Annotated in this window: 52 protein-coding genes and 1 riboswitch (2 of these 53 cut by a window edge); of the genes, 39 read left to right on the plus strand and 13 right to left on the minus strand. The window is 68.4% G+C overall.

What is annotated here, in order from left to right:
- Positions 1-1,464, minus strand: partial view of a purine-cytosine permease family protein gene (locus ACWDTD_RS09295; protein ID WP_449746809.1) — the 5' portion only. It extends 102 nt beyond the left edge of the window; the window shows 1,464 of its 1,566 coding nt (coding positions 1-1,464); it begins with the start codon at positions 1,462-1,464; the stop codon falls past the left edge of the window.
- Between the two features lie 111 nt (positions 1,465-1,575).
- Between ACWDTD_RS09295 and ACWDTD_RS09300 the strand changes: the two genes are divergently transcribed.
- Together ACWDTD_RS09300 and ACWDTD_RS09305 are read left to right on the plus strand one after the other, a co-directional pair.
- Positions 1,576-3,066, plus strand: coding sequence for a PucR family transcriptional regulator (locus tag ACWDTD_RS09300; protein WP_449746810.1), 1,491 nt, complete (start codon positions 1,576-1,578; stop codon positions 3,064-3,066).
- Between the two features lie 149 nt (positions 3,067-3,215).
- Positions 3,216-4,760, plus strand: a complete 1,545-nt coding sequence (locus tag ACWDTD_RS09305) for an adenylate/guanylate cyclase domain-containing protein (RefSeq protein ID WP_449746811.1) — start codon at positions 3,216-3,218, stop codon at positions 4,758-4,760.
- 87 nt (positions 4,761-4,847) lie between these two features.
- On the opposite strand, the gene ACWDTD_RS09310 is transcribed toward ACWDTD_RS09305, so the two are convergent.
- The gene (locus ACWDTD_RS09310) at positions 4,848-6,440 is read right to left on the minus strand and encodes a Na+/H+ antiporter (RefSeq protein ID WP_449746812.1); all 1,593 of its coding nucleotides are present in this window, start codon (positions 6,438-6,440) and stop codon (positions 4,848-4,850) included.
- Positions 6,441-6,557: 117 nt separating this feature from the next.
- On the opposite strand from ACWDTD_RS09310, the gene ACWDTD_RS09315 reads away from it, so the two are divergent.
- From ACWDTD_RS09315 to ACWDTD_RS09325, 3 genes are all read left to right on the plus strand, one after another.
- On the plus strand, positions 6,558-6,902 hold the full coding sequence (locus tag ACWDTD_RS09315) for a UBP-type zinc finger domain-containing protein (protein WP_449746813.1): 345 nt from the start codon (positions 6,558-6,560) through the stop codon (positions 6,900-6,902).
- 90 nt (positions 6,903-6,992) lie between these two features.
- Positions 6,993-8,666, plus strand: a complete 1,674-nt coding sequence (gene purT / locus ACWDTD_RS09320; RefSeq protein WP_449746814.1) for a formate-dependent phosphoribosylglycinamide formyltransferase — start codon at positions 6,993-6,995, stop codon at positions 8,664-8,666.
- Positions 8,667-8,678: 12 nt separating this feature from the next.
- Positions 8,679-9,158, plus strand: coding sequence for a DUF456 domain-containing protein (locus ACWDTD_RS09325; RefSeq protein ID WP_449746815.1), 480 nt, complete (start codon positions 8,679-8,681; stop codon positions 9,156-9,158).
- A 9-nt stretch (positions 9,159-9,167) separates the two neighbouring features.
- Here the strand turns inward: ACWDTD_RS09325 and ACWDTD_RS09330 are convergent, their stop codons facing one another.
- From ACWDTD_RS09330 to ACWDTD_RS09340, 3 genes are read right to left on the minus strand one after another with little or no spacing between them, the layout of a single operon-like run.
- Positions 9,168-9,980, minus strand: coding sequence for an ABC transporter ATP-binding protein (locus tag ACWDTD_RS09330; protein WP_449746816.1), 813 nt, complete (start codon positions 9,978-9,980; stop codon positions 9,168-9,170).
- Positions 9,977-11,104, minus strand: a complete 1,128-nt coding sequence (locus tag ACWDTD_RS09335; RefSeq protein ID WP_449746817.1) for a FecCD family ABC transporter permease — start codon at positions 11,102-11,104, stop codon at positions 9,977-9,979. The genes ACWDTD_RS09330 and ACWDTD_RS09335 overlap by 4 nt, the downstream gene beginning before the upstream one ends.
- The gene (locus ACWDTD_RS09340; RefSeq protein ID WP_449746818.1) at positions 11,101-12,135 is read right to left on the minus strand and encodes a FecCD family ABC transporter permease; all 1,035 of its coding nucleotides are present in this window, start codon (positions 12,133-12,135) and stop codon (positions 11,101-11,103) included. Before ACWDTD_RS09340 ends, ACWDTD_RS09335 begins: the two co-directional genes overlap by 4 nt.
- Positions 12,136-12,337: 202 nt before the next feature.
- Between ACWDTD_RS09340 and ACWDTD_RS09345 the strand changes: the two genes are divergently transcribed.
- Entirely contained in the window at positions 12,338-12,925 is a 588-nt protein-coding gene (locus ACWDTD_RS09345; protein ID WP_449746819.1) for a hypothetical protein, read from the plus strand.
- Positions 12,926-13,140: 215 nt separating this feature from the next.
- Here ACWDTD_RS09345 and ACWDTD_RS09350 read toward each other — a convergent pair whose 3' ends face one another.
- Positions 13,141-14,532, minus strand: coding sequence for an FAD-dependent oxidoreductase (locus tag ACWDTD_RS09350; RefSeq protein ID WP_449746820.1), 1,392 nt, complete (start codon positions 14,530-14,532; stop codon positions 13,141-13,143).
- 204 nt (positions 14,533-14,736) lie between these two features.
- On the opposite strand from ACWDTD_RS09350, the gene ACWDTD_RS09355 reads away from it, so the two are divergent.
- The 3 genes from ACWDTD_RS09355 to ACWDTD_RS09365 are packed head-to-tail and all read left to right on the plus strand — an operon-like array spanning position 14,737 to position 16,852.
- The gene (locus tag ACWDTD_RS09355; RefSeq protein ID WP_449746821.1) at positions 14,737-15,246 is read left to right on the plus strand and encodes an Rv0361 family membrane protein; all 510 of its coding nucleotides are present in this window, start codon (positions 14,737-14,739) and stop codon (positions 15,244-15,246) included.
- Positions 15,243-15,656 (plus strand): rhodanese-like domain-containing protein, encoded by a 414-nt coding sequence (locus ACWDTD_RS09360; protein WP_449746822.1) that lies wholly within the window; start codon positions 15,243-15,245, stop codon positions 15,654-15,656. The genes ACWDTD_RS09355 and ACWDTD_RS09360 overlap by 4 nt, the downstream gene beginning before the upstream one ends.
- Positions 15,653-16,852, plus strand: a complete 1,200-nt coding sequence (locus ACWDTD_RS09365; protein WP_449746823.1) for an O-succinylhomoserine sulfhydrylase — start codon at positions 15,653-15,655, stop codon at positions 16,850-16,852. Before ACWDTD_RS09360 ends, ACWDTD_RS09365 begins: the two co-directional genes overlap by 4 nt.
- Positions 16,853-16,903: 51 nt before the next feature.
- Here ACWDTD_RS09365 and ACWDTD_RS09370 read toward each other — a convergent pair whose 3' ends face one another.
- Positions 16,904-19,315, minus strand: coding sequence for a serine/threonine-protein kinase (locus ACWDTD_RS09370; protein WP_449746824.1), 2,412 nt, complete (start codon positions 19,313-19,315; stop codon positions 16,904-16,906).
- A 32-nt stretch (positions 19,316-19,347) separates the two neighbouring features.
- Positions 19,348-20,496, minus strand: a complete 1,149-nt coding sequence (locus ACWDTD_RS09375; protein WP_449746825.1) for an isochorismate synthase — start codon at positions 20,494-20,496, stop codon at positions 19,348-19,350.
- A gap of 91 nt (positions 20,497-20,587) precedes the next feature.
- Positions 20,588-20,701, plus strand: a riboswitch (SAM riboswitch).
- A 16-nt stretch (positions 20,702-20,717) separates the two neighbouring features.
- Between ACWDTD_RS09375 and ACWDTD_RS09380 the strand changes: the two genes are divergently transcribed.
- The 3 genes from ACWDTD_RS09380 to ACWDTD_RS09390 all read left to right on the plus strand — a co-directional run bounded on the left by ACWDTD_RS09380 (position 20,718) and on the right by ACWDTD_RS09390 (position 23,734).
- Entirely contained in the window at positions 20,718-22,028 is a 1,311-nt protein-coding gene (locus ACWDTD_RS09380; RefSeq protein ID WP_449746826.1) for an aminotransferase class V-fold PLP-dependent enzyme, read from the plus strand.
- Complete coding sequence (locus tag ACWDTD_RS09385; RefSeq protein WP_449746827.1) at positions 22,025-22,462, plus strand: hypothetical protein; 438 nt, start codon at positions 22,025-22,027, stop codon at positions 22,460-22,462. The genes ACWDTD_RS09380 and ACWDTD_RS09385 overlap by 4 nt, the downstream gene beginning before the upstream one ends.
- A gap of 81 nt (positions 22,463-22,543) precedes the next feature.
- Positions 22,544-23,734 carry a phosphatase PAP2 family protein gene (locus ACWDTD_RS09390; RefSeq protein WP_449746828.1) on the plus strand — a complete coding sequence of 397 codons (1,191 nt, stop codon included), beginning with the start codon at positions 22,544-22,546 and terminating at the stop codon, positions 23,732-23,734.
- Positions 23,735-23,757: 23 nt separating this feature from the next.
- Here ACWDTD_RS09390 and alc read toward each other — a convergent pair whose 3' ends face one another.
- Entirely contained in the window at positions 23,758-24,741 is a 984-nt protein-coding gene (gene alc / locus ACWDTD_RS09395; RefSeq protein WP_449746829.1) for an allantoicase, read from the minus strand.
- A gap of 235 nt (positions 24,742-24,976) precedes the next feature.
- Between alc and ACWDTD_RS09400 the strand changes: the two genes are divergently transcribed.
- Both ACWDTD_RS09400 and ACWDTD_RS09405 read left to right on the plus strand, forming a co-directional pair.
- Positions 24,977-25,435, plus strand: coding sequence for a MarR family winged helix-turn-helix transcriptional regulator (locus tag ACWDTD_RS09400; protein WP_449746998.1), 459 nt, complete (start codon positions 24,977-24,979; stop codon positions 25,433-25,435).
- Positions 25,432-27,126, plus strand: a complete 1,695-nt coding sequence (locus ACWDTD_RS09405; protein ID WP_449746830.1) for an MDR family MFS transporter — start codon at positions 25,432-25,434, stop codon at positions 27,124-27,126. The genes ACWDTD_RS09400 and ACWDTD_RS09405 overlap by 4 nt, the downstream gene beginning before the upstream one ends.
- Before the next feature lie 108 nt (positions 27,127-27,234).
- Here ACWDTD_RS09405 and ACWDTD_RS09410 read toward each other — a convergent pair whose 3' ends face one another.
- Positions 27,235-27,747 carry an inorganic diphosphatase gene (locus tag ACWDTD_RS09410; protein ID WP_449746831.1) on the minus strand — a complete coding sequence of 171 codons (513 nt, stop codon included), beginning with the start codon at positions 27,745-27,747 and terminating at the stop codon, positions 27,235-27,237.
- Between the two features lie 118 nt (positions 27,748-27,865).
- Here ACWDTD_RS09410 and dacB point away from each other — a divergent pair, with 118 nt between their 5' ends.
- The 3 genes from dacB (at position 27,866) to tilS (ending at position 31,481) form a co-directional block, all read left to right on the plus strand.
- Positions 27,866-29,272: a D-alanyl-D-alanine carboxypeptidase/D-alanyl-D-alanine endopeptidase gene (gene dacB, locus ACWDTD_RS09415; RefSeq protein ID WP_449746832.1), complete on the plus strand. Its 1,407-nt coding sequence runs from the start codon at positions 27,866-27,868 to the stop codon at positions 29,270-29,272.
- Positions 29,273-29,361: 89 nt separating this feature from the next.
- Positions 29,362-30,549: a zinc-dependent metalloprotease gene (locus ACWDTD_RS09420; protein ID WP_449746999.1), complete on the plus strand. Its 1,188-nt coding sequence runs from the start codon at positions 29,362-29,364 to the stop codon at positions 30,547-30,549.
- Entirely contained in the window at positions 30,528-31,481 is a 954-nt protein-coding gene (gene tilS / locus ACWDTD_RS09425; protein WP_449746833.1) for a tRNA lysidine(34) synthetase TilS, read from the plus strand. The genes ACWDTD_RS09420 and tilS overlap by 22 nt, the downstream gene beginning before the upstream one ends.
- A gap of 22 nt (positions 31,482-31,503) precedes the next feature.
- Here the strand turns inward: tilS and ACWDTD_RS09430 are convergent, their stop codons facing one another.
- On the minus strand, positions 31,504-32,202 hold the full coding sequence (locus ACWDTD_RS09430; protein WP_449746834.1) for a hypothetical protein: 699 nt from the start codon (positions 32,200-32,202) through the stop codon (positions 31,504-31,506).
- 420 nt (positions 32,203-32,622) lie between these two features.
- On the opposite strand from ACWDTD_RS09430, the gene hpt reads away from it, so the two are divergent.
- The 14 genes from hpt (at position 32,623) to lysS (ending at position 46,343) form a co-directional block, all read left to right on the plus strand.
- Positions 32,623-33,195: a hypoxanthine phosphoribosyltransferase gene (gene hpt, locus ACWDTD_RS09435; RefSeq protein ID WP_449746835.1), complete on the plus strand. Its 573-nt coding sequence runs from the start codon at positions 32,623-32,625 to the stop codon at positions 33,193-33,195.
- A 184-nt stretch (positions 33,196-33,379) separates the two neighbouring features.
- A complete protein-coding gene (gene ftsH, locus ACWDTD_RS09440) occupies positions 33,380-35,821 on the plus strand; it encodes an ATP-dependent zinc metalloprotease FtsH (RefSeq protein WP_449746836.1) in 2,442 nt (813 codons plus the stop codon).
- A gap of 6 nt (positions 35,822-35,827) precedes the next feature.
- Positions 35,828-36,466, plus strand: a complete 639-nt coding sequence (gene folE, locus ACWDTD_RS09445) for a GTP cyclohydrolase I FolE (protein ID WP_449746837.1) — start codon at positions 35,828-35,830, stop codon at positions 36,464-36,466.
- A 35-nt stretch (positions 36,467-36,501) separates the two neighbouring features.
- The gene (gene folP / locus ACWDTD_RS09450) at positions 36,502-37,398 is read left to right on the plus strand and encodes a dihydropteroate synthase (RefSeq protein ID WP_449747000.1); all 897 of its coding nucleotides are present in this window, start codon (positions 36,502-36,504) and stop codon (positions 37,396-37,398) included.
- Positions 37,391-37,807, plus strand: coding sequence for a dihydroneopterin aldolase (gene folB / locus ACWDTD_RS09455; RefSeq protein WP_449746838.1), 417 nt, complete (start codon positions 37,391-37,393; stop codon positions 37,805-37,807). The genes folP and folB overlap by 8 nt, the downstream gene beginning before the upstream one ends.
- 8 nt (positions 37,808-37,815) lie before the next feature.
- On the plus strand, positions 37,816-38,355 hold the full coding sequence (folK, locus tag ACWDTD_RS09460) for a 2-amino-4-hydroxy-6-hydroxymethyldihydropteridine diphosphokinase (RefSeq protein ID WP_449747001.1): 540 nt from the start codon (positions 37,816-37,818) through the stop codon (positions 38,353-38,355).
- A 2-nt stretch (positions 38,356-38,357) separates the two neighbouring features.
- On the plus strand, positions 38,358-38,894 hold the full coding sequence (locus tag ACWDTD_RS09465; protein WP_449747002.1) for a DUF3180 domain-containing protein: 537 nt from the start codon (positions 38,358-38,360) through the stop codon (positions 38,892-38,894).
- A 93-nt stretch (positions 38,895-38,987) separates the two neighbouring features.
- Entirely contained in the window at positions 38,988-40,307 is a 1,320-nt protein-coding gene (locus ACWDTD_RS09470; RefSeq protein WP_449746839.1) for a DUF6779 domain-containing protein, read from the plus strand.
- Between the two features lie 217 nt (positions 40,308-40,524).
- Positions 40,525-41,556 (plus strand): Rossmann-like and DUF2520 domain-containing protein, encoded by a 1,032-nt coding sequence (locus ACWDTD_RS09475; protein WP_449746840.1) that lies wholly within the window; start codon positions 40,525-40,527, stop codon positions 41,554-41,556.
- On the plus strand, positions 41,553-42,464 hold the full coding sequence (gene panC, locus ACWDTD_RS09480; protein ID WP_449746841.1) for a pantoate--beta-alanine ligase: 912 nt from the start codon (positions 41,553-41,555) through the stop codon (positions 42,462-42,464). The genes ACWDTD_RS09475 and panC overlap by 4 nt, the downstream gene beginning before the upstream one ends.
- A gap of 44 nt (positions 42,465-42,508) precedes the next feature.
- Positions 42,509-42,925, plus strand: coding sequence for an aspartate 1-decarboxylase (gene panD / locus ACWDTD_RS09485; protein ID WP_449746842.1), 417 nt, complete (start codon positions 42,509-42,511; stop codon positions 42,923-42,925).
- Positions 42,926-42,936: 11 nt separating this feature from the next.
- On the plus strand, positions 42,937-43,746 hold the full coding sequence (locus tag ACWDTD_RS09490) for a type III pantothenate kinase (protein ID WP_449746843.1): 810 nt from the start codon (positions 42,937-42,939) through the stop codon (positions 43,744-43,746).
- A 542-nt stretch (positions 43,747-44,288) separates the two neighbouring features.
- Positions 44,289-44,723: a rhodanese-like domain-containing protein gene (locus ACWDTD_RS09495; protein ID WP_449746844.1), complete on the plus strand. Its 435-nt coding sequence runs from the start codon at positions 44,289-44,291 to the stop codon at positions 44,721-44,723.
- A 75-nt stretch (positions 44,724-44,798) separates the two neighbouring features.
- Positions 44,799-46,343: a lysine--tRNA ligase gene (gene lysS / locus ACWDTD_RS09500; protein WP_449746845.1), complete on the plus strand. Its 1,545-nt coding sequence runs from the start codon at positions 44,799-44,801 to the stop codon at positions 46,341-46,343.
- Here lysS and ACWDTD_RS09505 read toward each other — a convergent pair.
- The gene (locus ACWDTD_RS09505) at positions 46,327-47,838 is read right to left on the minus strand and encodes a bifunctional aminoglycoside phosphotransferase/ATP-binding protein (protein WP_449746846.1); all 1,512 of its coding nucleotides are present in this window, start codon (positions 47,836-47,838) and stop codon (positions 46,327-46,329) included. The two genes, lysS and ACWDTD_RS09505, sit on opposite strands and share 17 nt — an antisense overlap.
- 141 nt (positions 47,839-47,979) lie before the next feature.
- On the opposite strand from ACWDTD_RS09505, the gene ACWDTD_RS09510 reads away from it, so the two are divergent.
- Both ACWDTD_RS09510 and ACWDTD_RS09515 read left to right on the plus strand, forming a co-directional pair.
- Entirely contained in the window at positions 47,980-48,606 is a 627-nt protein-coding gene (locus tag ACWDTD_RS09510) for a TetR/AcrR family transcriptional regulator (RefSeq protein WP_449746847.1), read from the plus strand.
- Entirely contained in the window at positions 48,603-49,421 is an 819-nt protein-coding gene (locus ACWDTD_RS09515; protein WP_449746848.1) for a mycofactocin-coupled SDR family oxidoreductase, read from the plus strand. Before ACWDTD_RS09510 ends, ACWDTD_RS09515 begins: the two co-directional genes overlap by 4 nt.
- A 22-nt stretch (positions 49,422-49,443) precedes the next feature.
- On the opposite strand, the gene ACWDTD_RS09520 is transcribed toward ACWDTD_RS09515, so the two are convergent.
- Entirely contained in the window at positions 49,444-51,018 is a 1,575-nt protein-coding gene (locus tag ACWDTD_RS09520; RefSeq protein ID WP_449746849.1) for a FadD3 family acyl-CoA ligase, read from the minus strand.
- A 42-nt stretch (positions 51,019-51,060) separates the two neighbouring features.
- On the opposite strand from ACWDTD_RS09520, the gene ACWDTD_RS09525 reads away from it, so the two are divergent.
- The 6 genes from ACWDTD_RS09525 to ACWDTD_RS09550 form a co-directional block, all read left to right on the plus strand.
- The gene (locus ACWDTD_RS09525; protein ID WP_449746850.1) at positions 51,061-52,332 is read left to right on the plus strand and encodes an acyl-CoA dehydrogenase family protein; all 1,272 of its coding nucleotides are present in this window, start codon (positions 51,061-51,063) and stop codon (positions 52,330-52,332) included.
- Positions 52,329-53,171 carry an SDR family oxidoreductase gene (locus ACWDTD_RS09530; protein ID WP_449746851.1) on the plus strand — a complete coding sequence of 281 codons (843 nt, stop codon included), beginning with the start codon at positions 52,329-52,331 and terminating at the stop codon, positions 53,169-53,171. The genes ACWDTD_RS09525 and ACWDTD_RS09530 overlap by 4 nt, the downstream gene beginning before the upstream one ends.
- 60 nt (positions 53,172-53,231) lie before the next feature.
- The gene (locus ACWDTD_RS09535; protein WP_449746852.1) at positions 53,232-54,389 is read left to right on the plus strand and encodes an acetyl-CoA C-acetyltransferase; all 1,158 of its coding nucleotides are present in this window, start codon (positions 53,232-53,234) and stop codon (positions 54,387-54,389) included.
- A 96-nt stretch (positions 54,390-54,485) separates the two neighbouring features.
- Complete coding sequence (locus ACWDTD_RS09540) at positions 54,486-55,991, plus strand: aldehyde dehydrogenase family protein (protein WP_449746853.1); 1,506 nt, start codon at positions 54,486-54,488, stop codon at positions 55,989-55,991.
- A 45-nt stretch (positions 55,992-56,036) separates the two neighbouring features.
- Positions 56,037-56,627, plus strand: coding sequence for a TetR/AcrR family transcriptional regulator (locus ACWDTD_RS09545; protein WP_449746854.1), 591 nt, complete (start codon positions 56,037-56,039; stop codon positions 56,625-56,627).
- A 133-nt stretch (positions 56,628-56,760) separates the two neighbouring features.
- Positions 56,761-57,284: the 5' portion of a hypothetical protein gene (locus tag ACWDTD_RS09550; RefSeq protein ID WP_449746855.1), read on the plus strand. Its footprint extends 7 nt past the window's final position; 524 of the gene's 531 nt are visible here — the first part of the coding sequence; it begins with the start codon at positions 56,761-56,763; its stop codon lies beyond the right edge, outside the window.

Below are 57,284 nucleotides of genomic sequence, written 5' to 3' on the forward strand. Positions count from 1 at the left end.
GCCCGACGGGTCGGCCATTTCCGGGTGCTCGGTCAGCAGCCGGTGTTCCTCGCTGAGGTCGGCCGAGCGGCTGAACAGCAAATACGAGCCGCCGGCGACGATGAGCCCGACGATGAACGCGATGTCGACGCCGCCCATCGCCGAGGCGGCCGGTCCCTCGTAGAACGTGAGGTCCATGAACGGGATCTCGGCGAGGAAACCGAGGAGGAAGGCGACGATGCCGCGCCACGGCCAGATCCCGTAGACGCCCGCGGGGGTGAAGAGGTCGGCGATCACGTAATGCCCGCGGCGGACGAAGAAGTAGTCGGTGAGGTTGACCGCCGTCCACGGCACCAACAGATACAGCATGATCAGCAAGGCGGTGTTCAGGGCCTCGGTGGCATCGGTCAGCGCCAATCCCAGCGCCAGCCAGATGACGGTCAGCGCGATGATCGTCACCACACGCAGATTCCGTGTGGGCCGCACGGCGCGCACCGAGTCGAGCGCGGTGACCACCGTGAGCATGCCGCTGTAGGCGTTGAGGCCCATGGTCGCAACGAGCACGAGGGTGGCGACCACGGCGAGGATGCCGCCGAGCGGGGAGAAGATCTGGTTGGCCCCGTCGTTGATGCCCGAGAGTGCGTCGGTCGCACCCAGATAGGTGGCCAGGAACGCGCCGAGTGGGATCAGCCACGCCGGCGACGCGACGGCCCCGGTGAACACCGAGGCGATGATCGCCGACGGTTTGGTGTCGCGGGGGAGGTAGCGGCTGTAGTCCGACACGTAGGGGGCGTAGGTGATGTTGTAGGACGCGGCGACGGAGAACTGCACCAGGAACGCCACGAGGGTGAAGCCGCCGGGGCCCGACGGTCCGATCGAGCCGTGCACGCCGCCGGCGAAGATGCCGATCGTGAGGATCAGCCACAGCGGCAACGAGATCCAGAACAGCACGCGGAAACTCTTGTGCAGCAGGTCGTGTCCGAAGATTGCCAGCAGCGCCGCGATCACCGAGATGATCACCGCGACCGCGACGGCGTTCCAGCCGAAGATCGACTGCAGGCCGGACTTGATGATGACCAGATCGACGACGTTGAATCCGACGAACGTGAACAGGGTGCCGATGAGCGGGAGCAGCACGCCACGGTAGCCGAATTGGGCGCGGGACTGGACCATCTGCGGCAAGCCGAGCACCGGTCCCTGCGTCGCGTGAAACGCCATGAACAATGTGCCGAACGCGATGCCGGCGATTCCGGCGACGATCGTCCACCACAGCGACAGGCCCATCGACGGCCCGACGAAGCCGAGCGCGAGGGTGAACGGCTGGAAGTTGCCGACGAACCAGAAGGGTCCCTGCTGGGAGACCTTGCCGTGGCGTTCGTTGTCGGGGACGTAGTCGATCGAGCGGGTTTCGATGGTGGGCCGGCGGGTGGCGGCTGTCGGCGGGGCCGCGGTGGTCACCGGTGCGGCCAGGTTCTCGTTGGTCATGGTGCTCAGCGTGCGCGCTGCCTGACGTGCGAGAACAGGGATCAAATATCCAGATCGGCCATTACGATTGGGCAATATGTACAACACCGGGTGCCGTGTGGGGAGGCGTCGATGATCACCGTGGCCGACGTGGTGGCCGCCGACGAACTCGGGCTCGAGGTGATCTGGGGGGATCACCTGCTCGACGTCGAGGTCGTCGTGGCCCATGTCTCCGAACTCACGAGTCCGCAGGCGTGGCTGCGCGGCGGCGAATTGCTGATGACGGTCGGGCTGCTGCTGGAGATGACCGAGGACGGATGTCGCGACTATCTGCGCAACTGCCGCGCCGGAGGTGTCGCGGCCGTGGCGTTGGGACTCGGGCCCGGCCTGCCGTACCAGCGGTGTCCGGAGCCGTTGCGGACCGCCGCGGCCGAGGTGGGGGTCGCATTGCTCGTGGTGCCCGGCCACGTACCGTTCATCGCGGTCACCAAGTGGGTATTCACCACGATGGCCGAGCAGGAGCGCCGCGACCTACAGCGCGCCATGGACACCAACCGCCGGCTCACCCAGGTGGCCACACTCAACGCGCCGCTGCCCGCGCTGCTCGCGGCATGGAGCGAGATCAGTGATGTCGCGTGCGTGGTGTGCGACGGATTGGGCCGGCTCGTCGCCGCGACACCGGACACGTCGGCCACGGAGGTCGACGCCGCGTGCCGGCTCGCAGCGACCGTCGCCGACGACCCCGCCGCACCCGCATGGTCGGTCCACGGCGAGCACGAGATCCACGCCGTCGGTTCCCATGTGCCGATCGGATTCGTCGTCCTCGACGCACAGATGAATCCGGTCTCCCGCCACTCGTCGACCGTGCTCGTGTCGCTGCTGGCACTCGAACTCGAACGGCGCAATCTGGCGGGCCAACCCGAACGGCAGCGCCGCAGTTCGGTGTTCGCCGGTCTCATGCGTCCAGGACTCAAACCGCCCCGCGCCCAGCAGCTGGCCGATTCGGTCGGGTGGGGATCGGCGCTGATCCAGGTGGCGGTGATCCGGCCCGAACCGGCCGAGGTGGACGCGTTGGTGTTCCGGCTGCGGGTGTCGTTGTCGGCGGCCCTCATTCGCGTCCGAGGCAGCGACATCGAACTCGCGCACCCCGAGACCGACGGTCTCGCGGCCACGCTGAGCCGGCTCGCGTCCAGCCGGCCCATCGGCCTCGGCGCCGCGGTGCCGCCGCACTCGCTGGCCGTCTCCGCGACGCAGGCACGATCGCTGGTCACTGTCAGTGAGCGACTCGGACGCCTGATGAGTGCCCACGAGGGGCAGACCGCCGAACTGCTGCTGGGTTTCGGCGACCCTCGGGTGCTGCGCGGCTTCGCCGACGCCGTCCTCGCGCCACTCGATGCTCTCGACGAACGCGAGCGTGCCGAATTGATACGCACCCTCGAGGAATGGTTGCGGGCCAACGGCGCCTGGGATCCGGCCGCTGCCCGGTTGTCGGTGCATCGCAACACGGTGCGCAACCGGATGGAACGTGTCGCCGCGCTGTCGGGGCGTCGTCTCGACGACGGCGACGACCGGATGGAACTGTGGCTGGCACTCAAGGCCAGGGCGGCCACGCCGCGAGTGTGAGACCTCGCGGCAACAAGAGCCGTGGAGGGTTTCGCGACGGGGGTCCGCCGTGCTCGAGCGCGCCCGTTGTCCATCTGTCCGATTCCTCCGCGACACGTGGCCCGTGGCAGTCGCGACGACCCGCGGGGGAGCTGTGACAAAGTGTGTGCATGATACTGGGGGAGCGCGACTACGGGTCGGTGCTTCTCGGGTCGGCGTCGGAGGGCCGCATTCGCCGGCGCATCCGGATCCAGACGGTGCTGACCGGCACCATCGTGGTGGCCAATCTGATCGGCGCGGCGGCCGCGATCGCTCTGACGGCGGTCGGCATCCCCGAACCCTCGGCCTTCCTGCCGCAACTGTGGTGGGTCAACTTCATCGTCGTGCCCGTGTACGTGACGGTGGCCTTCGTGATCGGGATCGGGTGGGGCACCTTCGCGATCGTTCGTGACCTGCGCTGGGCGATCCGCCGGGAACGGCCGACGGCGGCCGATGCCCGACGCACGCAGCGAGTGCCGCGGCGGCTGCTGACACTGCAGGCGTTGCTCTGGTTCGGCGCGGTGGTCTTGTTCACGATCCTCTACGGGATCGCCAACCCGATGCTGATACCGAAGATGTTCTTCGTCACCAGTCTCAGCGGGGTGGTGGTGGTCGGCGTGTCGTACCTGCTCATCGAGCTGGCGCTGCGACCGGTGGCCGCCGACCTGATCAGTGCCGGCTACCGGCGCCGCAAACGTACCGGGGTGCGGTCGCGGTCTTTCGTCGCCTGGATGGTCGGGTCGGGCACACCCATCTTCGGCATCCTGCTGGTGGTCTCGTTCGGCGCCTTCCGCGACGACACCACCAAACTGGACCTGTTCGTCGGAGTGTTCGTGCTCGCGGTGATCTCACTGGCCACCGGCATTGTGCTGACCTGGCTCACCAGCGAGAGCGTCACCGCACCCATCCGCAGCGTGCGCCGGGGCATGGACCGCGTGCAATCGGGTGACCTCGGTCCCAGCGTCGACCTCGTGGTGTACGACGGCACCGAACTCGGCGACCTGCAGGCCGGTTTCAACGCCATGGTCGGCGGGCTGCGGGAACGCGACCACATGCGCGACGTGTTCGGCCGTCACGTCGGCCGCGACGTCGCCGAGGCGGCACTGAACTCCGATCCGGAACTCGGTGGCAGTGAACGCGTGGTGGCAGTGGTGTTCGTCGACGTGATCGGGTCGACCACCCTGGCCGCCGACCGCAGCCCGACCGACGTGGTGGCCATCCTCAACCGGTTCTTCGGGGTGATCGTCGAGGAGGTGGAACGTCGGCGTGGACTGGTCAACAAGTTCGAGGGCGACGCCGTGCTCGCCATCTTCGGGGCCCCCATCGACCTCGACGACTCGGCGGGTGCCGCCCTGCGCACCGCCCGCGACATCGCGGGCCGGCTGGTCGACGAGGTGCCCGAACTCTCGGCCGGAATCGGTGTCGGATATGGCCACGTGGTGGCCGGAAACGTCGGAGCCATCGAGAGATTCGAGTACACGGTGATCGGCGACCCGGTCAACGAGAGTGCGCGTCTGTCGGAGCTGGCCAAGCGGAACCCGCGCCGGCCGCTGGCGTCGGGACGCACCCTTGACGCCGCCGGGGAGCGGGAGGCCGCCCGGTGGCAGCGGGCCGAGTCGGTCACGCTGCGGGGGCGTGCCGAGGAGACCGAGGTCTACGAGCCCCGCGACGAATAGCGCCAGAAAGGTCACCGCAGGGTGGGGTGAGGTGTCATATGCCATGTCGGGGTCCGCTCCGGTGACCCTTCTGGCGCGTGTGAGTCCTCAGGTGTCCCGGTCGTTGGTGCCCTCGGCGTAGTCGAGCCTGCGCAACGCCAGCCGCAGCACTTCGTCGTCGATGCGGCCGGCGTCGCGTTCGTCGATGAACACGCCGCGCTGGATCTGTAACAGCTTGTTGCGCATACGGTTTCCGGCTGCGGTTGGGCTCTCGCCGAGGGCGTCGGCGCCGCGGCCGAGTTCCTCCCACGCGGTGTTGCGCTGGGTGGTGACCCATTTGCGCAGCATCCCGATCTGCAGGCGCCGCGGGTCGTGGTCGGGGATCTGCTCGGCTACCGCGTCGAGGTATTTCTCCGACTCCCGCGATGCACGGTCTTGGGCCGAGGCCAACGCCAGACGGTCGGCGGCCTCGTCGTTGCCGGAGACACCGAGCTTGCCGATCACCCACGGCAGTGTGGTGCCCTGGATGAGCAGGGTGCCGACCACCACCACGAACGTCAGGAACAGGATCTCGGGCCGCGCCGGAAACGGCTCCCCGGACCGGGTGACCACCGGGATCGAGAATGCCGCCGCCAACGACACCACCCCGCGCATGCCCGCCCACCCGACGATGAACACCCACGACGCCTTCGGTGCCGCCTCGCGCTCGCGGACCCGCGATGAGAAGAGCCGCGGCAGGTAGGTGGCCGGGAACACCCAGACGAAGCGCACCAGGATCGTCGCGGCGAGCACCAGGGCGGCATCCCTGGCCACGTGCGTCCACGATTCCCCCGACAGCCCCTTGATGAGGTCGGGCAACTGCAACCCGATCAGCAGGAACACGAACGCCTCGAGTACGGCGTCGACCGCTTTGCGGACCGATTCCTCCTGCAGTCGGGTGGCGTAACCGAGCCGCACCGACCGCTGGCCCAGGAACAGCCCGGCGGTGACCACCGCGATCACCCCGGACGTGTGGAGTTCTTCGGCGACGAAATACGTGCCGAACGGCACGGTGATCCCGATCGCGGTCTCCATCGTCGGGTCGTCGAGCCGGTCGCGCACCCATGAGACCAGATATCCGACGGCCAGGCCGATGGCGGCACCCCCGATCGCGGCGATCAAGAAGGTGGTCAAACCCATCCACACCGACGTGGTGGCCCCGATCGCCGCGGCCAGCGCCACCCGCAGGGCGGTCAGTGCGGTGGCGTCGTTGAGCAGGCTCTCCCCGCCGAGCAGCGTCATGATTCGTTTGGGCAGTCCCAGCCGACGGCCGATCGCCTGCGCGGAGACCGCGTCCGGTGGTGCCACCACCGCGCCGAGGACCAGCGCCGCGGCCAGCGGCAGATTCGGCACCGTCGCGTAGGCCACCAGCCCCACCACCACCGTGGTGAACAGCGGCAGCCCCACCGCGAGCAGTCCGATGGCGCGGCGGTTGGCGCGGATCTCCTGATAGGAGCTCTCCTGTGCGGCCGAGTAGAGCAGCGGCGGCAGGATCACGAACAGCACGAACTCCGGCTCGAGGGTGGCTTCGGGCAGCCCGGGAATCCAGCCGATCGCCAGGCCGACGACGACCAGGATCAGCGGCGAGGACAGGTTGTAGTGCCGGCACACGGCAGCGATCGCCACCGACACCACGACCACGAGCAGCAGGGAAGCGTTCACCGGTGCAAACCTAACCGGTCGTGCGCGACTCGTCGCGCCTGATTCGTCCTGCCTGATTCGTGGCGCCCGATTCGCCGGGACAGTCGGAACCATTGCGTCCGGCGGGATAATGCGTGCATGAGCATCTTCGGTCGTTCCTCCCGCACCCGACGCGATCCGGATTCCACCGCCACCGCCGTCGCGGCCCGGTGCCCCGAACTCGGCAGCATCGGGCTCGATCCGGCCGCTGATCCACCGCCGGCGACCGGTGACATCAGCGTCTGCGAGGACTGCCTACAGCTCGGCGAACGGCACTGGGCGCATCTGCGCATCTGTCTGGAGTGCGGCCATGTGGGGTGCTGCGATTCGAGCCCGCGCCGCCACGCCACCGCGCACTTCCAGGACATGGGCCATCCGGTGATGCGCTCGGCCGAGCCGGGCGAGGCGTGGCGGTGGTGCTACATCCACGAACTGACCGCGTGAGTTCTCAACGATCGATGCACGTGCGCGGTGTCGGTCCGACGAGCGACGAACTCGTCGCACCAGCGTGAACCGGACACGTAGGATTTGGGGATGACCTCGAGCAGCGAGAGCGGTGCACAGGCGCAACCAACCCAGATCCCGGTCCGCCAGATGCCGCCGGCGCAACCCACTGTCGGACCCCCCGATGTGCTGGGCACACCCTCGTCGCCCACCGCTACACGCGTGATGGTGCTCGGCTCCGGAGAACTCGGCAAAGAGCTCGTCATCGCGTTCCAGCGACTCGGCGTCGAGGTGATCGCCGTCGACCGCTACGAGGGGGCACCCGGTCATCAGGTGGCGCATGCCGCCGAGGTGATCGACATGACCGACGCCGATGCGCTTCTCGCCCTGGTGGAGAAGTATCAGCCCGCCTACGTGGTTCCCGAGATCGAGGCCATCGCGACCGACGCGCTGCAGACCGTCGAGCGCCGCGGCCTGGCCGAGGTGATCCCGACGGCGTCGGCGGTGGTCACCACGATGAACCGTGAGGGCATCCGGCGCCTGGCCGACGAGGACCTCGGACTGCCCACGTCGCCGTACCTGTTCGCGGGTTCACTCGACGAACTGACCGTGGCCGCCGGTCAGGTGGGTTTTCCGTGCGTGGTGAAGCCGGTGATGTCGTCGTCGGGCAAGGGACAGACCGTGTTGCGCAGCGCCGACGACGTGCCCCACGCGTGGGAGACCGCGACCACCGGCGGCCGGGTGGCCGGCGAGCGGGTGATCGTCGAGGGCTTCATCGACTTCGACTACGAGATCACCCTGCTCACCGTGCGGGCCATCGACCCGGCGACCGGCCGCCTCACCACCCACTTCTGTGCGCCGATCGGGCACCGGCAGATCGACGGCGACTACGTGGAGAGCTGGCAGCCGCACGAGATGAGCGGCTATGCGCTCGGCGCGGCCACGTCGATCGCGGCACGGGTGGCCACCGCGCTGGGCGACGGGAAGCTCGGCGGCCGAGGCATATTCGGCGTTGAACTCTTCGTCAAGGGCGACGACGTCTACTTCTCGGAGGTGTCGCCGCGCCCGCACGACACCGGATTGGTCACCATGGCCACCCAGCGCCTCTCGGAGTTCGAGATGCATGCGCGTGCGATCCTCGGGTTGCCGGTGGACGTGACGCTGGCATCGCCGGGTGCGTCGGCGGTGATCTACGGCCAACTCGACGAGGAGGCCATCGCGTTCGAGAACGTCGCCCACGCGCTCGCCATCCCCGAGACCGACATCCGGCTGTTCGGTAAACCCGAGAGCTTCCATCGGCGCCGCATGGGTGTGGTGACCGCGACGGCCGACGACACGCAGACCGCGCGGGAGCGGGCGGTGCGCGCGGCGTCGACCGTGATCCCGGTGACCGGGCGTCCCGCCCGCCGCACCACGGCCGCTCCGGTGCCCCCATCTGCACCCGAACCCCCGGCCGGGCCTCGGCCACCCGCCGGGCGTCCGCCCGCACCACAGGCCGGTCCGCCGCAACCCGGTATGGGTCGGCCCGGTCCCGGCCCCCAGCAGCCGGGGCCCCAGCCGCCGGGACCCCAGCAGCCGGGCCCCCAGCAGCCGGGACCCCAGCAGCCGGGACCCGTTGCGCCGCAGGCGGGTCCGCGACCACCGCAGGCCGCGCCACGTCCCCCGCGGCCCGAAGCCCGGCCCGAGATGCCCCGACCCGAGGCGCCCCGCCCGGACGGGAGCCACGCGCCCGCCGTCGATCAGCCGCGGGCGAGCGTCGACTGAACCGGCCACCGGATGCCGCTGTGGGGTGAACTGCTCGTCGCCGCGGGCATTCTGATCGGCCTGCTCGGCATCGTGATCCCGGTGCTGCCCGGCAGCCTGCTGGTGGTGGCCGCGATCCTGGTGTGGGCCGCGATCATCGGCGGCAAGGCGTGGATCATCTTCGGTGTCGCTCTCGCCCTGGTGGCGTGCGGCGAGGTGATCAAATACTTTGTCGCCGGAAAAGTGTTGCGGGCCGGCGGAATCCCGAACGTCACCGTGATCGTCGGCGCGCTCACCGGTATCGTCGGGTTCTTCGTGATCCCGGTGGTCGGACTGTTCGTCGGCTTCATCGTCGGCGCCATGGTGTCGGAACTGGTGCGCACCCGCACCATGGCGCAGGCCTGGCGTGGCACGCTGTCGGCGGCCAGGGCGTCGATGTACACGATCGGCATCGAACTGTGCGCCGCGCTGCTGGCGGCCGGGGTGTGGCTCGTCGGCGTGGGTCTCTGGTGATCGAACTCTCTAGCCGCTGATCCGGGTGGGGGGCCGTGCGCTGCGCGCGCCGATCGGCACGATCATCGGGTCCCCGAACACGGGGTCGGGGATCACCCGCGCGCGCAGCCCGAATGCCTCATCGAGGAGGTCTTCGGTGATCACCTCGGTGGGCGTGCCGTGCGCCACGATGCGTCCACTCGTCATCACGAAGAGTGAATCACTGTAGCGGGCAGCGAGATTCAGGTCGTGCAGCACCATCACCACGGTCTTGCCGTGCTCGGCGCGCAGCGCATGCACCAGATCGAGGATCTCGATGGAGTGTGCGAGGTCGAGGTAAGTGGTCGGCTCGTCGAGTAGCAGCAGGTCGGTGCCCTGCGCCAGCGTCATCGCGATCCACACCCGTTGCCGCTGCCCGCCCGACAGGGCGTCGAGGCGACGGTCGGCGAGATCGGTGGTGTCGGTGAGTTCCAGTGCCCGGGCGACGGCGGCCTCGTCCTCCTCGGACGCCTGCTGATACCACTTCTGATGCGGGTGCCGGCCTCGGCCCACCAGGTCGGCGACGGTGAGACCCTCGGGCGCAACGGGATTCTGCGGCAGGATGCCCAGGGTGCGGGCGACCTGCCGCGGCCGGGTGCGGTTGATGTCGGTGCCGTCGAGCATCACGGTGCCGCGTTGCGGCGTGAGCAGACGCGAAAGTACCCGCAGGAGCGTCGATTTGCCGCACCCATTGGGTCCGATGATGGTGGTGACCGCGGCATCGGGGATCGCGATGTCCAGCCCGTCGATGACGGTGGTGTCGTCGTATCCGACGGTGAGTTCGTGTGCGAGAAGTCTGCTCATGCGGTCGACTTTCGGGACAGGGAGATCATCAGGTAGATCAGGAACGGGCCACCCACCGCGGCGGTGACGATGCCGACCGGCAGACCGCCGGGAAGCACGGTGCGGCACAGCAGGTCCCCGGCCAGCACCAGGACCGACCCGACGATGCCGCCAAGCAGCGGCGTCGGCACCGGGGTGCGGGCCAGGCGCATCGCGATCTGCGGGGCGAGCAGGGCGACGAAGGCGATCGGTCCGGCCGCCGACACGGCCAGCGCGGTCAGCCCGACCGCCACCAGCAGGATGGCCGCCGACACCGCGCCGGTGCGCACCCCGAGTCCGCGAGCGATGTCGGGGCCCAGCGACAGCACGCCGATCGGCCGCGACAGCACCGCGATCGCGACGATCCCGACCAGCACCGCGACCAGCACCGGCCACACCTGCGCCCAGCCGGTGTTGGCCACCGAACCGACCAGCCACACCTGGGCGCGGGCCACGTCGGTGATGTCGGCGCGGGTCAGCAGGAACGAGGTGAGTGCCTGCAGCATCCAGGTGATGCCGACCCCGATGAGCACCAACCGCAGCGGGTTGATCCCACTGTTGGCGGCACGTCCGGGCCACGCCAGCAGGTACATGATCGCGGCGGTGCCGAGCCCGCCGACGAGCGCGGCCGCGGGCACTCCGATGTCGGCGAGCCAGGCGCCCCACGTGTTGCCGAATGCGATGGCGGCCACCGCGGCCGCTCCGGCGCCCGCGGTGATGCCGAGGATGTCGGGGGTGGCCAACGGGTTGCGCGCGATGAGTTGGGTGAGTGCGCCTGCCGCCCCGAGCGCGAAGCCGACGAGCACCGACACCAGTGCCCGCGGCAGCGTGTCGGAGAGCACCACGACGTTCTCGATTCGGGTGCCGCCGCCGAGCAGAATGCGTGCCACGTCGGTGGGCGACAGTGGATAGTCGCTGATGCCGACACTGAGCAGGAACAGCAGCACGGTCAGCACCGTCGCCGCACCCCCGACCAGCACCGCGCGTGGCCGCACGATCCACGACGACCTGCCGATCCGGACGACGACGGACCCGGGTGAGCGTGATCCGGACCCGCGCGGTGTGCGGTGGTCGGTGCCCTGACGATCGGTGGTCTCCGCGGTCATACGCTGGTCAGTATCTGCTTGCGGACCATGACGATCAGGAACGGTGCGCCCACCAGCGCGAGCACCACACCCACCTGCACCTCGCCCGGGCGGGCCACCACGCGGCCGATGACGTCGCAGACCAGCATCAGTGTTGCGCCCAGCAGCGCCGAGTACGGGATGATCCACCGGTAATCCGGTCCGGTGACCGCACGCGCGATGTGCGGTACCACCAGACCCAGGAACACGATCGGCCCGCAGGCGGCGGTGGCCGCACCGATGAGCAGGGTGATGGCGGCGATGCCCACCGCGCGGATCACCAGCACGCGTGATCCCAGCGCCTTGGTCATGTCGTCGCCAAGGCTCAACACGTTGAGGAAGAATCCGCTGGCCACCGCGAGCACGAGTCCGATCACGATGAACGGCAGACTGGCCCAGAACACATCCATGCCACGCCCCGACGTCGCGCCGACGCTCCAGAAGCGCCACGCGTCGAGCGATGCGGTATCGGTGAGCACGATCGCCGACGTGATCGCGATCAGCATCGCCGACAGGCCGGTGCCTGCCAGTACGAGTGTCACCGGGGACGCTCCGGTGAGGGCGGCGACGCCGAACACGGCGCACGAGGCGACGATCGCGCCGACGAGTCCGCACACCATGTAGGCGATGGGTGAGGTGATACCGAGCAGATACACACCGCAGACCACCGCCAGCGCGGCGCCCGCGTTGACGCCCAGCATCCCCGGGTCGGCGATGGGGTTGCGGGTATGGCCCTGGGTGATCGCTCCTGCGGCCCCGATCGCGAGTCCCACGATCAGTCCGAGGACGGTGCGCGGCACCCGCAGGTCCCAGACGATGCCGGCGGTGTCGTCGGGTTTGTCGATATGGGGCAGTTGCAGGTGCAGGGCGGCCTGCCAGATCTCACGGGCTCCCGCGGCGAACGCGTCCCAGGACTGTGCCGGAGGGATGGTGCGGGCGCCGATCACCACCGAGGCAACCATCGCGGCGAGCAGCACCGCAGCGATCACCACGAGCCCGCCGAACCGTCGCACAAAGGGAAACCTTACCTCACTTGGCCATTGGCCTCCCGCGCCGACCGCGATCACGGGGAGGTTGCAACGGGCTCACATTTTCGTGAGGGTGGGTAAGGATCGCACCGATACGTAACAAGTTGCTGTGAGTATCCGATAATCCTGGACACAGTCATCCGAGGGTGCGGACCCGACGCGGGTCACCGACGAAGAAGGAGTTCTCATGAACAAGACGCTGAAGCGCACGGTGGCCGGACTGGCCGTCGCCGCCGGTATCGCGGGCGGATCATTCGTTGCAGGAGCTCCCGCGCATGCCGATCCCCCGCCTCCGCCCGCGGATCTTGCCCTGTACGGCGGTGTGGACTGCTACTGGAAGGGCTGGGGTCCGACGTGGGATCAGCTTCCCGGCTGGCGTATGCACCGGTTCATGGGAGCGGTGAACATCGGTGGCTACACGATGACCAACGTCACCGTCACCGAACTCGGTGGGGCCACCAAGACGGTCCCCGCTCTCACCAAGGAGCAGGCGCAGAAGGCGGGCGCCAAGGATCCGCGCGCAACCAAGGCCGGCGAACTCCTGCCGGGCCAGGCCTACGCGGCGTTCGAGACCACGTGGCGCGGTTGCTGGCCCTCGTCGATCTCCGGATACACCATCGGTGCGCAGGTCGAGCCGAACATCTTCAACAACGCGGGATTCTGGTGGAACATCGACCAGCAGGGCGGCGATCAGAAGGCGGTCCCGAACACGCAGAAGGCGACCCCGACGAGCCTGGGTACCCAGGCACCCCCCGCGGGCGTGACGCCGAACTGACAGCAGGACCACAAAGGGCCGACCGGGGAGATCCGGTCGGCCCTTTTGTGATCTCGACAAGCTCGATCAGCGGGGGACGCTCGATCAGCGGGGGGTCGCTCGATCGGCTGTGATCTCGACAAGCTCGATCAGCGGGGGGACGCTCGATCAGCGGGGGGCGCTCGATCAGCGGGGGGCGCTCGATCGGCGGGGGACGCTCGATCAGCGGGACGGGGTCATGCCTTCTGAACCTTGTGGGGCTCGGAGGCGGCGAGCATGTCCTCGCGTTCGACCACCTTGACGCGTTCGCGGCCCTCCGCGGCGCCGAGCGCGCGCTCGTGCTCGTCGAGGCGGTACCAGCCGTCCCAGGTGGTGTACGGAATGTTCTTCGACTCGAGGAGCTCGATCACGGCGTCCTCACCCGGGTTCTTCGGGTCGAGCAGCGCGTCGTTGCGCATGTCGTCGAGGATGCACTCCACGGTCTCGTTGGCGTCGCCCTTGGTGTGGCCGATGAGGCCGACAGGTCCGCGCTTGACCCACCCGGTGGTGTAAAGCCCGACGAGGTGGGTGCCCTCGTCGAAGATGCGGCCGGCTTCGTTGGGGATCACACCGGCCTGGCTGTCGAACGGGATCTGCGGGAGGTTGTCGGACAGGTAGCCCACGGCCCGGTAGACGGCGGTCACGTCCCAGTCGGTGTAGCGGCCGGTGGGCTTCACGTTGCCGGTGCCGTCGAGCTGGGTGCGCTCGGTGCGCAGGCCCACCACCTCGCCGTTCTCGCCGAGGATCTCCACCGGCGATTCGAAGAAGTGCAGGAACAGCTTGTGGATCGCACCTTCCTTGGGTTCACGCATCGCGTAGTTCTCGATGATTGTGGCCACCTGGTCGGTGATCTTCGAGCCACGCCGCGCCACGGCCGACCCCTCGTCGTATTCGATGTCCTCCGGGTCGACGACGACCTCGATGGTGGGAGAGTGGTCGAGTTCCTTGAGTTCGAGCGGCGTGAACTTGGCCTGCGCGGGTCCGCGACGGCCGAACACATGCACCTCGAGTGCCTTGTTCTGTTTGAGGCCTTCGTAGACGTTGGCCGGGATCTCCGTCGGCAGCAGTTCGTCACCGGTCTTGGCCAGCACGCGCGCCACGTCGAGGGCCACGTTGCCGACGCCGATGACCGCGACCTTCTCCTCTTCCAGCGGCCATTCGCGCGGGAAGTCGGGGTGTCCGTCGTACCAGGCGACGAACTGCGCGGCGCCGTAGCTGCGCTCGAGGTCGATGCCCGGGATGCCCAGCGCCCGGTCGTCGGTGGCGCCGGTGGAGAAGATCACCGCGTCGTAGAGGGTTTTGAGCTCGTCGAGGGTGATGTCGGTGCCGTAGTCGATGTTGCCGAGCAGGCGCACCTGCGGCTTGTCGAGGACCTTGTGCAGCGCGGTGATGATGCCCTTGATGCGCGGATGGTCGGGGGCCACGCCGTAACGGATCAGGCCGAACGGGGCGGGCATCCGCTCGTAGAGATCGATGCTGACACCCTGCTCTTTGGCGGTGTCGGACTTCATCAACGCGTCGGCGGCGTAGATGCCGGCGGGGCCGGCGCCGACGATGGCTACCCGCAGCGGGCGGCTGGTGTCGCTCATGTAGGGGGTTCCTCGAACTGTTCGGAATACGTCGTATCCCCTCTACGGTAGGCGCTCGGGCCCGCCGCGCCCAAAATTGTGTGAGGGTTACCTCAGTCATGGTGCGGCGCGCAGTCGCTTCGGGGGCCGTCCATTGCGTTGTCGGTGGCGCACCGGGACCACCGCAAACCGGTCACCGGGTGATCGCTCGTTACACTGCGGGCCATGCCCAAAGGTGGACGTGACCCTCGCAAAGACCAGGTCGGCGACAATTCTCCCCCGGTCGACGACGAGGGGTCGAAGTCGTGGAAGGACGCGTGGCCGTTCTGGGTGGCGCTGATCGTGGTGGTGGCCGCGATCCTCGGGGTGGTGCTGTCGAACGTGCTGCGACCGGCCGAAGACCGGGCGAGCGATTCGGCCCAGGTGCAGTTCGCGATCAACGACGTCTACACCGCGCGCAACAACGTCGACTACGGCAAGTACAAGGCCGCGACGTGCGCGACCGATGTGACGTCGGGGGCGATCCTGCCCGAAGCCGAGTTCGTCGCACAGAACCGGAAGTCGGTGGAGACCAACGGGCGCATCGTGATTCCGGAGATCACCGACGTGACCGTCACCGGTGACCGGGCCACCGCGCGAGTACATTGGCATTTCGACAAGTCCCCCGATCGGACGCAGGTGACCAGCGTCGTCGTGGTGAAGGACAACGGAGACTGGAAGGTGTGCAAGGCATGACCTATGCCGGCGATCTGACCCCGCTGCAGGCGTGGGAGAAGCTCGAGAACGATCCCAACACGGTGCTGGTGGACTGTCGCACCCGAGCGGAATGGTCGTTTGTCGGCGTCCCGGACCTGGAGATCATCGAGAAGCAGACGGTCTTCGTCGAGTGGACCACCTTTCCCGAGGGCACCCCCAACGAGGCGTTTGTGGCCGAGTTGCGCGACGCCGGCATCACCGACAACAACGAGGTGATCTTTCTGTGCCGATCGGGTCACCGGTCGATCGGCGCCGCCGAGGCGGCCACCGCGGCGGGGATCGCCAAGGCGTATAACGTGCTCGACGGATTCGAAGGGGCGCTCGACGAGAACGATCACCGCGGCGCGGTGGGGTGGCGTGCCCTCGATCTGCCGTGGCGGCAGTCGTGAGCGGCGAACTACCCGAGGGCGTATCCGCGGACACGCTCGCCGTGCGCGGCGGCCTGGCGCGGTCGGGCTTCTTCGAGACGTCGGAGGCCTTGTACCTCACCTCCGGCTACGTCTACGACTCGGCCGAGGCCGCCGAGCGTGCCTTCACCGGTGAGGACGAGCGGTTCGTCTACTCCCGTTACGGCAATCCGACGGTCGAGATGTTCCAGGAACGGCTGCGCCTGATCGACGGCGGCGAGGCCTGCTTCGCCACCGCCAGCGGGATGGCCGCGGTGTTCGTCGCGCTCGGTGCGCTCCTCAAGGCCGGAGACCGACTCGTCGCGGCGCGCAGCCTGTTCGGCTCCTGTTTCGTGGTGGCCAACGAGATCCTGCCCCGATGGGGTGTGCACACCGACTTCGTCGACGGTGAAGATCTCGATCAGTGGGAGCAGGCGCTCGCCACCCCGGCCGACGCGGTGTTCTTCGAGACGCCGTCGAATCCGATGCAAACCCTCGTCGACGTGGCCAGAGTGTCCGAACTCGCGCATGCCGCAGGTGCGAAAGTGGTGCTGGACAACGTGTTCGCCACCCCACTGCTGCAGCGCGGCTTTGATCTGGGGGCCGACGTGGTGGTGTATTCGGGCACCAAACACATCGACGGGCAGGGCCGGGTGATGGGCGGTGCGGTGCTGGGCACCAAGGAGTTCATCGACGGCCCGGTGCAGACCCTGATGCGCCACACCGGCCCGGCCATGAGTCCGTTCAACGCCTGGACACTGCTCAAGGGTCTGGAGACGCTGCGCCTGCGAGTGGACGCATCGGTGTCCTCGGCGCTGCGTATTGCCGAGTTCCTGGAAGCCGATCCACGCGTGCGATGGACGAAATACCCGTTCCTGCAGTCACATCCGCAGTACGCGCTGGCCCGTGAGCAGATGTCGGGCGGCGGCACCGTGGTGACCTTCGAACTCAACGACCACGACGGCGTCGACGGCAAGAAGCGCGCCTTCGAAGTACTCAACGCGCTGCGCGTCATCGACATCTCCAACAACCTCGGCGATTCGAAGTCGCTCATCACCCACCCCGCCACCACCACGCACCGTGCGATGGGACCCGACGGCCGCGCGGCCATCGGACTCACCGACGCGGTGGTGCGCCTGTCGGTGGGACTCGAAGGGGTCGACGACCTGCTGGCCGATCTGGACCAGGCCCTGGGATGACGCCCCGTTGATGCCCGATTCGGTGCGCACACAACGGAATTGGGTGGTGCATCAGATGATGCGGTGCAGACCCACGTAGACCTTGCCGCCGTAGGACTCGACGGTGCCGTTGGTCTGCCACCGCCAGAGGATGTCGCCGTTTCCGGGGGCCAGTGCCAGCAGATCGCCGTCCTCGCCGAAGGTGGAACCGATCAGTGCACGCGTCCCGTCGCTCGCGAACACCCTCGGCTCGCTGGGGACCGACCCGTGCGGCGACACCGACCCGGCATAGGAGTCACCGAACGCTTGCGCATGGGACTCCGTGGCGAACGTGTTGCTGACCATGAACGCCGTTCCGGTGCCGGTGACCGACGGCGGTAGTCCGCCGTTCACCAGACCCTGCCACAGAATGTGGCCGGTGGCGGGATTGACGACGCCGAAGTCGGCCGTTCCCACGCCCAGCGCGTCGAACGAACCCTTGCGTACCACCACGGGAAGACTGGTCAACCACGGCGTATCCGTTCCCCGCAGGATGCCACCCCCGGCCACGCCGACCTGCGACGATGTCCAGCCGTTGGGGCTGACCGCCGTGCGGGTGCCGTTGAGGTCGTAAAACTCGGCGTGCCCGGCGCCGGGGACCATGAAGCCCCCCACATACGGCGCCCATGGGGGCACGGCGTCGGGTCCGGCGTCGATGGTGTGCAGCACCTTCCCGTCGGAGACGCGGCGCCAGTCGGTGCGGTCCTTGGAGAACGGGTCGGACTCGTCGCGCGAGGTGGTGATGGTCACCACGCCGCCGCCCGATACGGGTGTGGGGGTGGCACTGGTGCTGGCGCGCCACCGCTGGCGACCGGCGGCGTCGACGCTGACGATGTCGGAGAGCGTCGACGACGGCGGGGCCGGGTTGGTGGTGGCGGTGAGCACGAAACCGTTGTCGGCGGGTACGGGATCATGGGCGTCGGTGAGCCGACCGGTCACCGCGCCCCGGTCGAGGTCGACGAACACGACCGCCGACGTGCCCGGGCAGGCGGCGTGGGTTCCCGGGACATCGATCGCGCATTCGGGGGCGCCGTAGCCGCCGGTGCCGGTGAGATCGACCGATCGTGCGAGCTTGCCCGAGTCGGCGTCGATGATGTCGAGGAGTTCGGCTTGCTGCGGGGCGGGCGACAAGCGCCAATTCAGCACATATTTCGCGCTGCCCCCGGCGAACCCGCTGCTCGGCGAGCCCGGCGGCGGGGTGTACGTCCACAGTGATTTGTCCGGTTTATGCTCCAGCGATGCGCTCAGCGGAGTCGCCGCGGTGCGCTCGAGCGTGGTGGCCTCGGCAACGGGTATGGCGGGGTCGGGTGGGGCCTTGTGCGGCCTGACAACGAAGTACACCCCGGTGGCGGCGGCGATGACGACCACCAATGCTGCCGCACCGCCGACGAGCCACCACTTCTTGTGACTCTTCTGAACAGGTGGTTGCGGCCCGGCGAAAGGTGGTCGCGGCGCGGATCCCGGCGGGGGCTGGTGTGCCGGGGGTGGGGTGGCGCGGCCTGCGACGGTCGGCGCGTAATGCGGGTTCGGCGGCACGGGGTGTGGTGGTGGCTGCGGCTGATGTCGCGGTTGCGCGGCGGTGGTGCGGGCGACGGTGGCTGATGTGTCGGCTGCGGGTGCCGGTGCGGTGAGTGCTGTTGTGAGGGCGGTGGCGAATGCGGTGGTGGTGGGGTAGCGGTTGGCGGGATTTTTGTCGGTGGCGGTGGCCAGGACGTCGTCGACGGTGGGGGATAGGTCGGGGCGGTCGGTGCGCAGGCTGGGGAGTGGTTTTTCGAGGTGTCGGGCGATGACGGCGACGGCGTTGGTGTCGGTGTGGGGTGGGTGTCCGGTGAGGAGGTGGTAGGCGGTGCAGGCCAGGGAGTATTGGTCGGATCGGCCGTCGAGGGCGAGGCCGCGTAGTTGTTCGGGGGAGGCGTAGTCGAGGGTGCCGATGGTGGTGCCGGCGGCGGTGAGTTGGGTGTTGTCGGTGCCGGTGCGGGCGATGCCGAAGTCGGTGAGTAGGACGTGTCCGGTGCGGCTGATGAGGATGTTGGCGGGTTTGACGTCGCGGTGGACGAGGCCGTTGTCGGCGGCGTGGTCGAGGGCGGCGGCGACGTCGGCGGTGATGCGGGCGGTTTCGTGGGCCGGGAGGGGGCCGTGGGTGCGCAGGATGTGGTCGACGTCGGTGCCGTCGATGAGTTGCAGGGCGATCCAGAGGTGGCCGTCGGTGTCGCCGCGGTCGTGGACGGCGACGATGTTGGGGTGGTTGAGGGTGGCGACGGTGTCGGCTTCGCGTTCGAAGCGGCGGCGGAAGGCGGGGTCGGTGGCGTATCGGGGGTTGAGGACTTTGAGTGCGTCGGAGCGGGGTAGTCGGGGGTGGCGGGCCACGTAGACCTCGCCCATGCCGCCGGCGCCGAGGAGTCGTTCGATGGTGTATCCGGCGAACACAGCGCCCGGTTGCAGCACTACAGAATCCTCCTCGGGTGGTCCCCGACAATCTAGCGGGCGGGAGGGAGGTCGCCGACGCCGAGGGCATTGAGCACGGTCGACAGTTTCACCGAGGTCTCGTCGAATTCGTTCTGCGGGTCGGACCCCGCGACGATGCCGCCACCCGCCCAGGTCCGTACGTGCCGGAGGTCCTCGGAGAGTTCGAGGCATCTGATGGTGACCATCCACTCGCCGTCGCCGGCCGCGCCGCACCAGCCGACGGCGCCCGCGTACAGTCCGCGGGGCTCTTCGTGCGTCGAGATGAATTGTGCCGCAGCGGCTTCCGGAGTGCCGCAGACGGCGGGGGTCGGGCTGAGCAACAGGGCCAGATCGAGTGCGGTGATCGTGGGGTCGGCCAGCGTGCCGCGGATCGGGGTGCTCAGATGCCACACCTCGCCGGTCGCGGTGAGCACCGGCTCGTCGGGTACCGCGAGGTCGCGGCAGACGGACTCGAGGACGTCGCGGACATGGTCGACGACAAAGGCGTGCTCGGCGCGGTCCTTCTCCGAACCCAGCAGTGCGTGTCCGGCGGCGCGATCGGCCGCCGGGTCCGCCGACCGCGACGCCGAGCCCGCGTAGGGGCGGCAGGTGACCTCGAGTCCCTGCTTGCGCAGCAACACTTCCGGGCTGGCGCCCAGAAGCCAGCGTGCGGTGCGGTCGGCCTCGGCATTGACGCCGACGTCCACGGCGAACGCGTTGTGGTCGGCGTTGCCGTGCGCGAATGCGGCGAGCAGGTCGGCGACGACGACCGGCGGTTCCACCGTCATCTCCATCGACCGTGCCAACACCACCTTGTCGAGTTCGCCGATGTCGATGGCGTCGATGGCACCGGCGACCCGAGCGCGATGGGTGTCGGGGGCGGGGACGAGTAGCGAGCGCACCACCCGATGCGGCGTCGCCGGCCGGCCGCGCAGCGGGGTGGAGGTGTGCCGAATGGTCTCGGGCACCAGCAGCGCCGCCGTGTCGGCGGCATCGAACGGGATGGCACCGGTGATCGCGCCCACCCGGCCGCCGCGCAGTGCGTCGGCCGCCTCTGCGGCGTCGGTGAATCCCTCCGACGCCCCGGCCGCACGCACCGTGCCATGCGGCCGCGACAGCACGAAGACCTCGGAGGGATGCGGGGCCTCGGGGAGGACGTCGTCGTCGGCGGGGTCGGACATGGATCTCACGCTACCGAGGCGGCGACCTCGAATTGCGCGCACGCTGGGTGAAAATTGACACCCCGACGCCGCATCGGCGATTCTTGGTGCAGGTCATGAGCGCCAGCGACAAGCCCCGGCTTGCTGGCCGGCAACCCTCCTCCGCGGTGGGGTGCTCCGGGTGACGACCCGGCCGTATCCGAAGTGGGTACGGCAAGCGTGGATTCCAAGGAGATCTCTCGATGACTGCTGTGCTCACCAGCCCCACCGTTACGCACCCCGCCCCGGCCTGCGCCGGAACGACGATCACGCCGCTGGCCGAGGTGACCGGTGCCGGACACACCGCACCCCTCGCCGACGGCACCGAAGTGCGCTACGCCAACCTCGATTACGCCGCCAGCGCCCCCGCCCTGCGGGCCGTCGCCGACGCGGTGACCGAGGCGCTGCACGGCTACGCCAGCGTGCACCGCGGCGCCGGTCACCTCTCGCAGGTCACCACCCGGCGCTACGAGGAGGCTCGCGAGGTGGTGCGCCGCTTCGTGCGGGGCCGGGTGGACGACACCGTGGTGTTCACCCGCAACACCACCGACGCCATCAACCTCGCGGCGCACGTCACTCCCGGCGACGTGGTGGTCCTCGACATCGAACATCACGCGAACCTGCTGCCCTGGGTGTCGCGGGAACGGGGCAGCACCCGCATCGTGTCGTCGCGGCCCACGATCGAGGCCACTTTGACGGCGATCGACTGCGAACTCGCCGCCCAACCGGCTGCGCTGCTGGCGGTGACCGCGGCGTCCAACGTGACCGGTGAGGTGCTGCCGATCGGGCGGCTGGCCGCGATCGCGCACCGCCACGGTGCACGCATCCTGGTCGATGGGGCGCAACTCGTGGCGCACCGTGCGGTGTCGTTGGTCAGCCACGGCATCGACTATCTGGTGTTCTCCGGCCACAAGCTGTACGCGCCCTTCGGCGCGGGCGTGCTGATCGGCCGCCACGACTGGCTCGATGCCGCCGACCCCTACCTCGCCGGGGGTGGGGCCACCGCCGATGTCGGCATCGTCGACGCCGCCGGCACCGACAACTGCACCTCCACGGTGTGGCACACCGGCGCGGCACGGCATGAGGCCGGTTCGCCGAATGTGTTGGGCGCCATCGCGATCGCGGCCGCCTGCACCGCCATCACCGAACTCGGCCACGAGCTGATCGGCGTGCACGAGCACGAGCTGTGTGCACGGCTCGACGAAGGTCTGGCCGGCATCGACGGCGTCACTCCGCTGCGCGTGTTCTCCGACGCGACCGAACGGGTCGGCATCGCCGGGTTCTCGGTGTGCGGTCACTCGCCGCGCGCGGTGGCCGAATACCTCAGCGATCATCACGGCATCGGGGTTCGCGACGGAAAGTTCTGCGCGCATCCACTGCTCGATCGGCTCGGACACCCCGACGGCGCCGTGCGCGCCAGCTTCGGGCTGGGCACCGGGTCGGCCGACATCGACCGCTTGCTCGACGCCCTGCGATCCCTGAGCGACCCCGACAACCGAGAGGTGCAGCCATGACCATCGAATCGACCGTGACCGGGCAGATCAGCATCGGTCGTCCGGCGCTGGCCGTGGCTCTCGCCGGTGACGCGGGCGCCGCGTCGTTGCCGATCGTGGTGCGACGTGCGACGCTGCGCGAGGCGCAACGCACCCGATCGCTGCTGCGTGCGGGCACCCGCGACACCGCGAGCTTCGCGGTGGCGTTGGAGGTGGAGGTGGCGATCGCACCGCACCCGTCGTCGGCGCGGGCGTCGGTGGTGGCGAGCGGGGTGGGTGACCCGCGCACGGTGCGCTACGTGGGCACCCCGCATGGCTTGTCGACCCTGATCCGCGACATCTACGCCGCGGAGGTGGCCGACGCCGTGATCATCGTGCCGATCGACGGCTCGGCCACCGAGCACCGGGTGCGCGCCGAGGTGTTGCCGCAGTTCGCACTCGGGCGAGCCGCCTGAACCGGGCCTGGCGCTGCCGATGCGCAGTTCGGGTCGAGCCGTCGTTACCCACAGTTCACCGGCTTGTGTTTGATTCACTGCATGAGAAGGTCACCGAATCCATCGCCCCGGACAGCGTGGCGCGTTCTGTCGGCGCCGGCGACCCTGCTGCTGGGGTGCCTGCTGGCGGTGGGTGTGGCGGTTCCCGCCCACGCTGCCCCGCCCAGGCCCACCCCCATGCCGTTCCCCGCCGCGGCGCTCGCGACGGTGTATCCGTCCGACGTGCACGGCAACGAGATCACCTACTACAGCGTGGTGGAGGGCTTCGGCGACCTGCGGGCCAACCACCCCGAGGTGATGAACCGCAACCTCGCCACCGCGATCGCGATCAATCAGGGCGCGAAGAACGATCCGGTCCGTGTACAGCGGGCACTGGCCGACGCCTATGCGATCTCGGGTACGAGCAACACGCTGCTGGCCACGATGTCGGATGCCTTCGGTGTGCGTCTGGGCGCGCAGTTCCGGGCTGCGCTGGCCGCGGGCCGGTTGCCGAAGGTGGCCGCACTCCTCGACGGGACCGCCGCCCGCGCCGGCGGAATCACCAATTCGACGCTCTTCGAGAAGTTCGCGTTCGGCAACCGGCGGCCGTATCAGGTTGCGCCCGAACGCATCCAGAAGTACTACCGGCCCGGCCAGGAGAAGGACGCGTATCCCACCGATCCCTCCTTCCCGTCCGGCCACACCGCCGCCGCGACGCTGCGCGCCGACATCCTGGCAATGATGATTCCCGAACTCACACCGCAGTTCCTCAGCCGTGCAAGCGAAGTGGGCTACGACCGGATCGTGATGGGGGTCCACTATCCGCTCGATGTGATCGGCGGGCGGATGGTTGCCGATGCGTCGGCCGACGACCGCTGGTCAGACCTGTCGTTCCGTCCGCTGATCCTGGCCGCGGGCAAAGAACTGCGTGCCGAACTCGAATGGCGTTGCGGTGCAACACTTGCCGTGTGTATCGCACGCGACGTGCCCTATCAGACCACCGCGCAGGCGTTGGCGACGATCCGCGATCGCGGCACCTACGGCCTGCCGCGCGTCGGTTCGCCGGACGCGCCGCTGGTCGTGCCGCCGCAGGCGGTCGACGCACTCGGCCCCATGCGGCCCGGTTCGTCGGCGGCACAACGGCTGGCGCTGTTGGAGCGCACCGCCCGGCCGGCCGGATATCCGCTCGATGATCAGCGTCCCGGGAAACCGTCGTGGCAGCGCCTCGACTTCGCCGCGGCCGCAGTGGGCTGACGGTCCCATCGGTGACGCGGTGCTTACGCCTCGCCGCGCTCCCACTGCTCGATGAGTCCGGCCTTGGACTCGTCGGTCAGCACCCCGTACAGCTTGAACCGCGCCATCCCGCCGTCGGGATAGATGTCCATGCGGGCCTCGGTCATCGGCCGGTCGAGGTCGAGGACGAAGCGGTGGCGCGTGTCGGGCTGAAGCTCGGTGCGCCCCAGCACCTCGAACCATTCGCCGTCCTCGCCGTCGCGACCGCGCACCATCGCGGCCCCGGGCGCGTTGCCGAGGAAGTAGCTGGTGTCGAGTTCGACGAGGCTCACCAGTCCCTGCCCGGCCAGGCGCACCTGCACCCAGTCGTTGCCGGAGTCGCGGCGCCGGGAGGTCTCCCAGCCCTCACCCATGTGCCGGGCGCGGCCGGGCATCAGCAGGTTGTTCGGCGAACTGTAGAACATGTTGGAGCACGCCGTGATCAGGCCGCCGTTCTCCAGGGCGGCCAGGTCGAAGTGGCCGTAGCGGAAGAAGTGGGGGTTGGGCACGCCGCGTCCGTGCACCCGGAACCGGGCCACACCGCCGTCGGGATACATGGTGAGCCGCACGTGGGTGAACCGGTTCTTGGCGTCCACGCGGAACGGGTTGCGGGTGTCGCCGTCGACGGCGGTCTTCTCCACGATGGTCACCCACTCGGTGTCGTCGACGAGTTCCTGCGCGGACACCACACCCTCGACCGCGGCGGCCTCCACCGAGACGAACGGCGGATAGTTGCCCTTGAACCACGAGGTGTCGACCACCACGCCGTAGACCACGCCCGGGGCACCGAGGCGCACGATCGCCTGATCGACGCCATCGCGCCGGCGTCGCCGTGTCTCCCAGCCGTCGTAGATCTGGCCCTTGTGCCCGAACGTCGCAGGCCGGTACTCGGCCGAACCCGTCTTGATGATGTTCTGCACCTCGGCGAACAGGTCGTCGTTGGTCCAGACAACCGCGCCACCCAGGTCGCGTAAGGCCAGGTCAGGCATCGATGTGAAGTGCGGGCGGCTACCTGAGGCAGGTGGTGGAGGCTGAGGGGTCACAGACGCCGATCCTAATGGGGGTTTGCCAGAGGGCAGAACTCGAGCGCATACTTGCGGACATCAACTACTTGCATGAGACAACTAGTTGCGTTGGGAACAATTACCGGACCGGTGTGTCCATACGGTCGATGATTCTGTGCAAACAGCTCGGAGAGGTGGTTCAGTGCTCGATTCTGCCGCCATGGACGAGCTTTTCGACATCCTCGCCCGCTATTCACGAATGCGGGATCGTGCGGTGCATTCGACCTTCCGGACGCCCGACGGGGAGTTCGAGATGGCTGCGCACAAGGGGCTGTTCCACCTGATGCGCCACCCCATGCGGTCGCGTGAACTCGCCGAAAGCCTGAACGCGGATCCGTCGACCGTCAGCCGCTACGTCGCACAACTGGTGGACATGGGAATGGTGCGCCGCGAAGCCGACCCGGACGACGGGCGGGCGACGGTGCTGGTGATCACCGAGGCCGGCCGCAGGCGGGTGGACGCGATGCGTGAGATACGCCGCACGGCGATGAACGACGCGATGACCGACTTCACCGATGACGAACTACGCGACCTGGTGAGCCTGCTGGGTCGCTTCGTGGACGCGGCCGAGAAGCTCGTCGCGCCGGCGTGCGCAGACGTTGCGAAAGGATCGAGATGACCGACAAGACGGCGGCGACCGCCGCACAGGAGAGCGCGGGTGCGGGTCTGACCCACCGGCAGATCCTCACCATCCTGGCCGGCCTGATGCTGGGAATGTTCCTGGCTGCCCTCGACCAGACGATCGTGTCCACCGCGATCCGGACGATCGCCGACGACCTGCAGGGCTACGACCTGCAGGCGTGGGTGACCACGGCCTACCTGGTGACCTCGACCATCGTCACCCCGCTGTACGGCAAGCTGTCGGATCTGTATGGCCGCAAACCGTTCTTCCTGCTGGCCATCTCGATCTTCATCGTCGGATCGCTCGCGTGCAGCATGGCGACGTCGATGTACCAGCTCGCCGCCTTCCGTGCCCTGCAGGGACTCGGCGCGGGCGGTCTGTTCACCCTGGCCCTGACCACCATCGGCGACATCGTGCCGCCGCGGGAACGCGCCAAGTATCAGGGCTACTTCCTCGCGGTGTTCGGCACATCGAGTGTCCTCGGTCCCGTGCTGGGTGGCTTCTTCGCCGGACAGTCGTCGATCCTGGGCATCTCCGGATGGCGTTGGGTGTTCCTGGTGAACGTGCCGATCGGCATCGTCGCGCTCGCCGTGGTGGCCAAGGTGCTCAATTACGACCAGCAGAAGGGCAAGGGCGGTCGTACCGACTACTGGGGCGCCGCCGCACTCGCGATCGGCATCGCGCCGCTGCTGATCGTCGCCGAGCAGGGACGGGAGTGGGGCTGGTTCTCCGGCTGGGCGTGGCTCTGTTACGGCGTCGGGGCGGCGGGCATCGCGCTGTTCGTGTGGATCGAACACATGATGGGCGACGACGCGCTGATCCCGTTGCGTGTCTTCAAGAATCGGGTGTTCGCCCAGGGCATCGTGATCTCGATGATCGTGGGTGCGGTGATGTTCGGCGGGATCTCGATGCTGCCGCAGTACTTCCAGGTGCTGCGCGGGTCGAGTCCGATGGTGGCCGGATTGCAGATGCTGCCCATGGTGATCGGCCTGATGGCCGGATCGATCGCCTCGGGTCAGCTCATCTCCCGGACCGGGCGCTACAAGGTGTTCACCATCCTCGGCTCGGTGTTGATGGCCGTGGCGACGTTCCTGCTGCATCTGGTGAGTACCACCACGCCGGTGTGGCTGGTGATGGCGATGGCGCTACTGCTGGGCTTCGGGTTGGGCAACCTGATGCAGCCGATCACCCTGGCGATGCAGAACATCCTGCCGCCCAGGGACATGGGGCTGTCCACCGGCACCGCCACCTTCTTCCGGCAGATCGGTGCCACCCTGGGTGTCGCGATCTTCTTCTCGCTGCTGTTCTCGCTGATGGGCCCCAACATCAAGGACCAGATGACTGCGGCCTCGGGCACCCCGGAGTTCCAGAAGGCGGTGATGTACGCCGCCACACAGAGCACCGATCCGCAGGTGAAGGAGTTCGGTCAGTCGATGGTCGCCGCATCGCAGAACCCGGCGGCCGGTTCGTCGTCGGACAGCGTGATGAGCGACACCTCGGTGATCGAGAAGCTCCCGCCCGCCTTGCAGACCCCGATCAAAGAGGGCTTCGCCGATTCGATGGACCGGGTCTTCCTGGCGGTCTCCATCGTGTCGCTGCTGGCGATCATCGGTACCGCCACCTGGAAGGAACTGCCGCTGCGGACGGGTAAGCCGGTCGGCGACCCCGAGTCGGTGCTGACCGAGTAACGCTCCGCGTCGAGCGTGCCCAAAAACCCGTCGAGCGTGCCCGCTTGATCAGGAAGTGGGCACGCTCGACCGGAAAGTGGGCACGCTCGACGTCGGGTGAGACGCGGGTCAGCCGCGCGAGGGCTCGTTGGCCTCCTCGGGTTCCTGGGCGAGCCGGTCGATGGCGGCCTGCGCCACCTTCTCCGCCTCGGCCTTGCCCACCCAGCCGCCGGGCTGAACCTCTTTGCCGGGCTCGAGGTCCTTGTAGTGCTCGAAGAAGTGGGAGATCGGCCCGAGTTCGAATTCGCTGACGTCGCCGATGTCCTGGATGTGGTTCCAGCGGACGTCGTCGGCCGGAACACAGAGCAGCTTGTCGTCGCCACCGGCCTCGTCGGTCATGGTGTACATGCCCACCACGCGGGATTTCACGATGACGCCGGGGTACACCGACTCGGGCAGCAGGACGAGAGCGTCGAGCGGGTCGCCGTCCTCGCCGAGAGTGCCGTCGATGTAGCCATAGTCTGCGGGGTAGCCGAACGCGGTGTAGAGGTAGCGGTCGAGATAGATCTTGCCCGTCTCGTGATCGACCTCGTACTTGTTGCGACTGCCCTTCGGGATCTCGATGGTCACATCGAATTCCACGGTTCCTCCTTGATCGTGGCTGCTATCGCCGGTGATGGCAGCCGTCGGCCCGGCTGCGCGAATCGTCTCAACGATACTGTGAGGGCAATTGAGCCGACGTTCGAGACCCGGAGGTGTTGTGGGCGCCAAGCATGGAGACCGTCGACCACGCGGTCGACGACGGGCGGTGGTGTGGACCCTGGTCTCGGTGGTGGTGCTGGCCATGATCGCCACCGGCGCACTGGTGGTGGCACGACAACTCGACCACAGCGACGAACTGCCACCCGGAATCGGGCCGCGTCCCGCACCCATCGCTGCCAACCCGCAGATCGAACCGGTGGCGGCGAACGCGCCCGAGCCGACCCCGGCCGGGGTGACCCGACAGATCGCGCAGGCGGTCCGCGCACCCGCACTCGGGGATTTCACCGGGCAGATCAGCGACTCGCTGACCGGCGCCACACTGTGGTCGAAATCCCCCGACACCCCGCGCATCCCCGCCTCGAACACGAAGATCCTCACCGCCGCCGCGGCCCTGATCGGTCTGCCGCACGACCAACGCCTGACCACCACGGTGGTGGCGGGACCCGACGGACAGGTGATCATCAAGGGCGCCGGCGACCCGACGCTCTCGGCGCAGCCGACCGGCGCCGCGACCTTCTACACCACCCCCGGGCGCATCGCGGATCTCGCCGCACAGATCAGACGGTCGGGCGTGACCCCGACGTCGGTCGCCGTCGACCTCTCCGGCATCAGCGGGCCGACGATGGACAGCACCTGGAGCCGTCAGGACATCGCCGGCGGCGACATCGCGCCGATCGAGGCGCTGATGACCGACGGGGCGCGCATCGAACCGCTCGACGAGTACTCGCCGCGGGTCGACAATCCGGCCATCACCGCCGGTGAGCAGCTCGCGACAGCGCTGGGCGTCTCCACCGACGTCACCGAGATGACCGCGCCGCCCGGGGCCCGGCAACTCGCGTCGGTGCAGTCGGCACCGCTGGTGACCAGGGTCAATGACATGCTCCGCTACTCCGACAATGTGCTCGCCGAGACACTCGGCATCGAGTTGTCGAAGGCGCAGGGCGGTCCGGCGACCCTGGCCGGCGGCGCTGCCGCCGTGGTCACCACGCTGCGAAACAACGGGTTCGGCATGACCGGGGTGACGTTGCGGGACACCTCGGGGATCTCCTACGCCAACCGCGTACCCGCGTCGGTGCTCGACAAGGTGATGGCGGCGTCCAGCGGCCCGACCGGAGGTGACGCCGTGGTTCAGACCAAGCTTCGCCCGATGCTCGACGGGCTGCCGGTGGCCGGCGGTACCGGAACCCTCGCCGACCGGTTCACCGCAGGCGACAACCCCGGCGCGGGATGGGTGCGCGCGAAGACCGGAACACTGACGGGAGTCAGTTCGTTGACGGGCATAGTCCAGACGGTCGACGGCCGGGTTCTGTCGTTCGCGCTTATGTCCGGCGGTACCTCGCCGGCCGATGCGCGGCCCGCACTCGACGCCGTCCCCGGCGATCTGAGGGAGTGCGGATGTCGATGAGCGAGACGTCGATGAGTGAGACCACCGGCGACACCACAACGGCGGACGGTGTGCAGCCCGATGGCGGCGGCCATCATCTGCTGGACCCGATGGGTGCGCGTATCGACTGGTCGCTGGCCGCGGCCACCGGGCGCAAGCTGGTGCGGTCCGGTCCCAAGACCACCGCTTACACCCTCGAGGCCGCCCGCGCCGAACTCGCCGACGCGGCCGTCCGCGCCGAGGGTCCCGTCCGGGAGGTCACCGGCCTCGCCGACGGTCTGCCCGTCCCGGCGGCCCGCGTCCTCGATCGTCCCGGGTGGATCGACGCCGCGGCGGTGTCGATGCGGTCGATGCTCGACGGGTCCACGCCCGGCGTCGACGCCGACGACGAACATGCCGGTGGGATACAGGGATTCGTGGAGGGCATCTCGGGAAAGGTCGGGGGAGTGCAGGCCGGGGGACTCCTCGCGTTTCTGGCCACCGCCATCCTCGGCCAGTACGATCCGTTCACCCCGAACCCCGGCGCCGGGAGCGCAGCGAGCGGGCCGAACATTGATCCCGGCGCCGGGAGCGCAGCGAGCGGGCCGAGTAATTCCGGCGGGAGCGTAGCGAGCGGGCCGAATAGTGATCCCGGCGCCGGGAGCGTAGCGAACAATGATCCCGGCGTGTTGATGTTGGTGACTCCCAACATCATTGCGGTGGAACGCTCGCTGCACGTGGTGCCGTCGGACTTCCGGTTGTGGGTGTGCCTGCACGAGGTGACCCACCGCGTGCAGTTCTCGGCCAACCCGTGGCTGCGGCAGTACATGAGCGACAACATCGCGGTGCTGACGTCGGAGACCGGCGAATCGGCCGGTGAGATCGCCGCACGGATCACCGCGTCGCTGCGGGGCGGCAAACCCCGCGAGAAGGGTGTCATCGGGGTCATGCAACTGGTGCAGAGCCCGGAGCAGTACGACGCCTTCAACCGCATGATGATGCTGGGTACCCTGCTCGAGGGCCACGCCGACCACGTGATGGATGCCGTTGGTCCCGAACAGGTTCCGACGGTGGAGAGCATCCGGGCGGCGTTCGATCGGCGTCGCGCCACCCCGCGCAATCCGGTGCAGCGCATCATCCGCGCGCTGATCGGTATGGATGCGAAGCTGGCGCAGTACACCCGGGGTAAGGCCTTCGTCGACGAGGTGGTGTCGACCGTCGGGATGGAGCGGTTCAACACGATCTGGACGTCGCCGGAGACCATGCCGCGCACCGACGAGATCGACGAGCCGTCGCGATGGATTCAACGGGTGCTGTGACCCGTGCGGTGGCCGCCTTCGCGGCCACCGAGCTCGGCGGCCGCACCGACGTATGCGTGGCGCTGTCGGGCGGCCCCGATTCGCTCGCGCTCACCGCATGCGCACTGCGGGCGGGGCTGTCGGTGCGCGCACTGGTCGTCGATCACGGCCTGCAGGACGGCTCCGCCGACGTCGCCGACACCGCGGCCCGTACCGCCACCGATCTGGGTGCCTGCGCGGAGGTGCTGCGGGTGTCGGTCGGCTCCGCGGGCGGGCTGGAGGCCGCGGCACGCCGGGCGCGCTACGAAGCCCTCGACGCCGCGCGGGCAGACGCACCGGTGTTGTTGGCGCATACCATGGACGATCAGGCCGAAACCGTACTCCTCGGTCTGGCCCGCGGGTCGGGGTCGCGGTCGCTCGCCGGGATGCGGCCCTGGCGTGACCCATGGGGCCGCCCGCTGCTGGGTGTGCGGCGAGCAAAAACGGTGGGGGTGTGCACGGAACTCGGACTGCACGCGCACGCCGACCCGCACAACGTCGACCCTCGTTTCACCCGGGTGCGAATGCGCGCGGAGGTGTTACCGCTGCTCGACGATGTGGTGCACGGCGGGGTGGTGGCCGCACTCGCCCGCACCGCCGCGTCACTACAGGACGACAATGACGCCCTCGATGCTCTCGCCGAGAGCGCTTATGGCGCCGCCGTGCGCGCCGGCGGCGCCGAACTCGAAGTGGCCACGCTCGTCGCACTGTTGCCCGCGATCCGGACCCGGGTGCTACGGCGCTGGCTGATGGGTGTGGGGGCCACCGAGCCGACGACGCGGACGATCGGCGCGGCGGACGCCCTGTTGGTCGTCGCTACCGGCGCCCAGGTCGCCATCGGCGGCACGCCGGACCATCGACTCGTCGTCGAGCACACGGACGGGCGGCTGCGCGTAAGCACAGCCGCCCGCTGACCGACCTCCGACCGCACGAACGCTAGTTCTTGGGCGGTACGAACGGGGAGTTGATGGTGTTGAAGTACTGCACCGCTGCGGCGATGACGGACCCGCCTCCGCCGAGGATGATTCCGGCGATAGAACCCACCGAAGCGCCAATTGGAAGGCCGATCAGAATGCATCCGATACCTGCTGCGGGCAGCGTCGCGATGCATCCGATAATGCCGCCTACAACTGCTCCGATGGCCAAGCCCACCAGCGAGGAGATGGTCAGCCCGGCACTTGCCTGCTGGTTGAACCGCGCCAGTGCCTGGTCGTCACGCTCCTGTTTGGTCCTCGGCGCGTCGACCTTCTGCTGTGCCGCCACCTGCCGGATCGGGTCCACCTCGACCGGACTCAGCGCACGCGAACGCGCGAGATTCTTCGACGGTGTCAGCGTCACGGTGTTACCCGCCACGGCGGAATCGATGGGGAACTCCCGGTATTCCAGGCGATACGAGAGCGGCATCCGGAAGACCGTGGCACCGGTCGAATTCTGGATTTCAACGGACTGTCCGTCCTGGACGATCCTCCCGTCGGAGATGGCGATCAACACGCTCGTCGGGGTGTGGGTCAGACGGTATTGCACCGGGGTAGCCGTCGGGGGTGCCGCGTTGGCAGTGGCGTTCACCAATGGGACGGCGAGCAAAATCGCGAAGAAGAAGATGTTTAGCCGCAACAACTTTCGACGGCGGTTCATCGGTGGCGGTAAAAGTTGACGGCAACCGGGGCGTCGTTGGTCGGTCATCCTTGTTCCATTCTCTTGAAATGTGCGGCTGCGAGCCTGATTTCGAGCCACCGTGCGGGATGTGGCACGGCTCCGGAGGAGGTCCTCCCGGAGCATTTCCGGAACGCATACGCGGAAATCTCCGAAATTCATTTGAAATCCGAATGAATTGCATTTCCGCGTGCGCAAGAGTGTGCAGCGGGGCGTCACGGCTTTGGCCGACTTTGGTGCGCGTGTGAACAGTGGGCAGCGTTGTGACCTAGCTGTGACACGGGCGTCCCTTGTTCGAACCACACCCGTCCACATCGTTCGGCTTGCGAACAACGCGCAATCGCCGTGGTTCGGTGGCAACTCGCTGCCCACCGGTGACGGGGGACGTGACAAGCTGTTGACGTGCATTCCGCGACCGACATCGCCCACCACTACGGCGACGACATCGAAGCGATCCTGATCACCGAGGACCAGATCAAACAGCGCACCACGGAGCTGGCGGAATCGGTGGCCACCCGCTACGCAGGCATCGACGACGATCTGGTCCTCGTCGGGGTCCTCAAGGGCGCCATCATGTTCATGACCGACTTCGCGCGGGCCCTGCCTATACCCGCCCAGATGGAGTTCATGGCGGTCTCGAGCTACGGATCATCCACGTCGTCGTCGGGCGTGGTGCGCATCCTCAAGGACCTCGACCGCGACATCGCCGGGCGCGATGTGCTGATAGTCGAGGACATCATCGATTCGGGTCTCACGCTGTCGTGGCTGATGAAGAACCTCGCCACCCGGCAGCCGCGCTCGCTGGAGGTGTGCACCCTGCTGCGCAAGCCGGAGGCGGTGCGTTCACCCGTGACGGTGGCCGACGTGGGTTTCGACATCCCCAACGAGTTCGTGGTGGGGTACGGCCTCGACTACGCCGAACGCTACCGTGACCTGCCCTTCATCGGGCGGCTGCGGTCCACCGTGTACCAGTAGCCCGGCCTCGTCGCCCTCCTCGGGCCGCACATCCGGGAACGGTTTCACCTGCAGGATCGTTGACCGGTAGCCTCTATGTGGACGAACGCAGTCTTGGGTCCGTTCACTTCGTCCGCAAACCGATGGAAGGACAGTGGTCACGGCACCGGGTGATCCCGCCCCCGGTCCGCCTCCACCAACTCGCATGAACCGAAAGACAGTCTTCCGCAACCTCGCGATCCTGGCGGTCGTCGTGCTCGCCCTCTGGGGCTGGAGCGTGATGCGCAACGGTGACCGCGACTACACCGGGGTGGACACCTCGGTGGCGTTGACCCAGCTCAACACGAAGAACACCAAGTTCATCCAGATCGACGACCGCGAACAACAGCTCCGCATCGAGACCAAGGAGCCGGTCAAGGTCGACGGCAAGGACACCACCAAGATCTCGGCTAAGTATCCGGCGTCGGCCGGTGAGCAGGTCTTCGACTCGGTCAAGTCCACCGGCGCCGGCTACCAGACCAACGTCAACGAGCAGTCCGTGTTCTGGCAGATCCTGGTGTTCCTGCTCCCGATGTTGCTGCTGTTCGGTCTGTTCTTCTTCGTCATGAACCGCATGCAGGGCGGTGGGCGCGGCGGCGTGATGGGCTTTGGCAAGTCCAAGGCCAAACAGCTGTCGAAGGACATGCCCAAGACCACCTTCGCCGACGTCGCGGGCGCCGATGAAGCCGTCGAAGAGCTTTACGAGATCAAGGATTTCCTGCAGAACCCGGCGCGTTATCAGGCCCTCGGCGCCAAGATTCCCCGTGGCGTCCTGCTCTACGGTCCGCCCGGCACCGGCAAGACGCTGCTCGCCCGTGCCGTGGCCGGTGAGGCCGGGGTGCCGTTCTTCACCATCTCCGGCTCCGACTTCGTGGAGATGTTCGTCGGTGTCGGCGCGTCCCGCGTGCGCGACCTGTTCGAGCAGGCCAAGAACAACAGCCCGTGCATCATCTTCGTCGACGAGATCGACGCGGTGGGCCGCCAGCGTGGTGCGGGTCTGGGCGGCGGGCACGACGAACGCGAGCAGACGCTCAATCAGCTGCTCGTGGAGATGGACGGTTTCGGTGACCGCTCCGGCGTCATCCTGATCGCGGCCACCAACCGGCCCGACATCCTCGACCCGGCGTTGCTGCGTCCCGGCCGTTTCGACCGTCAGATCCCGGTGGGCAACCCCGACATCGCCGGTCGCCGGGCGATCCTGAAGGTGCACGCCAAGGGCAAGCCCATCGCCCCCGACGCCGACCTCGACGGACTGGCCAAGCGCACCCCCGGCATGTCGGGTGCCGACCTGGCCAACGTCGTGAACGAGGCCGCGCTGCTCGCCGCGCGTGAGAACCAGTCCATGATCACCGCGGAGATGCTCGAGGAGGCCGTGGACCGCGTGATCGGTGGGCCGCGTCGCAAGAGCCGCATCATCAGCGAACACGAGAAGAAGATCGTGGCCTATCACGAGGGCGGGCACACCCTCGCGGCATGGGCGATGCCCGATCTCGACCCGATCTACAAGGTCACCATCCTGGCCCGCGGCCGGACCGGCGGTCACGCACTGGCCGTGCCGGAGCAGGACAAGGACCTGATGACCCGCTCGGAGATGATCGCGCGGCTGGTGATGGCGATGGGTGGACGCGCCGCCGAGGAACTGGTGTTCCACGAGCCCACCACCGGGGCGTCGTCGGACATCGATCAGGCCACCAAGATCGCGCGCGCCATGGTCACCGAATACGGCATGAGCGCCAAGCTCGGTGCGGTGCGGTACGGCCAGGAGCAGGGCGATCCGTTCCTGGGTCGTTCGATGGGTACACAGAGCGACTACTCGGCCGGCGTCGCCAGCGAGATCGACGACGAGGTGCGCAGGCTGATCGAGGCCGCGCACACCGAGGCGTGGGCGATCCTGTCGGAGTACCGCGACACGCTCGACGTGCTGGCCAGTGAGCTCCTGGAGAAGGAGACCCTGACCCGCAAGGATCTCGAACAGATCTTCACCGATGTGCACAAGCGTCCGCGGATCACCACGTTCAACGAGTTCGGGGAGCGCACCCCGAGTGACAAGCCGCCGGTCAAGACCCCCGGCGAGTTGGCGATCGAACGCGGCGAGCCCTGGCCACCCGAGCCCGAACCCGTCCCCGAACCCGTGGGCGCGGGTGCGGCGTCGTACCCGAGTGGTGACTCGGGTGGCGCGGGTCCCGCCGGCGGCCCATATCCCGGCCCGCCGTCGTATCCGTATCCGCCGGCCGGGCAGCATCCCGGGCCGTTTCCGCAACCCCCGACCCCGTACCCGCCGTCGCAGTATCCGCCGGCGCCGTACCCCACGCCCCCGCAGCAGGGTCCCGGCCAGCACGCTCCGGGCCAGTACGGGGGACAGGGCGGCACGCGGCCCGATTACGGTGCCCCGCGCGACTGGTCGGCGCCCGGGTGGCCGCCGGCCAACGGTGAGCAGGACGGATCGAACCGCCGTGGCGGCCACTACAACGGCAACGGCAGTGGCAATGCCAATGGCAGTGGGAATGCCAACGGCAGTGGGAATGCCAACGGCAATGGCTATGGCAACGGCAGGAATGGCAGCGGGCCGGGCGACACCAACGGTTCCGGTGGCCACGGAAGCAACTGAGGGCCGATGACGATCAGCGACAGGCAGGATGTCGCCGCGCCGGACGGATTGTCGGCGGGCAACACCACACCCGACGGTCGGTATTTCGATCAGGCACGCGCCGAGGCAGCGGTGCGCGAGCTGCTGCTCGCGGTGGGCGAGGACCCCGACCGGGAAGGCCTGCGGCGCACGCCCACGCGGGTGGCCAACGCGTACCGGGAGATGTTCGCCGGGCTCTACACCGAGCCCGACGAGGTGCTGGCCACCACCTTCGACGAGGATCACGACGAACTCGTGCTGGTCAAGGACATCCCGATGTACTCGACCTGCGAGCATCATCTGGTCTCCTTCCACGGTGTCGCGCACGTCGGGTACATCCCCGGGGACACCGGTCAGGTGACCGGCCTGTCCAAACTCGCCCGGGTCGTCGACCTCTACGCCAAACGTCCGCAGGTGCAGGAACGGCTCACCAGTCAGATCGCCGACGCCATCGTGCGCCGGCTGAATCCGCGCGGGGTGATCGTGGTGATCGAGGCCGAGCACCTGTGCATGGCGATGCGCGGGATCCGCAAACCGGGTGCCCGCACCACCACGTCGGCGGTGCGCGGCATCTTCAAGTCGAGTGCCGTTTCCCGCGGCGAGGCGCTCGACCTGATCACGCGGTGACCTCGACGGCCGTGACCTCGCAACGGACCCGGGTGATGGGCGTGCTCAACGTCACCGCCGATTCGTTCTCCGACGGCGGCCGCTTCCTCGACACCGATGCGGCCGTGGCCCACGGCGAACAGTTGCTGGCCGAGGGCGCCGACATCATCGACGTCGGCGGTGAATCCACCCGACCGGGCGCGATCCGGGTGGACGCGCAGATCGAGACCGCGCGCGTGGTCCCGGTGATCTCCGCGCTCGCCTCACGTGGCGCGCGGGTGTCGGTGGACACCATGCGGGCCGCCGTCGCGGCCGCCGCCATCGAGGCCGGCGCCACGATCGTCAACGACGTGTCGGGGGGCCGCGCCGACGCCGACATGGCGCCGCTGCTCGCCGACGCCGGCCTGCCCTGGATCCTGATGCACTGGCGCCCGGCCGCCGATCAGGCCGACGACGGTCGTCGCTTCACCCACCGCGTCGACGACACCGGCGGCTACCGTGACGTGGTGGCCGAGGTGAGCGGGGAGTTGCTCGGCCAGGTCGACGCGGCGGTGAGCGCGGGCGTCGACCCCGACCGCATCATCCTCGACCCGGGCCTGGGATTCGCGAAGACCGCCGCGCACAACTGGGCGCTGCTCAACGCGCTGCCGACGCTGGTCGGACTAGGGTTCCCGGTGCTGGTGGGGGCCTCGCGCAAACGCTTCCTGGGCACGTTGCTGGCCCGCGACGGCGTCGATCGGCCGCCGGCGGGCCGGGAAACCGCCACCGCCGCGATCACCGCGCTGGCCGCCGCAGGTGGCGCATGGGGTGTGCGCGTGCACGACGTGCAGGCCAGCCACGATGCGGCGCTCGTCGCCGCGGCGTGGAGTTCGGGTGGCCGGGGCCGGGCGCCGCTGCCCGGTCGGTCAGGCCTGAGCGAGTGGTCGGGTGTGAGCGGTCGGTCCGATGGCTGATCGCATCGAACTGCGCGGCCTACGCGTCCGCGGACATCACGGCGTGTTCGAGCACGAACGACGCGACGGACAGGATTTCATCATCGACGTGACGCTGTGGGCAGACCTGCGGGTGGCCGCGGCCAGCGACGACCTCGCCGACACCGTCGACTACGGCGGGCTGGCGCAGCAGGTCCACGCCATCGTCTCCGGCGAGCCCCGCAACCTCATCGAGGCGGTCGGCGGCGACATCGCGGATGCGGTCATGGACGACGAACGCGTCGCCGCCTGCGAGGTGGTGGTGCACAAACCGTCGGCACCGATCCCACTGGACTTCGCCGACGTCGCGGTGGTGACGCGCCGATCCCGCAAATCGTCGGGCTTACGGGGATCGTCGGGGTCCCCCACCACGATGGGTGATGCCAGGTGACGTCGACCATCACCCGCGCGGTGTTGTCGGCGGGCACCAACGTGGGCGACCGCGACGCACACCTGCGGTCGGTGCTCGACCGGTTCGCCGGCGAGACAGTCGCTGTGTCCAGCGTGTACGCCACCGCGCCGTGGGGCGGCGTCGAGCAGCCCGACTTCCACAACATCACCCTCATCGTCGAGGGGGAACGCACCGCCCGGCAGTGGCTCGAGGCCGGTGCCGACCTGGAACGACACGCCGAGCGGGTGCGCGAGGTGCGTTGGGGTCCGCGCACGCTCGACGTCGACGTGATCTCCGTGCGCGATGCGGACGGCGAGATCGTCAGCGACGACCCGGTGCTCACCCTGCCGCATCCGCGGGCCGCCCAGCGCGCATTCGTGCTGATGCCGTGGCTCGAAGCCGACCCGGACGCGACGTTGTGGACATCGCACGGGCAGCGTCGAGTCGCCGATCTGGTGGCCGGTCTGCCCGACGAGGAACGCGCCGGGGTCAGCGTGGTCGGTACCGCCGCCGACCTGGGCGCCGCAACAGGGAGCAGCGGGCGATGAGCATGCGTCCCACCGGCAAGACCCCGGACGACGACGAGCCCGGTCTGGGTCCCACCCGCGTCCGCGATCTGGCGCTCATCGCCGTGGTGGTGGCCCTGATCTCCTGGATTCTGGTGCGCTACAACTACTCCGACCTGCCGCCGCTGCCCCTGCTGGCCGGGATTGTGCTCTACATCCTGGCGGCGCTGGAGACGGTGATCGCGTTCGTGGTGCGCGCCCGGGTGGCCGACCGCCAGGTCGGTCGGGCCCGCGGACAGTTGCATCCGCTGACCGCGGCACGCGTGCTGGCGCTGGCCAAGGCGTCGGCGATTCTGGGCGCCGTCGCGGTGGGGGTGTGGACCGGCATGCTGGTGTTCCTGCTCAATCAGCACGACCTCACCGCCGCCGACCACGATCGGCCCGGCGCCATCATCGGGCTGATCGGCGGCGCGGTGCTGATGGTCGCGGCGCTCTGGCTCGAATACTGCTGCCGGGCCCCCGACGACCCCACCGACGACGCCGCGGAGCCACATCCGGACGGGCATCCCGGAGCCGTGTGAGGACGATCGCGAACACCCATTTCGGGTCACTAATCGTGACTCTCCGTTGACGCCTGTCCGTCGCGGGGCAACTCAAAGTGTAAGTTCACGGACATGACGACCTCGAACGGCCGTTCCGCCGAGACCCGACGCTCTGGTCGCGTGGCGCAATGGCTGCTCGGTCTGCTGATCGTGCTCGCCGTGGCGGCCAGCATCCTGATGGTCTTCACGGACACCGTGAGCATCGTCGGCTCCCTGGCTGTCATCGCCGCGCTGTGGGCGGCGGTGATCGGGGCCATCCTGGTGACCAAGTTCCGTCGGCAGGCGGAGTCGGCGGAGAGCAAGAGTCGCGATCTGCGCCTGGTCTACGAGTTGCAGCTCGAACGCGAGATCGCGGCCAGGCGTCAGTACGAACTCGACGTCGAGGCGACGATCCGCAAGGAGATCGGCCAGGAGACCGGCGCCGAACTCACCGAACTCAAGGCGCAGGTGTTGGCGTTGCGGGCCAGCCTGGAGCAGTTGCTGGGACAAGCGCTGCCCGATCAGCGCACGGCACTGCCGAACGAGAAACTGCGGGAGCTGGCCTCCGGGCTCGGTGGTGTGGGGTCCGACACCGGTTACGGCCGCCCCTCCTATCCCGGCTCCGGCTTCTCCGGCTCGCAGTTCGCGCACGACGACAGCGTGCGGGCGGCGCAGGACTTCGCCGCGACGGTACCGGCGGCGGACGCACCCAGTAGGCACGAGTCCTCGGCATTCGATGCGTCCATCGATCCCAATGAGATGACCGAGATCATTCCGGTGGTCACCGAGGAGGAGCCGTTCGCGGGCGCCGGGTTCGGCCTGCCCGCCGACGAGGTCGAGCCGAACCCCAACGCAGAGACCCCGGCCGCCGAGGTCCCCGTCGACGAGGTCACCGTCGACGAGGTCACCGTGACCGAGGTTCCCGTCGACGTCGTCCCCGACGAGGTCGAGGTCGCTGAAGCGGAGGTCGCCGAGGCCGAGGTCGCCGAGGTGACTCCCGACGTCCCGGTGGAGCAACCGCGGCCCACCGAGGCACCGGCACCCTCGGCACCCCTGTCGACCCCGTTCTCCGGCGGGTTCTACGTGGGACCCCAGCCACAGATGTCTCAGCCGCCGCAGACCCCCGCACCGACCTTCGTCGACGACACCCCCACCGACGAGTGGGCCGCACAGCACGCGCCCGCTGCCGCACCCGCGCCTGCTGCCGAGTCCGAGAGCACTGCCGGTCGTCACGAAAGCGGTGGTGCCGGCGAGTCGTCGCGGACCGTCGCCGACCTCGGTGGTGGCCGTCGCCGTCGCGAGACCGACCACGATGCGGCCCATTCGGCGGGCCTTCCCGCCGCCGAACTCCTCAATCAACTGCGCCAGGCGTCGTCGGAGTCTCGCGGCGGACGCCGTCGCCGCGGGGACTGACGCGGCGCGTACAGAAAGGTCACCGCTGAGGCAGGCGACCTGCACCGGTGCACCTCACGATCTCGACAGGTGACGGTTCTGTACCGACCAGCCACCGTCGGCGCCGTGACCCCGATCACACGTATTGGCCATTGCCGTCGCCCACCGCCTAACCTTGCGGTGCAACGTCTGGTACCCGTTGACGATCGCGGGACTGGAACGACCCTGGAGGACACCGGTGACCTCACCGAACGGCGACAATGCCGTGCCCCCGATGCGCCGCGACGGCGCCGGGCACGGGGCCGATCCGTCGGCCGCCGCATCCGTGCTCCCCGGGGTCAGTAACCTTCCCACCCCCGCTCGGCTGACCGTCGGAATCGTCTCCGCGGGCCGTGTGGGCACCGCGCTGGGCGAGGCGCTCGAACGCGCCGGCCACCTGGTCGTCGGGGTGGTGGCGCGATCACCCGAATCGCGGCGTCGCGCCGCAGCCCGGCTCCCAGAGTCGCAGGTGCTGGACCTGCCCGACGTGGTGTCGCGTTCCGAACTCCTCGTCATCGCCGTCCCCGACGCCGCGTTGCCCTCGGTGATCGCCGAGATCGCGGCCACTCGCCGACTGCGCCCCCGCACGTTGGTGCTGCACACCGCGGGTGCACACGGTGTCGCGATACTCGACCCACTGACCCGGCTCGGTGCGCTGCCGCTCGCGGTGCACCCCGCGATGACGTTCATCGGCACCGACGACGACACCGCACGCCTGGCGCAGGCGTGTTTCGGCATCACCGCGGCCGACGAGGTGGGCGTTGCGATCGCGTCCGCACTGGTCCTGGAGATGGGCGGTGAACCCGTTCGCATCGCGGAGGAGAACCGCACGCTCTATCACGCGGCGCTGGCCCACGGGGCCAACCACCTCGTGGCGCTGATCTGCGACGCGGTGAGCGCGATGAACGCTGCGATCGAGGGCGACGCCGGGGCGCCCGGGCGCGACGCGGCGACCGTCGACGGCAACTCGGTGCTGCTCGCCGAACGGATTCTCGGACCTTTGGTGACCGCGGCCCTGCAGAATGTCCTCGAACTCGGACGGGGCGCGTTCACCGGGCCGGTGGCGCGTGGCGACGCGGCCGCCGTCGCCGATCATCTCGCGGCCTTGCGGGCGCTGCCCGGCGGCCGGTCACCCGGTTCGATCGCCGACGCCTACCGGGTGCTGGCCCTTCGTGCCGCTGATTACACCGACGCCCCCGACGACCTGCGCGACATTTTGGAGGCCCCGTGACCGCTCCGCTCGACGCCGCTTCCTACGTCGCGGGAACCCTGACCGTGCACCGTGATCCGGCAACCCTGCACCGCGTCAGCACCGCGCTGCGCCGCGCGGGCAAGCGTGTGGTGCTGGTGCCCACCATGGGCGCGTTGCACGCGGGACACGCGCAACTGGTGCGCGCGGCGCGATCCAAGGGCGACGCGGTGGTGATCGTGTCGATCTTCGTCAACCCGCTGCAATTCGGTGCGGGCGAGGATCTCGACGCCTATCCCCGCACCTTCGACGCCGACCTCGACCTGCTGCGTTCCCTCGGTGTCGAGTTGGTGTTCGCGCCGACGGTCGCCGACATGTATCCGTATGGTCCGCGCACCACCATCTCACCCGGCCCGGCCGGCGACATCCTCGACGGTGCTTCGCGCCCAGGACATTTCGCGGGGATGCTCACCGTCGTCGCCAAGCTACTCAACATCGCCGCCCCGCACGCGGCGTACTTCGGTGAGAAGGACTACCAGCAGCTCGTCCTGATCACCCAGATGGCCGACGACCTGAATCTCGACGTCGAGATCGTGGGCGTGCCGACGGTGCGCGAGGCCGACGGGCTGGCCAAGTCGTCGCGCAACAGGTATCTCACCCCCGAACAGCGTGAGGTGGCCGTGACGTTGTCGGCGGCACTCGCCGCCGGATCGCATGCCGCACCGGGCGGCTGCGACGCGATTCTGGCTGCGGCGCAAGCCGTTCTCGCCAGCCGGCCGGAGATCGACGTCGACTACCTGGCCCTACGGGGACGGTCGCTGGAGGAGCCGCCGGAGAAGGGCGACGGCAGGCTTCTCGTCGCGGCCCGGCTCGGAGCGGCGCGACTCATCGACAACGTCGGCGTGGCCATCGGCATCGACCTGTCCAACCCCGACGAGAACCCCACCTGACCGCCCGGCCCGGCGATCGACCATCGAACACGAGGTAGCACAGCATGTTCCGCACCATGATGACTTCCAAGATTCACCGCGCCACGGTGACGCAGGCCGATCTGCACTACGTCGGTTCGGTCACCATCGACGCCGATCTGCTCGACGCCGCCGATCTGCTCGAGGGAGAGCAGGTGAGCATCGTCGACATCACCAACGGAGCGCGCCTGGAGACCTACGCGATCGCCGGCGAACGGGGCTCGGGGGTGATCGGGATCAATGGTGCGGCAGCACATCTCGTGCATCCCGGTGATCTGGTGATCATCATCGCCTACGGCATGCTCGATCGTGATGAGCTGCGGGACTACTCGCCGCATGTGGTCTTCGTCGACGACGCCAACCGGGTCATCGACGCCGGAACCGATCCCGCACATGCGCCGCACGGATCGGGGCTGCTCGATCCGCGCAGCCTTGCGGTCTGAGGTCGCACCCCATGCTTCTCGCCGTCGACGTCGGCAACACCAACATCCACCTCGGCCTGTTCACCGGCACCGGTGACCATTCGAAGCTGTTCCGGGACTGGAGGATTCACACCGACCCGCACCTCACGGCCGATGAGCTGGCGCTGATTGTCCGAGGCCTGCTCGGCGCCGATGTCGAGCAGGTCACCGGGGTGGCCGCGCTCTCCACGGTGCCGTCGCTGCTGCGTGAACTGCGCACCATGGTGGGCCGCTACTACAGCCACGCCCACAACGTGCTGCTCGAACCCGGCGTGCGCACCGGTGTGCCGCTGCTGGTGGACAACCCGAAGGAAGTGGGCACCGACAGGGTGGCGAACTGTCTTGCCGCGCACCAGATCTACGGTGGACCCTGCATCGTGGCGGCGTTCGGCACGGCGACGGTGGTCGACGCGGTGTCGGCGAAAGGGGAGTTTCTCGGGGGTGCGATCGCTCCCGGGGTGAACCTGGGGGTCGATGCGCTCAGCGAGCACACCGTGACGGTGCGGCGGGTGGAGTTGATGCCCCCGCGCAGTGTGCTCGGCAAGAACACGATCGAGGCGCTGCAATCGGGGATTCTGTACGGGTTCGCCGGCCAGGTGGACGGCCTGGTGGAGCGCATCCGTGCCACCGTGGACGGGTTCGACGGCCGTGACATCACCGTGGTGGCCACCGGCTTCCTGGCTCCGCTGATCTTCCCCGAAAGCCGCTCCCTGACCACCCACCACACCCACCTCACCCTCGAGGGCCTGCGGCTGGTGCACGAGCGGAGCAAACAGCAGACCCGCACCCGCGGCGGGCGCTGATCCGCGTCGAGCGTGCCCACTTCCGCGTCGAGCTGCCCACTTCCGCGTCGAGCGTGCCCAGTTCCGCGTCGAGTGTGCCCGGATCCGCGTCGAGCGTGCCCAGTTTCGGGTCGAGCGTGCCCGGCCCCGAGTCGGGCGCATCTGGTTGCGGGTGGGGCTTGTTCTTTGCTGATCGAGCTCGTTCTTTGCTGATCGAGCTCGTCGAGATCACCCTGCCCCGCCCTCGCGCACACAACAGTGGCCGCTGCGGGGTAGCGACCAGTAGGCGTTGCGCGAACGTACAGAATGGGTCACGTATTCGTGCCGGGTGGTCTCGACACGCTCGACCAGCGGTTGGGGGCTCGACGAGCGGTTGGGTGTGCGACCTTTTGCGCAGCCGAAGCGCGAAACCCTCACAGATCTGGTCGCCGGCCGGCCGATGTGGCACACTCGTCTGCGTGATCATGAGCTGTCTGGAGTGTTGTCAGGGCTGAGTCCGCGTTCTCGCGGCCGCCCTCCTCGACGACCCCCGCTCGTTTCGATCACTTTCGAGGTTCTCTCCCATGACCGCATCGGTCCGCCAACCCGCTGTTGTTGATCCCGCTCCCGTGCAGGCGCCCGTCTCCGACACTCCGCTCTCGTTGCAGGCCGCCGACTACCGCTCGGCGCTGTCGGCGGGCGCCGTCGCCGTCGACATCCGAAGCCACCGCAAGCGCCAATCCGACGGCGCGCTCTTCGGAGCCCTCGCGATCGCTCCCACCGACATTCTCGAACTCTTGACCCCCGGCACCCCCGGCGCGCTGCGCAGCGCAGTTCCCGGCAGCCGATGGGTCCTCATCAGCGACGACGGCCACGAGGCCGAATGGCTCGCCTGGCACCTGCAGGCCCGTGGGGTGACCGGTGCGGTGTTCGTCGTCGGCGGATTCCGGCGGCTGCGGGCCGCGGGCATCAACGGCGAGATCAGCCGCAGCGAGTTGGCGATCTACTCCGCACACTGAATCGTTCCGGACGCCTGCACCCGGGTGCCGACCACGATTTTCGCCCGCCACGCACCGGCCGATAGGGTTTGGGAGGTGAGCACCACCCCCACCAGCGGCGACCCGTCCGCGACCGACGACCAGACGCCGGAACAGCTCCGCATCCGCCGGGACAAGCGCGAACGCATCCTCGACGAGGGGCGTCAGGCGTATCCGGTGTCGATTCCGCGCACGCACAGCCTCGCCGAGATCCGCGCCGCCCACCCCGATCTCGAGGCCGGTACCGAGACCGGGCAACTGGTCGGTGTCGCCGGCCGTGTCATCTTTCTGCGCAACAAGGGCAAGCTGTGCTTCGCCACCCTGCAGGAGGGCGACGGTACCCAGCTCCAGGCGATGATCAGCTTCAACGGTGTCGGCGAGGAATCGCTGGTCCGGTGGAAGGCCGACGTCGACCTCGGCGACATCGTCTACGTCCACGGCCAGGTGATCAGCTCGCGCACCGGTGAACTCTCGGTGATGGCCGACACCTGGGAGATGGCGTCCAAGGCGTTGCGTCCGCTGCCGGTGGCCCACAAGGAGATGAACGAGGAGACCCGCGTCCGGCAGCGCTACGTCGACCTCATCATGCGGCCCGAGGCCCGCGACATCGCCCGCACCCGCATCAAGGTGATCGCCGAGCTCCGCAAGGCGCTCGACACGCGCGGCTTCCTCGAAGTCGAGACGCCGATGTTGCAGACCCTGCACGGTGGCGCCGCGGCGCGGCCCTTCAGCACCCACTCCAACGCCTTCGACATCGACCTCTATCTGCGCATCGCGCCCGAGCTGTTCCTCAAGCGATGCATCGTCGGCGGCATCGAGCGGGTCTTCGAGATCAACCGCAACTTCCGCAACGAGGGCGCCGACTCGACGCACTCACCCGAGTTCGCGATGCTCGAGACCTACCAGGCCTACGGCACCTACGACGACGCCGCGCTCATGACGCGCGACCTGGTGCAGGAGGTTGCGCTGGGGGCGCTCGGCACGCTCACCCCCGCCATGCCCGACGGTTCGGTCTACGACCTGTCGGGGGAGTGGACGTCGCTGGAGATGTACCCGTCGTTGTCGGCGGCACTCGGGCAGGAGATCGTGCCCGACGGTGGCCCCGAGCATCCGGGCACCACCGTCGACGAGCTGCTCGCGATCGCCGGGCGGGTGGGCCTGGAGGTCCCGAAGGACAAGGGGTACGGCCACGGCAAGCTGGTCGAGGAACTCTGGGAACACATGGTGGGCGAGAAGCTCGCACAGCCGGTGTTCGTCCGGGACTTTCCGGTGGAAACCTCCCCGCTGGTCCGCGCACATCGCTCGGTGCCCGGTGTGGTGGAGAAGTGGGACCTCTACGTTCGGGGCTTCGAACTCGCCACCGGGTACTCCGAGCTCGTCGACCCGGTGATCCAGCGCGAACGCTTCGTCGACCAGGCACGCCTGGCCGCGGCCGGCGACGACGAGGCCATGCGCCTGGACGAAGAGTTCCTCACCGCCATGGAGTACGGCATGCCGCCGACCGCGGGAACCGGGATGGGCATCGACCGTCTGCTGATGGCACTCACCGGCCTCGGTATTCGCGAAACGATCCTGTTCCCGCTGGTCAAGCCGAGGGTCTGACCCCGCTTGACGCGGCGCCAGCCAGCACGGTCGACGCCGCGCGATCGTCGGCCGGAACGTGCATCCAGCCGGCCGGCACATCCAGTGTCTGTGTCTGCCGGCGGGCCACCGCCGCGTCGGCGTCGGACGCGTCGGGCCCGCGTGCCTCGATGCGTGAAATCCGTTCGGACTCCGACAGTTCCAGCCACACGCCGAGCATCGGACAGCCGGTGTCACAGGCTGCGCGGGAAACCCCGTCGCGCTGATCGGCCGAACCGAACACCGCGTCGGCGATCACGCTCACCCCCGACGCGAGGTCGACCGCGGCCAGCCGGTCCAGCTCCCGGTACACCCCGCCACGATTCTCGGCGGTGTAGGCCGACCGTGGCAGCGGTTCGGTCATGCCGACCCCGGCCATCCGTTTGCGCAGCACGTCGCTGCGCAGGATGCGCGCACCCGGCGCCGCACCCACCGCGTGGCCGATTGCCCGCGCCAGCGTCGACTTCCCGGTTCCCGACCCACCGCCGATCGCGATGAGCTGCGCGGGGACCGGCTCGGTGAACTTCAGCGCGAGGTCGAGATAGTGATGGGCGCCTTCTCTGTCGCGTGCCGCAGCAGCGACATGTGCACGGACCGTTGCCCGCACCGAAAGGAGCACCGGCATCAGGCAGAAGGCGTCCTCGTCCGTCGCGGCACTGTCGAAATAGGCGTTGGCCACAACGTTGGCCTCATGGCGCAGGTCGCGCGCCACGAGATCCATGACCAGGAACGCGAGGTCGTAGAGGACGTCGGTGGTGGCCATCTCGTCGTCGAACTCGAGACAGTCGAACGGGGTCGGCTCACCGTCGATGATCGCGATGTTGCCCAGGTGGAGGTCGCCGTGGCAGCGGCGTACCCGACCGCTGCGCGCCCGGGCGTCGAGAAGGTCGGCGTGTCGGCTGACGAGTTCGCTGATCCGATCGGTGAGCCGTTGCGCCGCAGCGGGTTCGATGATGTCCGGAAACGCCGACATGCTCGCCAGGTTTCCGTCGACCACGTCCTGGAGCCGTGCCGCGCCGTTCGGATCGGCACTGGCGGGCGCGCTGCCGTGGGATTCTACGATTCGGGTGGTGAGCCGTTCGAGCAGGCGATCGTCGAGACCTCCCGGGTGTGCGCGTCCCACGAGCAACGCGTCGTCGGCGAAGCGCTTCATCTCCAGTACGTGTTCGATCACCTCGCCGGGCCCGTCGAAGGACAGCGAACCGTCTTTCGCCCGTCGGATCGTGTGCACCCCCAGGTACAGGCCGGGTGCGAAGTCGCGGTTGAGTCGAAATTCGGCGTCGAGGGCGGCGCGACGCCGCTGCGGTGTACTGAAGTCGAAGTAGCGCAATCGAACCGGACGTTTGAACTTCCATGCGCGGTCGCCGTTGAGGATGATCACGGCGCCGTGGGTGGTGATCCGTCGCGACGGGGCGCTTGCATCGAGCACGCCGACCCGTGCGAGCAACTCCTCGGTCGGCTCGTCCTGGCTTGTCATGAGTCGCCTGTCGGATCGCGGTGTCGGTGACGTGTCGACGGGGACGATGGTGGCGCCGTCGCTGTCGAGGATACGGTCCCATTGGCGTCAGTTTCTGTCAAAACGGCATAGTGTGACGCCATCAGGCGTAGCGTCTGCGCCATGACCGGACCGGCACCTCTGCGGATGCGGCGTATGGCGCAGACACGACGAGAGATCTCCGACGTGGCCCTCGACCTGTTCATCAGCGAAGGCCTGTCCGAAACCTCGGTCGCGCGTATCGCGTCGTCGTCCGGCGTGTCGCCACGCACCTTCCACCGGCTGTTCGTCTCGAAGGAGGAGGCGATCGCGCCGATCCTCGACGAGGGGTGGCAGATCTACGTCGACGCCGTCGCCGCACAGTCGAGCACGACCCCGATAGTGGACGCACTGATCAACGCTCTGGTGACGGCCTTCGACGGACCGCAGGGTCGGCGGCATCGTGATCTGCTCCGTGCACTGCCGCGCTCGCCAACGTTGGCCCCGGTCTGGGAGTCGGTGCATGCCCGTAGCGCCAACGCATTGCGCCCCGTCTTGGCCGAACGGCTGGGGATCGAATCAGAGTGTTCCCGTGCCCATTTCGCTGCGGCGTGTGTCGTCGCCGCCAATCGGATCGCGGTGGAGGAATGGGTGGGCGACGAGGCCACGTCGGTGGCGGACCTCGCTCGCGACTGTCTGGACAGAGTGAGCATGGACCTGCTGGCGCAGCCGCAGGTGGAACGATCGACAACTCCGAGGAGGACACGGTGAGTACTGGAAGACTCGAAGGAAAGGTGGCGTTCGTCACCGGTGCCGCACGCGGACAGGGCCGCGCCGAGGCGGTCCGGTTCGCCGAGGAGGGCGCCGACGTCATCATCACCGACATCTGTGCCCCACCGACCGAAACAGACTATCCCGCAGCGACTCCGGAAGATCTCGACGAGACCATATCCCTGATCGAGAAGACCGGGCAGCGTGTCGTGCACGAGATCGCCGACGTCCGTGACCTGAGCGCTCTCGAGAATCTCGTGAGACGCGGCGTCGACGAACTCGGACGGCTCGACATCGTGGTCGCCAACGCGGGCATCGTCTCGTGGGGACGGTTCTGGGAGATGACCGTGGAGCGATGGAAGGACATGATCGACATCAATCTCACCGGTGTGTTCAACACACTCCGCGCAGCCGCCCCGGCGATGATCGAGAGCGGCAACGGAGGCGCGATTGTGGCAACGAGTTCGGTTGCGGGAATCAAATCCCTTCCGGGCCAGTCGCATTACAGCGCGGCGAAACATGGGGTTGTCGGTCTCGTGAAGTCCGCCGCGATCGAGTTGGCGCCGTATGGGATCCGGGTCAACTCCGTGCATCCCTGGGGGGTGGATACACCGATGGGCGGCATGGGCGCCGAGGGGGAGAAGGTCTTCGCCGACAATCCCTCCTACGCCGCTGCGATGGGGCAGTACTGGTTTGATCCGCCGATCTCGACGGCGGATGACATCGCCAACTCCGTGCTGTTCCTCGTCAGTGACGACTCGCGCACCATCACCGGGACACAGTTGACCGTCGACCACGGGGCGACCAAGGTCTGACCCGCCATCGCAAGAGTTGCGGTCAGCGCAATTCGCGCTTGAGGATCTTGCCCGACGGGTTACGGGGAAACGAGTCGACGAAGATCACCGAGCGCGGCACCTTGAAGTTCGCGAGATGCTGCTTTGCATGAGCGATCACCGCGTCCTCGGTCAGTCCCGATCCGTCGCGCGTGGTGACGTAGGCGCGGCCCACCTCGCCGAGCCGGGCGTCGGGTACCCCGATCACCGCGGATTCGGTGATCCCGTCGAGCCGGGCGAGGGTCTGCTCCACCTCGGCCGGGTACACGTTGAAGCCGCCGCAGATGTACATGTCCTTGAGGCGGTCGGTGATCCGGAGGTTGCCGCGCTCGTCGATGGTGCCGATGTCGCCGGTGTGCAACCAGCCCTGAGCGTCGATGGTCGCCGCGGTGGCCGCCGGGTCGTCGAGGTAGCCGCGCATCACCATCGCACCGCGCGCGAGCACCTCACCCTGACCCGACACCGCGATCTCCATTCCGTCGAACGCCCGTCCACAGGTGGTCGCCACGGTGACGTCGTCGTCGTCGGGGGTGCAGGTGGAGACGAATCCGCTGGCCTCGGTGAGCCCGTACGCGGTGATCACGGTGTCCACGCCCAGATCGCTCTGCAGACGCTCGACGAGCACCACCGGCACGATCGCGGCGCCGGTCACCACCAGCCGCAGCGACGAGAGGTCCACATCGCCGCGCGCGGGATCGTCGAGAATGGTCTGGAAGATGGTCGGCGCACCGGGGAACACCGTGGCACGCTGTTGCCCGACGAGCCGCATCGCCGCCGACGGCGAGTACACCGCGAGCGGAATCATGGTGACCCCGAACAACACCGACGGCAGAATGCCCGCCTTGTAGCCGAACGTGTGGAAGTACGGATTGACCATCAGGTAGCGGTCGGCCGTGCCGAGCCCGCCGTTGGCACCCCAGGCGTGGGCCCCCGCCATCGTCTGGCGGTGCTCGGCCACCACACCCTTGGATTTCCCGGTGGTGCCGGAGGTGAACATGATGTCACTGACGTCGTAGGGTGCCACGGCTCGGGCCCGCCGGTCCGCCTCGGCGCGGGTGTCGTCGGTGGCGCGGCGCAGAAAGTCGGTCCAGTCGACGGCACCGGTCGGCGCGGCCGCCACGTCCTCCGATCCCTGCGGCAGCGGGACCCGCACCACCACATCGGGCATCGCGGCACCGTAATCGGTGAGCAGTTCGGCGCAGTGATCGGCGCCGAGGAACTCGCCGGACACCACCACCACACACGCGTGCGACCGGGCGATCACGTCGATCGCCTCACCGCCGGTGTACCTCGTGTTCAGCGGAACCAGCACCGCACCGGCGTAGTGCACGCCCAGCGCGGCCACCGGCCAGTGGTGACTGTTGGGCGACCAGACGGCCACCCGATCGCCCACCCCGACTCCCGACCCGACCAGTGCCGCCGCGAAATCCCGTACTGCGACCAGCAATTCGGCATAGGTCAGCTCGACGGGTTCGTCGGCCCACTGGGTGTCGACGACGGCGGTGCGCCGTGGCCACTCGCGTGCCGCGCGGATGAGGGCGGCCGGGGTGGTCTGGACCGACGTCACCGTGGACTCCATGCCGCTAACCTAGCAAACGCTTGGTAGGTTATGCTAGCGGGCATGACCTCGACGAATCTCGCCGACAGGGCGGTCGACCTGGGCGAATGGGCCCGGTCGACGCCCGAGGCCACCGGCGAGTTCGTCACCGCCGTGCGCGCGTGGCTCGCCGAGAACCTGGCCGGCGAGTTCGCGCACCTGAGGGGGCGCGGTGGGCCGGGCAGCGAACACGAGTTCTTCGCCGACCGGCTCGCATGGGACCGGCATCTCGCCGCCGCGGGCTGGACATGCCTGGGCTGGCCCACCGAATACGGGGGCCGCGGCGCGACGCTCGAGCAACGGATCATCTTCCATCAGGAGTATGCGCGTGCCGACGCGCCCGCGCGGGTGAATCACCTCGGCGAGGAACTCCTGGGCCCCACCCTCATCCACTTCGGCACCGAGGAACAGAAGCGGCGGTTCCTGCCCGGCATCGTCGACGTCACCGAACTGTGGGCGCAGGGCTACTCCGAGCCCGGTGCCGGTTCGGACCTCGCCAACGTCGCCACCAGCGCACGCCTCGGCGACGACGGCCGCTGGCATCTGCACGGACAGAAGATCTGGACCTCGCTGGCGCACGTCGCGCAGTGGGTGTTCGTGCTGTGCCGCACCGAACCCGGCTCCTCGCGGCACCGGGGACTGAGTTTTCTGCTGGTGCCGCTCGATCAGCCCGGCGTCACCGTGCGTCCCATCCAGCAGCTCACCGGCACGTCGGAGTTCAACGAGGTGTTCTTCGACGACGCGGTGACCGACGCCGAGGAGATCGTCGGCGCCCCCGGCGACGGGTGGTCGGTGGCCATGGGTCTGCTGCAATTCGAACGGGGCGTCTCCACGCTGGGACAGCAGGTCGGATTCGCCCGTGAACTCGACGCCGTCACCGACATGGCGCGACGCACCGGCGCCATCGACAACCCGGAGATCGCGTCCCGGCTCGTGCGCGCCGGCATCGGGCTGACGGTGCTGCGCTCCAATGCCGCGCGCACACTCGGCAGCACCGGCGACGCGGCGAGCGCCACCGCCGCGGCGTCGGTGACGAAACTGTTGTGGGCCAACTGGCATCGCGACCTGGGCGAGCTGGCGATGGCGGTGGCCGGGGCGCCGTCGCTCGTCGCCCCCGGCACCACCGTCGAGGGCCGGACCAACGACATCGCCGACCCCGCACATGTCGAACTCGACGACTGGCAACGTCTTTTCCTGTTCACCCGCGCCGACACCATCTACGGCGGGTCGAACGAGGTGCAACGCAACATCATCGCCGAGCGGGTGCTCGGACTTCCCCGGGAGGTTCGCGGATGACGCAGACAACACCGACCGCCGCAGCGTCGATCTCGCCGCTGGCCACCCCACCGCGCGAAACCCCGGGGCATGGACTCCTGTTGGGTCGCAAGGTGGTTGTCACCGCTGCCGCCGGCACCGGCATCGGGTTCGCCACCGCGCGCCGTGCCCTGCTCGAGGGCGCCGACGTCGTCCTCAGCGACTGGCATGAGCGGCGGCTGGGGGAGGCCGCCGACACACTGCACGCCGAATTCCCCGACCGCGCCGTGGAATCGGTGGTGTGCAATGTGGCGTCCACCGCAGAGGTGGACGCGCTGATCGCCTCGGCGGCGGACAAACTCGGCCGCATCGACGTGCTGGTCAACAACGCCGGACTCGGCGGTGAGACCCCGGTGGCCGACATGACCGACGAGGAATGGGATCGCGTCCTCGACATCACGCTCACCGGGACCTTCCGCGCCACCCGCGCCGCACTGCGGTACTTCCGCGCGGTCGAACACGGTGATTCGGGATGTCGGGGTGTGATCGTCAACAACGCGTCCGTGCTGGGGTGGCGGGCGCAGCGCGGGCAAGCCCACTACGCCGCCGCCAAGGCCGGTGTGATGGCGCTGACCCGTTGTGCTGCAGTGGAAGCCGCCGACATCGGGGTGCGCATCAACGCGGTGGCCCCGTCGATCGCCAAGCATCCGTTCCTGGCCAAGGTCACCAGCGACGACCTGCTCGACGAACTCGCCGCACGGGAGGCCTACGGTCGCGCGGCGGAGGTCTGGGAGGTGGCCGCCACCATCGCGATGCTCGCCAGCGATTACACCACCTACCTGACCGGCGAGGTCGTGTCGATCTCCAGTCAACGCGCCTGACACCACATCCGGTCACCGACAACACCTTCCGTGCCCGACCGCCAACGAATCGGAGAAACCGTGAGCACACCGCAGGCCTACATCGTCGACGCCATCCGCACCCCGATCGGCAAACGCAACGGTTCGCTGGCCAAGACCCACCCCGCCGACATGGGTGCGCACGTGATCCGCGCGCTCGTCGAACGCACCGGACTCGATCCGGAAGTGGTCGACGACGTGGTGTTCGGCTGCGTGGACGCGATCGGACCGCAGGCGGGCAACATCGCCCGCACCGCGTGGCTGGCGGCGGGCATGCCGTTGGGTGTGCCGGGCACCACCGTCGACCGGCAGTGCGGATCGAGCCAGCAGGCCATTCATTTCGCCGCGCAGGGCGTGATGAGCGGAACCCAGGACGTGGTGGTGGTCGGCGGGGTGCAGAACATGAGCGCGATTCCCATCTCCCAGGCCATGATCGCCGGACAGGAGTTCGGCTTCTCCACCCCCACCGCCGAATCGGTGGGCTGGCAGGAGCGCTTCGGCGACACCGAGATCTCCCAGTTCGTCGGGGCCGACATGATGGCGCAGCGGTGGGACATCAGTCGCGAGGACATGGAACGGTGGGCGCTGCAATCGCATCAGCGCGCAAAATCGGCCATCGCAGAAGGACGTTTCGACGACGAGACGGTGCCGCTGGCCGACTGTGTCGTCGACGAATGCCCACGCGACACCTCGCTGGAGAAGATGGCCGGACTCGCGCCGCTGGCCGACGGATCGCGGCTCACCGCCGCGGTCGCCTCCCAGATCTCCGACGGGGCATCGGCTGCGCTCGTCGTGAGCCAACGCGCCCTCGACACCTACGGGCTCACCCCACGCGCCCGCATCCACCATCTCTCGGTGCGCGGTGACGACCCGGTGATGATGCTGTCGGCCCCGATCCCGGCCACCGAGTACGCGCTGGAGAAGTCGGGTCTGGGCATCGACGACATCGACGTGGTGGAGATCAACGAGGCGTTCGCGTCGGTGGTGCTGGCCTGGCTCAAGGAGACCGGCGCCGATCCGGCGCGGGTCAACCCCAACGGCGGCGCGATCGCGCTCGGTCATCCGCTCGGTGCCACCGGGGCCAAGCTCTTCGCCACCCTGCTCAACGAGCTCGAGCGCACCGGCGGGCGCTACGGCCTGCAGACCATGTGCGAGGGCGGCGGCACCGCCAACGTCACCATCATCGAACGGCTCGGCTGAGCGCGTCGCCACGCGGACAGGGTCGCGAAAGATGTGACCTGCGACATAGCATGAGCAGATGAGCGTGCGGGACCGATCCCAACCCGGAGGACGACGATGACCAAGCCGGCCGATGCAGACCGAATCGAGCGAGGGGTCTCGTCGGAGACCCATTCGCTGACCGAACTCCTCGAGATCCAGCAGGCCGCATTCCTCCGTGACGGCATACCCGACGCAAGCACCAGAATTGACCGGATCACCCGGTTGTCGTCGCTGCTCCTCGACCACGGGGACGAGATCAGTGAGGCGCTGACTCTCGATTTCGGCTCGCGGCCAAAGGAAGTCAGCGTGTTCGCCGACGTGGCCGGCTGCCTCATCGACCTGACGCATCAGCGCCGGGGGTTGCGCGAGTGGATGGGGGAGACGCGATCGGCGCGCGTACAGGGCGCGCTCGGATTCTCCCAGCGGGTGCGCCACGACCCGCTCGGCGTCGTCGGGATCATGGGCCCGTGGAACTTTCCGCTGCAACTCACCTTCGTGCCCGCGGGTTCGGCGTTCGCCGCAGGCAACCGGGTGCTGATGCGGCCGTCGTCGATCACCGCGCGCACCACCGAGGTGATCGCCCGCCACGCCCCCGACTACTTCTCCATCGAGGAACTCGCGGTCCTCACCCCGGCGCACGGCTCGGGGGCGGACTTCGCGAAACTCAAGGTGGATCACATGTTCTTCACCGGATCCCCCGAGGTCGGGTCGTCGGTGGCGCAGGAGGCCGCCAAGAACCTGGTGCCGGTGACCCTCGAACTCGGCGGCAAGAACCCGGCCGTCGTCGATGTCGGCGCCGACATCGACAAGGCGGCACGAATGCTGGCCGATGCCCGGATGGTCAACGGCGGCCAGGTGTGTCTGTGTCCCGATTACGTCTTCGTTCCCGAGGCCAAGGTCGGTGAGTTCAGCGACAAGGTGATCGCGCGGTGGACCGAGAAGTTCCCCACGATCGTCGACAACCCGGAGTACACCTCGACGATCAATCAGACGAACTACGACCGCATCCTCGGGCTGATCGACGACGCCGTCGAACTCGGTGCCACCGCGCGCCAGGTGATCCCCGGCGGGGAACCGCTGCCCTCGGCCGAGCAGCGCAAGATCCCGCCGACGCTGCTCACCGGAGTCAAGGCGGGTATGAAGATCACCGAGGACGAGGTGTTCGGCCCGGTGCTCACCGTCTACCCCTATCGTGACCTCACCGAGGCGATCACCTACATCTCCTCGCACCCGCACCCCCTCACGATGTACTGGTGCGGCGACGACAACGCGAACTTCGCGCGTCTGGCCGACAGCACGCGCAGCGGCTCGATCAACGGAAACGACTTCGCGCTGAACATGTTCGGCGCCGACTTGCCGTTCGGCGGTGTCGGCCGCAGCGGAATGGGTTCATACCACGGCAAAGCGGGCTTCGACACGTTCAGCCACGCCCGGGCGGTGGCCTTCTCGTCGTTGCCGATGTCGGTCGCCGACCTCATGACGCCGCCCTTCGGCAAGAAGGACAGGCGCATGATCGACGGCCAGATGACCATGTGGACCAAGCTCAACCGGCGTGCGGCCAAGAAGCTGCACCGACGCTGAGCCACCATCCCGCCGACCCTGCCAAGCAGTTGCTAGGGTGATCAGATGGCGGCACGTAACGGCACCTCGCGGCGCGACGAACTCCTCGCGACCGCAGGAAAGATGTTCGCCGAACACGGACTCCGGTCGACCACCGTGCGTGACATCGCCGACGGCGCGGGGATCCTGTCGGGCAGCCTCTATCACCACTTCGACTCCAAAGAGTCGATGGTGGACGAGATCCTGCGCCGGTTTCTCGATTCGCTGTTCGCGCGGTACCGCGAGATCGCAGCCGCAGATCTGTCGGCCACCGAGACACTGCGCGAACTCGTGGTGGCCTCCTTCGAATCGATCGAAGCCGAACACAATGCGGTGGCGATCTACCAGGACGAGGCCAAACGTCTTGCCACACAGGAACGTTTCTCCTACATCGACGAACGCAACGTGGAGTTTCGCGAGCTGTGGCATTCGGTACTCGCGCGCGGTGTGGCCGACGGCGAGTTCCGCGCCGACCTCAACATCGAACTCGTCTACCGATTTCTGCGCGACACGGTGTGGGTCGCGGTGCGCTGGTACCGCCCCGGTGGGGCACTGTCCATCGACGACATCGCCACGCAGTACCTCGCCGTCGTTCTCGACGGCATACTGCCCCGCTAGCGGCGGCGCGGCGCGCGAAGTGTGTCACAGATCCGACGTCTTCGTGACATCAACGCGTCGTTCCGGCGATCGCGTCCGCGCCAACGGCTACCGTCGGTATCGACGGACTCGGTGTGTCGCGAGGAGCTGACGAATGTCTGACGATCTTGGCCCGGTTCCCAATGCGCCGGGTATCGAATACCGGTGGCGGCCCGGGAAGGACGATCCGCGGCGCATGGCGGTCACGGTCACCCTCGCCGAGTTGCGTGCCCCCGTCGTCGCCATCGTCCTACTGCTCCTGCTCGCCGCGTGCATCGCCGGTGCCGTGATGAGCGACGACGTCTGGTACGCCGTTGTGGGAGTGCTCTTCCTGATCTTCATCGTCTTCCTCGTGTACCGAAGCACCTACCAACAGCTCAGTGCGACGGTGGTGCCCGGCGCCACGGTCGGTACGGGATTCAACGACTCGGCCATGCTCATCGAAACCCCGCACACGCGGGCGGTGATCCCGTATTCGAAGGTCCACTCGATCAGCAAGGTGGGCAAGGTGGTGATCGTGAAAGCGCCGAGCGCCCAGACCCCGACCGTGGCACTTCCCGTCGACGTCGCACCGACGGAGGCGATCGCCAAGGTCAAGCGTGCCGGCGCTGGTGGCGCCCCGCCGCGTTCCCACCCGGG

The organism is Gordonia sp. NPDC003425 (genome assembly GCF_053588635.1).

What these genes read in the sequence shown, in the direction of transcription:
- ACWDTD_RS09300 (WP_449746810.1), top strand. Translation starts at nt 1,576, where the DNA reads ATGATCACCGTGGCCGACGTGGTGGCCGCCGACGAACTCGGGCTCGAG.
- ACWDTD_RS09305 (WP_449746811.1), top strand. Translation starts at nt 3,216, where the DNA reads ATGATACTGGGGGAGCGCGACTACGGGTCGGTGCTTCTCGGGTCGGCG.
- ACWDTD_RS09315 (WP_449746813.1), top strand. Translation starts at nt 6,558, where the DNA reads ATGAGCATCTTCGGTCGTTCCTCCCGCACCCGACGCGATCCGGATTCC.
- purT (WP_449746814.1), top strand. Translation starts at nt 6,993, where the DNA reads ATGACCTCGAGCAGCGAGAGCGGTGCACAGGCGCAACCAACCCAGATC.
- ACWDTD_RS09325 (WP_449746815.1), top strand. Translation starts at nt 8,679, where the DNA reads ATGCCGCTGTGGGGTGAACTGCTCGTCGCCGCGGGCATTCTGATCGGC.
- ACWDTD_RS09330 (WP_449746816.1), bottom strand. Translation starts at nt 9,980, where the DNA reads ATGAGCAGACTTCTCGCACACGAACTCACCGTCGGATACGACGACACC.
- ACWDTD_RS09335 (WP_449746817.1), bottom strand. Translation starts at nt 11,104, where the DNA reads ATGACCGCGGAGACCACCGATCGTCAGGGCACCGACCACCGCACACCG.
- ACWDTD_RS09345 (WP_449746819.1), top strand. Translation starts at nt 12,338, where the DNA reads ATGAACAAGACGCTGAAGCGCACGGTGGCCGGACTGGCCGTCGCCGCC.
- ACWDTD_RS09350 (WP_449746820.1), bottom strand. Translation starts at nt 14,532, where the DNA reads ATGAGCGACACCAGCCGCCCGCTGCGGGTAGCCATCGTCGGCGCCGGC.
- ACWDTD_RS09355 (WP_449746821.1), top strand. Translation starts at nt 14,737, where the DNA reads ATGCCCAAAGGTGGACGTGACCCTCGCAAAGACCAGGTCGGCGACAAT.
- ACWDTD_RS09360 (WP_449746822.1), top strand. Translation starts at nt 15,243, where the DNA reads ATGACCTATGCCGGCGATCTGACCCCGCTGCAGGCGTGGGAGAAGCTC.
- ACWDTD_RS09375 (WP_449746825.1), bottom strand. Translation starts at nt 20,496, where the DNA reads ATGTCCGACCCCGCCGACGACGACGTCCTCCCCGAGGCCCCGCATCCC.
- ACWDTD_RS09380 (WP_449746826.1), top strand. Translation starts at nt 20,718, where the DNA reads ATGACTGCTGTGCTCACCAGCCCCACCGTTACGCACCCCGCCCCGGCC.
- ACWDTD_RS09385 (WP_449746827.1), top strand. Translation starts at nt 22,025, where the DNA reads ATGACCATCGAATCGACCGTGACCGGGCAGATCAGCATCGGTCGTCCG.
- ACWDTD_RS09390 (WP_449746828.1), top strand. Translation starts at nt 22,544, where the DNA reads ATGAGAAGGTCACCGAATCCATCGCCCCGGACAGCGTGGCGCGTTCTG.
- alc (WP_449746829.1), bottom strand. Translation starts at nt 24,741, where the DNA reads ATGCCTGACCTGGCCTTACGCGACCTGGGTGGCGCGGTTGTCTGGACC.
- ACWDTD_RS09400 (WP_449746998.1), top strand. Translation starts at nt 24,977, where the DNA reads ATGGACGAGCTTTTCGACATCCTCGCCCGCTATTCACGAATGCGGGAT.
- ACWDTD_RS09405 (WP_449746830.1), top strand. Translation starts at nt 25,432, where the DNA reads ATGACCGACAAGACGGCGGCGACCGCCGCACAGGAGAGCGCGGGTGCG.
- ACWDTD_RS09420 (WP_449746999.1), top strand. Translation starts at nt 29,362, where the DNA reads ATGGGTGCGCGTATCGACTGGTCGCTGGCCGCGGCCACCGGGCGCAAG.
- tilS (WP_449746833.1), top strand. Translation starts at nt 30,528, where the DNA reads ATGGATTCAACGGGTGCTGTGACCCGTGCGGTGGCCGCCTTCGCGGCC.
- ACWDTD_RS09430 (WP_449746834.1), bottom strand. Translation starts at nt 32,202, where the DNA reads ATGAACCGCCGTCGAAAGTTGTTGCGGCTAAACATCTTCTTCTTCGCG.
- ftsH (WP_449746836.1), top strand. Translation starts at nt 33,380, where the DNA reads ATGAACCGAAAGACAGTCTTCCGCAACCTCGCGATCCTGGCGGTCGTC.
- folE (WP_449746837.1), top strand. Translation starts at nt 35,828, where the DNA reads ATGACGATCAGCGACAGGCAGGATGTCGCCGCGCCGGACGGATTGTCG.
- folP (WP_449747000.1), top strand. Translation starts at nt 36,502, where the DNA reads ATGGGCGTGCTCAACGTCACCGCCGATTCGTTCTCCGACGGCGGCCGC.
- folB (WP_449746838.1), top strand. Translation starts at nt 37,391, where the DNA reads ATGGCTGATCGCATCGAACTGCGCGGCCTACGCGTCCGCGGACATCAC.
- ACWDTD_RS09465 (WP_449747002.1), top strand. Translation starts at nt 38,358, where the DNA reads ATGCGTCCCACCGGCAAGACCCCGGACGACGACGAGCCCGGTCTGGGT.
- ACWDTD_RS09470 (WP_449746839.1), top strand. Translation starts at nt 38,988, where the DNA reads ATGACGACCTCGAACGGCCGTTCCGCCGAGACCCGACGCTCTGGTCGC.
- panD (WP_449746842.1), top strand. Translation starts at nt 42,509, where the DNA reads ATGTTCCGCACCATGATGACTTCCAAGATTCACCGCGCCACGGTGACG.
- ACWDTD_RS09490 (WP_449746843.1), top strand. Translation starts at nt 42,937, where the DNA reads ATGCTTCTCGCCGTCGACGTCGGCAACACCAACATCCACCTCGGCCTG.
- ACWDTD_RS09495 (WP_449746844.1), top strand. Translation starts at nt 44,289, where the DNA reads ATGACCGCATCGGTCCGCCAACCCGCTGTTGTTGATCCCGCTCCCGTG.
- ACWDTD_RS09505 (WP_449746846.1), bottom strand. Translation starts at nt 47,838, where the DNA reads ATGACAAGCCAGGACGAGCCGACCGAGGAGTTGCTCGCACGGGTCGGC.
- ACWDTD_RS09510 (WP_449746847.1), top strand. Translation starts at nt 47,980, where the DNA reads ATGACCGGACCGGCACCTCTGCGGATGCGGCGTATGGCGCAGACACGA.
- ACWDTD_RS09520 (WP_449746849.1), bottom strand. Translation starts at nt 51,018, where the DNA reads ATGGAGTCCACGGTGACGTCGGTCCAGACCACCCCGGCCGCCCTCATC.
- ACWDTD_RS09525 (WP_449746850.1), top strand. Translation starts at nt 51,061, where the DNA reads ATGACCTCGACGAATCTCGCCGACAGGGCGGTCGACCTGGGCGAATGG.
- ACWDTD_RS09530 (WP_449746851.1), top strand. Translation starts at nt 52,329, where the DNA reads ATGACGCAGACAACACCGACCGCCGCAGCGTCGATCTCGCCGCTGGCC.
- ACWDTD_RS09540 (WP_449746853.1), top strand. Translation starts at nt 54,486, where the DNA reads ATGACCAAGCCGGCCGATGCAGACCGAATCGAGCGAGGGGTCTCGTCG.
- ACWDTD_RS09545 (WP_449746854.1), top strand. Translation starts at nt 56,037, where the DNA reads ATGGCGGCACGTAACGGCACCTCGCGGCGCGACGAACTCCTCGCGACC.